This window comes from Acinetobacter sp. WCHA29, from assembly GCF_002165335.1.
In the GTDB taxonomy this organism is placed as follows: domain Bacteria; phylum Pseudomonadota; class Gammaproteobacteria; order Pseudomonadales; family Moraxellaceae; genus Acinetobacter.
Genome location: NZ_NHRQ01000003.1, coordinates 57,672 through 115,342, shown reverse-complemented (window position 1 = coordinate 115,342; position 57,671 = coordinate 57,672). Strand labels below are relative to the sequence as shown.

General features: G+C 40.6%; 56 protein-coding genes and 1 riboswitch (2 of these 57 cut by a window edge). Of the genes, 18 read left to right on the top strand and 38 right to left on the bottom strand.

From position 1 onward, the window contains the following. The 10 genes from pdxH to CDG59_RS03290 form a co-directional block, all read right to left on the bottom strand. On the bottom strand, positions 1 to 430 hold the 5' portion of the coding sequence (gene pdxH / locus CDG59_RS03340) for a pyridoxamine 5'-phosphate oxidase (RefSeq protein WP_087543595.1). It extends 224 nt beyond the left edge of the window; the window shows 430 of its 654 coding nt (coding positions 1-430); its start codon is at positions 428 to 430; its stop codon lies beyond the left edge, outside the window. A gap of 12 nt (positions 431 to 442) precedes the next feature. Next, positions 443 to 1,780 (bottom strand): phosphoglucosamine mutase, encoded by a 1,338-nt coding sequence (glmM, locus tag CDG59_RS03335; protein ID WP_004678999.1) that lies wholly within the window; start codon positions 1,778 to 1,780, stop codon positions 443 to 445. A 126-nt stretch (positions 1,781 to 1,906) separates the two neighbouring features. Beyond that, complete coding sequence (gene guaB / locus CDG59_RS03330) at positions 1,907 to 3,373, bottom strand: IMP dehydrogenase (RefSeq protein WP_004659900.1); 1,467 nt, start codon at positions 3,371 to 3,373, stop codon at positions 1,907 to 1,909. A 141-nt stretch (positions 3,374 to 3,514) separates the two neighbouring features. Then, positions 3,515 to 3,880 carry a YkgJ family cysteine cluster protein gene (locus CDG59_RS03325; protein ID WP_004659898.1) on the bottom strand — a complete coding sequence of 122 codons (366 nt, stop codon included), beginning with the start codon at positions 3,878 to 3,880 and terminating at the stop codon, positions 3,515 to 3,517. Positions 3,881 to 3,984: 104 nt separating this feature from the next. After that, complete coding sequence (locus CDG59_RS03320; protein WP_087537047.1) at positions 3,985 to 4,782, bottom strand: MBL fold metallo-hydrolase; 798 nt, start codon at positions 4,780 to 4,782, stop codon at positions 3,985 to 3,987. A 158-nt stretch (positions 4,783 to 4,940) separates the two neighbouring features. Then, positions 4,941 to 5,516 carry a TMEM165/GDT1 family protein gene (locus CDG59_RS03315; RefSeq protein ID WP_087537048.1) on the bottom strand — a complete coding sequence of 192 codons (576 nt, stop codon included), beginning with the start codon at positions 5,514 to 5,516 and terminating at the stop codon, positions 4,941 to 4,943. A gap of 84 nt (positions 5,517 to 5,600) precedes the next feature. Further along, a riboswitch (yybP-ykoY riboswitch) is annotated at positions 5,601 to 5,741 on the bottom strand. A gap of 34 nt (positions 5,742 to 5,775) precedes the next feature. Then, the gene (locus CDG59_RS03305) at positions 5,776 to 6,063 is read right to left on the bottom strand and encodes a hypothetical protein (RefSeq protein WP_046739814.1); all 288 of its coding nucleotides are present in this window, start codon (positions 6,061 to 6,063) and stop codon (positions 5,776 to 5,778) included. A 136-nt stretch (positions 6,064 to 6,199) separates the two neighbouring features. Beyond that, entirely contained in the window at positions 6,200 to 8,167 is a 1,968-nt protein-coding gene (locus tag CDG59_RS03300; RefSeq protein WP_087543594.1) for a 2-oxo acid dehydrogenase subunit E2, read from the bottom strand. 2 nt (positions 8,168 to 8,169) lie between these two features. Then, the gene (gene aceE, locus CDG59_RS03295; protein ID WP_087543592.1) at positions 8,170 to 10,887 is read right to left on the bottom strand and encodes a pyruvate dehydrogenase (acetyl-transferring), homodimeric type; all 2,718 of its coding nucleotides are present in this window, start codon (positions 10,885 to 10,887) and stop codon (positions 8,170 to 8,172) included. A gap of 205 nt (positions 10,888 to 11,092) precedes the next feature. Beyond that, complete coding sequence (locus CDG59_RS03290; protein WP_087543591.1) at positions 11,093 to 11,794, bottom strand: M23 family metallopeptidase; 702 nt, start codon at positions 11,792 to 11,794, stop codon at positions 11,093 to 11,095. Between the two features lie 106 nt (positions 11,795 to 11,900). Between CDG59_RS03290 and CDG59_RS03285 the strand changes: the two genes are divergently transcribed. After that, the gene (locus CDG59_RS03285) at positions 11,901 to 12,341 is read left to right on the top strand and encodes a DUF721 domain-containing protein (RefSeq protein ID WP_087543589.1); all 441 of its coding nucleotides are present in this window, start codon (positions 11,901 to 11,903) and stop codon (positions 12,339 to 12,341) included. Between the two features lie 98 nt (positions 12,342 to 12,439). Here the strand turns inward: CDG59_RS03285 and lpxC are convergent, their stop codons facing one another. From lpxC to CDG59_RS03240, 9 genes are all read right to left on the bottom strand, one after another. Next, on the bottom strand, positions 12,440 to 13,342 hold the full coding sequence (lpxC, locus tag CDG59_RS03280; protein WP_005156853.1) for a UDP-3-O-acyl-N-acetylglucosamine deacetylase: 903 nt from the start codon (positions 13,340 to 13,342) through the stop codon (positions 12,440 to 12,442). Between the two features lie 111 nt (positions 13,343 to 13,453). Further along, positions 13,454 to 14,635: a cell division protein FtsZ gene (gene ftsZ, locus CDG59_RS03275; RefSeq protein ID WP_005156855.1), complete on the bottom strand. Its 1,182-nt coding sequence runs from the start codon at positions 14,633 to 14,635 to the stop codon at positions 13,454 to 13,456. A gap of 166 nt (positions 14,636 to 14,801) precedes the next feature. Beyond that, on the bottom strand, positions 14,802 to 16,064 hold the full coding sequence (gene ftsA, locus CDG59_RS03270) for a cell division protein FtsA (protein ID WP_087543588.1): 1,263 nt from the start codon (positions 16,062 to 16,064) through the stop codon (positions 14,802 to 14,804). A 65-nt stretch (positions 16,065 to 16,129) separates the two neighbouring features. After that, a complete protein-coding gene (locus tag CDG59_RS03265) occupies positions 16,130 to 16,987 on the bottom strand; it encodes a cell division protein FtsQ/DivIB (RefSeq protein WP_087543586.1) in 858 nt (285 codons plus the stop codon). Between the two features lie 6 nt (positions 16,988 to 16,993). Continuing rightward, positions 16,994 to 17,920, bottom strand: a complete 927-nt coding sequence (locus tag CDG59_RS03260; RefSeq protein ID WP_087543584.1) for a D-alanine--D-alanine ligase — start codon at positions 17,918 to 17,920, stop codon at positions 16,994 to 16,996. Positions 17,921 to 17,966: 46 nt separating this feature from the next. Then, positions 17,967 to 19,412, bottom strand: a complete 1,446-nt coding sequence (murC, locus tag CDG59_RS03255) for a UDP-N-acetylmuramate--L-alanine ligase (RefSeq protein ID WP_087537055.1) — start codon at positions 19,410 to 19,412, stop codon at positions 17,967 to 17,969. Between the two features lie 13 nt (positions 19,413 to 19,425). Continuing rightward, positions 19,426 to 20,523: an undecaprenyldiphospho-muramoylpentapeptide beta-N-acetylglucosaminyltransferase gene (murG, locus tag CDG59_RS03250; protein ID WP_087543583.1), complete on the bottom strand. Its 1,098-nt coding sequence runs from the start codon at positions 20,521 to 20,523 to the stop codon at positions 19,426 to 19,428. Positions 20,524 to 20,749: 226 nt separating this feature from the next. Continuing rightward, entirely contained in the window at positions 20,750 to 21,694 is a 945-nt protein-coding gene (gene gshB, locus CDG59_RS03245) for a glutathione synthase (RefSeq protein ID WP_087543581.1), read from the bottom strand. A gap of 223 nt (positions 21,695 to 21,917) precedes the next feature. After that, on the bottom strand, positions 21,918 to 22,400 hold the full coding sequence (locus CDG59_RS03240; protein ID WP_087543580.1) for a glutathione peroxidase: 483 nt from the start codon (positions 22,398 to 22,400) through the stop codon (positions 21,918 to 21,920). 179 nt (positions 22,401 to 22,579) lie between these two features. Between CDG59_RS03240 and CDG59_RS03235 the strand changes: the two genes are divergently transcribed. Further along, entirely contained in the window at positions 22,580 to 23,032 is a 453-nt protein-coding gene (locus tag CDG59_RS03235; protein WP_087543578.1) for a MarR family winged helix-turn-helix transcriptional regulator, read from the top strand. Next, positions 23,033 to 23,254 (top strand): DUF3565 domain-containing protein, encoded by a 222-nt coding sequence (locus tag CDG59_RS03230; RefSeq protein ID WP_087543577.1) that lies wholly within the window; start codon positions 23,033 to 23,035, stop codon positions 23,252 to 23,254. On the opposite strand, the gene CDG59_RS03225 is transcribed toward CDG59_RS03230, so the two are convergent. Beyond that, a complete protein-coding gene (locus CDG59_RS03225; protein ID WP_087543575.1) occupies positions 23,220 to 24,014 on the bottom strand; it encodes a hypothetical protein in 795 nt (264 codons plus the stop codon). The genes CDG59_RS03230 and CDG59_RS03225 overlap by 35 nt on opposite strands. 289 nt (positions 24,015 to 24,303) lie before the next feature. Beyond that, a complete protein-coding gene (pyrE, locus tag CDG59_RS03220) occupies positions 24,304 to 24,954 on the bottom strand; it encodes an orotate phosphoribosyltransferase (protein ID WP_061393106.1) in 651 nt (216 codons plus the stop codon). 41 nt (positions 24,955 to 24,995) lie between these two features. Between pyrE and CDG59_RS03215 the strand changes: the two genes are divergently transcribed. Together CDG59_RS03215 and CDG59_RS03210 are read left to right on the top strand one after the other, a co-directional pair. Beyond that, on the top strand, positions 24,996 to 25,820 hold the full coding sequence (locus CDG59_RS03215; RefSeq protein WP_087543574.1) for an exodeoxyribonuclease III: 825 nt from the start codon (positions 24,996 to 24,998) through the stop codon (positions 25,818 to 25,820). 440 nt (positions 25,821 to 26,260) lie between these two features. Then, positions 26,261 to 26,611, top strand: coding sequence for an arsenate reductase (locus tag CDG59_RS03210; protein ID WP_087543572.1), 351 nt, complete (start codon positions 26,261 to 26,263; stop codon positions 26,609 to 26,611). A 57-nt stretch (positions 26,612 to 26,668) separates the two neighbouring features. On the opposite strand, the gene CDG59_RS03205 is transcribed toward CDG59_RS03210, so the two are convergent. Then, positions 26,669 to 27,106, bottom strand: coding sequence for a DUF2147 domain-containing protein (locus CDG59_RS03205; protein WP_005156909.1), 438 nt, complete (start codon positions 27,104 to 27,106; stop codon positions 26,669 to 26,671). A 187-nt stretch (positions 27,107 to 27,293) separates the two neighbouring features. On the opposite strand from CDG59_RS03205, the gene CDG59_RS03200 reads away from it, so the two are divergent. Next, complete coding sequence (locus CDG59_RS03200; RefSeq protein WP_087543571.1) at positions 27,294 to 28,205, top strand: alpha/beta hydrolase; 912 nt, start codon at positions 27,294 to 27,296, stop codon at positions 28,203 to 28,205. A gap of 289 nt (positions 28,206 to 28,494) precedes the next feature. Beyond that, on the top strand, positions 28,495 to 29,679 hold the full coding sequence (locus CDG59_RS03195) for a GGDEF domain-containing protein (protein ID WP_171294976.1): 1,185 nt from the start codon (positions 28,495 to 28,497) through the stop codon (positions 29,677 to 29,679). Between the two features lie 44 nt (positions 29,680 to 29,723). Here the strand turns inward: CDG59_RS03195 and CDG59_RS03190 are convergent, their stop codons facing one another. From CDG59_RS03190 to CDG59_RS03170, 5 genes are all read right to left on the bottom strand, one after another. After that, positions 29,724 to 30,419 (bottom strand): glutathione S-transferase family protein, encoded by a 696-nt coding sequence (locus CDG59_RS03190; protein WP_087543569.1) that lies wholly within the window; start codon positions 30,417 to 30,419, stop codon positions 29,724 to 29,726. Between the two features lie 2 nt (positions 30,420 to 30,421). Then, a complete protein-coding gene (dsbD, locus tag CDG59_RS03185; protein ID WP_087543737.1) occupies positions 30,422 to 32,269 on the bottom strand; it encodes a protein-disulfide reductase DsbD in 1,848 nt (615 codons plus the stop codon). 82 nt (positions 32,270 to 32,351) lie between these two features. Continuing rightward, entirely contained in the window at positions 32,352 to 33,119 is a 768-nt protein-coding gene (locus CDG59_RS03180; RefSeq protein ID WP_087543568.1) for a transporter, read from the bottom strand. Between the two features lie 31 nt (positions 33,120 to 33,150). Next, a complete protein-coding gene (locus CDG59_RS03175; protein ID WP_087543566.1) occupies positions 33,151 to 33,696 on the bottom strand; it encodes an ankyrin repeat domain-containing protein in 546 nt (181 codons plus the stop codon). A gap of 130 nt (positions 33,697 to 33,826) precedes the next feature. After that, complete coding sequence (locus CDG59_RS03170; RefSeq protein ID WP_004659842.1) at positions 33,827 to 34,201, bottom strand: HPF/RaiA family ribosome-associated protein; 375 nt, start codon at positions 34,199 to 34,201, stop codon at positions 33,827 to 33,829. Between the two features lie 370 nt (positions 34,202 to 34,571). Here CDG59_RS03170 and CDG59_RS03165 point away from each other — a divergent pair, with 370 nt between their 5' ends. Then, positions 34,572 to 35,297, top strand: a complete 726-nt coding sequence (locus CDG59_RS03165) for an outer membrane protein OmpK (protein ID WP_087543564.1) — start codon at positions 34,572 to 34,574, stop codon at positions 35,295 to 35,297. A 92-nt stretch (positions 35,298 to 35,389) separates the two neighbouring features. After that, entirely contained in the window at positions 35,390 to 35,941 is a 552-nt protein-coding gene (locus tag CDG59_RS03160; protein ID WP_087543563.1) for a GNAT family N-acetyltransferase, read from the top strand. 23 nt (positions 35,942 to 35,964) lie between these two features. On the opposite strand, the gene urtE is transcribed toward CDG59_RS03160, so the two are convergent. The 7 genes from urtE to CDG59_RS03125 all read right to left on the bottom strand — a co-directional run bounded on the left by urtE (position 35,965) and on the right by CDG59_RS03125 (position 44,318). Then, positions 35,965 to 36,663 carry an urea ABC transporter ATP-binding subunit UrtE gene (gene urtE, locus CDG59_RS03155; protein ID WP_087539924.1) on the bottom strand — a complete coding sequence of 233 codons (699 nt, stop codon included), beginning with the start codon at positions 36,661 to 36,663 and terminating at the stop codon, positions 35,965 to 35,967. Positions 36,664 to 36,672: 9 nt separating this feature from the next. Next, positions 36,673 to 37,500 carry an urea ABC transporter ATP-binding protein UrtD gene (gene urtD / locus CDG59_RS03150; RefSeq protein ID WP_087543561.1) on the bottom strand — a complete coding sequence of 276 codons (828 nt, stop codon included), beginning with the start codon at positions 37,498 to 37,500 and terminating at the stop codon, positions 36,673 to 36,675. Then, a complete protein-coding gene (gene urtC / locus CDG59_RS03145; RefSeq protein WP_087543559.1) occupies positions 37,501 to 38,571 on the bottom strand; it encodes an urea ABC transporter permease subunit UrtC in 1,071 nt (356 codons plus the stop codon). A gap of 4 nt (positions 38,572 to 38,575) precedes the next feature. After that, positions 38,576 to 40,198, bottom strand: coding sequence for an urea ABC transporter permease subunit UrtB (gene urtB, locus CDG59_RS03140; RefSeq protein WP_087543558.1), 1,623 nt, complete (start codon positions 40,196 to 40,198; stop codon positions 38,576 to 38,578). Positions 40,199 to 40,290: 92 nt separating this feature from the next. Continuing rightward, the gene (gene urtA / locus CDG59_RS03135; protein ID WP_087543557.1) at positions 40,291 to 41,571 is read right to left on the bottom strand and encodes an urea ABC transporter substrate-binding protein; all 1,281 of its coding nucleotides are present in this window, start codon (positions 41,569 to 41,571) and stop codon (positions 40,291 to 40,293) included. Positions 41,572 to 41,829: 258 nt separating this feature from the next. Beyond that, positions 41,830 to 43,713 (bottom strand): DNA topoisomerase IV subunit B, encoded by a 1,884-nt coding sequence (gene parE, locus CDG59_RS03130; protein WP_087543555.1) that lies wholly within the window; start codon positions 43,711 to 43,713, stop codon positions 41,830 to 41,832. Between the two features lie 17 nt (positions 43,714 to 43,730). Beyond that, positions 43,731 to 44,318 carry a YqiA/YcfP family alpha/beta fold hydrolase gene (locus tag CDG59_RS03125; protein WP_087543554.1) on the bottom strand — a complete coding sequence of 196 codons (588 nt, stop codon included), beginning with the start codon at positions 44,316 to 44,318 and terminating at the stop codon, positions 43,731 to 43,733. A 261-nt stretch (positions 44,319 to 44,579) separates the two neighbouring features. On the opposite strand from CDG59_RS03125, the gene CDG59_RS03115 reads away from it, so the two are divergent. Beyond that, positions 44,580 to 45,926 carry a hypothetical protein gene (locus tag CDG59_RS03115; RefSeq protein ID WP_005156973.1) on the top strand — a complete coding sequence of 449 codons (1,347 nt, stop codon included), beginning with the start codon at positions 44,580 to 44,582 and terminating at the stop codon, positions 45,924 to 45,926. Positions 45,927 to 45,975: 49 nt separating this feature from the next. On the opposite strand, the gene CDG59_RS03110 is transcribed toward CDG59_RS03115, so the two are convergent. Both CDG59_RS03110 and gshA read right to left on the bottom strand, forming a co-directional pair. After that, positions 45,976 to 46,479 carry a disulfide bond formation protein B gene (locus CDG59_RS03110; RefSeq protein ID WP_005156976.1) on the bottom strand — a complete coding sequence of 168 codons (504 nt, stop codon included), beginning with the start codon at positions 46,477 to 46,479 and terminating at the stop codon, positions 45,976 to 45,978. 18 nt (positions 46,480 to 46,497) lie between these two features. After that, complete coding sequence (gene gshA / locus CDG59_RS03105) at positions 46,498 to 48,075, bottom strand: glutamate--cysteine ligase (RefSeq protein WP_087543551.1); 1,578 nt, start codon at positions 48,073 to 48,075, stop codon at positions 46,498 to 46,500. A gap of 192 nt (positions 48,076 to 48,267) precedes the next feature. On the opposite strand from gshA, the gene CDG59_RS03100 reads away from it, so the two are divergent. From CDG59_RS03100 to CDG59_RS03090, 3 genes are read left to right on the top strand one after another with little or no spacing between them, the layout of a single operon-like run. Next, on the top strand, positions 48,268 to 48,807 hold the full coding sequence (locus tag CDG59_RS03100) for a DUF924 family protein (protein ID WP_087543549.1): 540 nt from the start codon (positions 48,268 to 48,270) through the stop codon (positions 48,805 to 48,807). Between the two features lie 40 nt (positions 48,808 to 48,847). Then, entirely contained in the window at positions 48,848 to 49,405 is a 558-nt protein-coding gene (locus CDG59_RS03095; protein ID WP_087537257.1) for a CC0125/CC1285 family lipoprotein, read from the top strand. An 18-nt stretch (positions 49,406 to 49,423) separates the two neighbouring features. After that, on the top strand, positions 49,424 to 50,731 hold the full coding sequence (locus CDG59_RS03090; protein ID WP_087543548.1) for a DUF445 domain-containing protein: 1,308 nt from the start codon (positions 49,424 to 49,426) through the stop codon (positions 50,729 to 50,731). Positions 50,732 to 50,768: 37 nt separating this feature from the next. On the opposite strand, the gene CDG59_RS03085 is transcribed toward CDG59_RS03090, so the two are convergent. Continuing rightward, complete coding sequence (locus CDG59_RS03085; protein WP_087543546.1) at positions 50,769 to 51,218, bottom strand: hypothetical protein; 450 nt, start codon at positions 51,216 to 51,218, stop codon at positions 50,769 to 50,771. Between the two features lie 318 nt (positions 51,219 to 51,536). Here CDG59_RS03085 and CDG59_RS03080 point away from each other — a divergent pair, with 318 nt between their 5' ends. After that, positions 51,537 to 52,691, top strand: a complete 1,155-nt coding sequence (locus CDG59_RS03080) for a methionine aminotransferase (RefSeq protein WP_087543544.1) — start codon at positions 51,537 to 51,539, stop codon at positions 52,689 to 52,691. A 105-nt stretch (positions 52,692 to 52,796) separates the two neighbouring features. Next, positions 52,797 to 54,164: an MATE family efflux transporter gene (locus CDG59_RS03075; RefSeq protein WP_087543542.1), complete on the top strand. Its 1,368-nt coding sequence runs from the start codon at positions 52,797 to 52,799 to the stop codon at positions 54,162 to 54,164. A gap of 63 nt (positions 54,165 to 54,227) precedes the next feature. Here CDG59_RS03075 and CDG59_RS03070 read toward each other — a convergent pair whose 3' ends face one another. Next, positions 54,228 to 55,055 (bottom strand): SDR family NAD(P)-dependent oxidoreductase, encoded by an 828-nt coding sequence (locus CDG59_RS03070; RefSeq protein WP_005156992.1) that lies wholly within the window; start codon positions 55,053 to 55,055, stop codon positions 54,228 to 54,230. 305 nt (positions 55,056 to 55,360) lie between these two features. Here CDG59_RS03070 and CDG59_RS03065 point away from each other — a divergent pair, with 305 nt between their 5' ends. The 3 genes from CDG59_RS03065 to phoR all read left to right on the top strand — a co-directional run. Next, entirely contained in the window at positions 55,361 to 56,038 is a 678-nt protein-coding gene (locus CDG59_RS03065) for a TetR/AcrR family transcriptional regulator (RefSeq protein ID WP_087543540.1), read from the top strand. Positions 56,039 to 56,288: 250 nt separating this feature from the next. Further along, entirely contained in the window at positions 56,289 to 56,999 is a 711-nt protein-coding gene (gene phoB / locus CDG59_RS03060) for a phosphate regulon transcriptional regulator PhoB (protein WP_004659793.1), read from the top strand. 8 nt (positions 57,000 to 57,007) lie between these two features. Next, positions 57,008 to 57,671: the beginning of a phosphate regulon sensor histidine kinase PhoR gene (phoR, locus tag CDG59_RS03055; protein ID WP_004659791.1), read on the top strand. Its footprint extends 695 nt past the window's final position; only the first 664 of its 1,359 coding nucleotides appear in the window; its start codon is at positions 57,008 to 57,010; its stop codon lies off the right edge, out of view.

Genomic DNA, 57,671 nt, shown 5'->3' with positions numbered 1-57,671 from the left:
GCGTACTAATATGTGCTGCAATCTGACTGTCACGTGGACGCTTATGGTAATAATCCGTCGATTCCTGTTCTGAAATCCTGGAAACCTGACCACCGATACGTACCTGACGTTCTAAACTCGGCCAGTAAAATAAAAGTTCAGCATAAGGATTTTCCGCAAGGTCTAATCCTTTCTGACTATCATAATTGGTGTAAAAATCATAACCAGCTTCTGTTGCACCACGTAACAAAACGGTTCGGACGTGTGGGCGACCTTGAGTATTTGCTGTCGCCAAAGACATCGCATACGGTTCATGTAATTGAGCAGTGAGTGCATGATTGAACCAACTCAAGAATTGCTCATGGGGATTTACACTGATCTGGGATTCGTGTAACTCACCTTGTTCATAACTTAAACGAAGTTCACTCAGGTCTTTAATGACATCATTCATTATTACTCTCCTTTAAGCAGCTTGAGCATGAGCTCTGACTGCATCGGCTAAATGATTTGCGATGGCATCCACTTCCTGCTGTTGATCTCCTTCTACCATAACTCGAATCACAGGTTCAGTACCTGATTTACGAATCAAAATACGTCCACGCCCAGTCAATTGTTGTTCAGCTTTTTCAAATTCAGCAACAAGAGCAGGAACAGCATATGGATCAATCATATGCTGTAAACGAACATTGATTAACACCTGTGGAAATAATTCAAAGTCTGCAACTAATTCATGTAATGCTTTCTCTTGCTCAACCATCACCGTGAGCACTTGTAAGGCAGCAATAATCGCATCGCCTGTGGTGCTCTTATCCAATGTTAAGATATGACCTGAAGGTTCACCACCTGTGACCCAACCATTTTCTTCTAATGCCTGTAATACATAGCGATCACCGACTTTTGCGCGTACAAAACCGACATCCGCTTTTTGTAATGCTAACTCAAGTGCCATATTACTCATGACTGTTCCAACAATACCTGCTGGTTTATTTTTGGCCTGAGTAGCAAGGATATACAGAATATGATCACCATCTACCAGCTGACCATTTTTATCCACCATCACGACACGATCTGCATCACCATCAAACGCAATACCTAAATCGGCTTGGTGATCAACTACAGCCTTTTGTAGAAATTCAGGATGGGTTGATCCACAATTTTCATTGATATTTAAGCCATCTGGTTCATTAAAAAGCGGGATTACTTTTGCACCTAGCTCTCTAAAAACTGAAGGACCAACGCTATATGCTGCGCCATTAGCACAATCCACTACAATTTTGAGATTACTAAGATCGAAGTGGTATGGAAATGTTGATTTACAGAATTCGATGTATCGGCCATTTGCATCTTTTACACGAACACTTTTACCTAGATTCGCCGTATCATCAATCACTAAATCTTTTTCTAATTCTTGATTGATCTCATTTTGTAAGGCATCTGGGAGTTTTTTACCTTCACCTGAGAAAAATTTAATCCCATTATCAAAGTAAGGGTTATGTGATGCTGAAATCACAATACCTGCATGTGCATGCAAAGCACGTGTTAAATGCGCTATAGCAGGCGTTGGTAATGGTCCCAACAAATGCACATATACACCTGCTGCGTTTAAACCTGCTTGGAGAGCTGCTTCTAGAATATAACCTGATAAACGCGTATCTTTACCCATAACCACAATTGGTTTGTTTTTAGGACTATTTCTTTTTAATACTTTTCCTGCTGCAAATCCTAATTTTAATGCAAATTCAGGGGTAATCGGCATTTGTCCAAATTTGCCACGAATTCCATCAGTTCCAAAATAGCTCATTCTTTACTCGCTTTCTTATCTTTATATGACGTATCGTCATATCATTTTTCATCTGTTTTACTTTACACCAAAACAAAAAAACCGTCAGTGGACTGACGGTTTTTTTATTGCCAAAATTACTAAAGATCAACCTACACGATAGTTTGGTGCTTCTTTAGTAATCGTCACATCATGAACATGTGATTCAGACATGCCTGCCGAAGTAATTTTCACAAATTTTGCATTTTGACGAAGATCTTCAATCACAGATGAACCTGTATAGCCCATAGAAGAACGTAAACCACCCATCATTTGATGGATGATATTGCCCATTGGACCTTTATATGGAACACGACCTTCGATGCCTTCTGGGACCAACTTTTCAGCACCCGCTTTAGAGTCTTGGAAATAACGGTCAGCAGAACCTGTTGCTCCCGCCATTGCACCCAATGAACCCATACCACGATACGCTTTATAGTAACGACCTTGGAAAAATTCAACTTCACCTGGCGCTTCTTCAGTACCAGCAAGGAGTGAACCGACCATGATCGTGCTCGCACCTGCGCCAATCGCTTTTGCCATATCGCCAGAGAAACGAATACCGCCATCTGCGATCAATGGAATTTGATCTTTTAGTGCATTGGCAACACTATCAATTGCCGAAATCTGCGGCATACCAATACCTGCCACAATACGTGTCGTACAGATCGAACCAGGGCCAATACCCACTTTAACGGCATCTGCACCTGCATCTAACAATGCTAAAGCTGCATCACCTGTTGCAATGTTTCCACCAATCACTTGAACTTGTGGATAATTTGTTTTTACCCAACGTACACGTTCAATTACACCCGCTGAGTGACCATGTGCCGTATCTACGACAATTACATCTACACCCGCATCGACTAATGCTTCCACACGGCTTGGTGTTTCTACACCTGTACCGACCGCAGCACCCACACGTAAACGACCAAGGTCATCTTTACAGCTGCTTGGATAGCTTTCCGCTTTACGGAAGTCAGTGACTGTAATTAAACCTTTGAGTTCATTGTGTTCACCAACAACTAGAACTTTTTCAATACGATGCTTTTGTAGCAATGCTTGAATATTTTCTTTCGACTCACCTTCACGAACAGTCACTAAACGGTCTTGACCTGTCATGATATTGCTTACTGGTTGTTCAAGATTGGTTTCAAAACGAGTATCACGACCTGTGACAATACCCACAACTTTGCCATCTTTTACAACAGGTACACCACTAATATTATTCGCTTGGGTAATTGCAATAAGTTCACGTACTGTCGTTTCAGGCGTTACTGTGATTGGGTCTTTCACCATTCCAGCTTCGAATTTTTTTACACGGCGTACTTCCGCAGCTTGTGCAGCGATATCCATGTTTTTATGCAAAATACCAATACCACCATTTTGCGCCATTGCAATCGCCATACGAGACTCAGTCACCGTATCCATTGCAGCAGAAACGAGAGGGATATTCAGTTGAATTCCGCGAGTTAAACGTGTCTTTAAGGAGACATCTTTTGGGAGAACAGTTGAGTAGGCAGGAAGTAATAAGACATCATCGAAGGTTAACGCTTCTTGAACGATGGTCAGCATAACAATCTCACTGGTAATTTCCGTGAGCTATTATAAACAAATTTCGATGTGATTTTCATTTTCTATGATGAAAATAATTTGATAAGCGCGTAGAAACGCTTCACTACGACGCCTTATGTCATTTAAGCAACATCGATACAGTTAACAAACTTGATCATAATTCTCATTATTTTCTGAATCTTGTTGTTCAATATTAATCAATGGGATGAGATTGTGCGCAAGTCGTGCTTTATTACAATGATCATCCGCAATCTGAACCTCTTTACACGTTGAGCTTCGAATGGCGTAGATCGAACAACTGACTTGCTGTCCTACTTCTCCTTGTAATGCGATACATTTGACTTGAGCTTGGTTGGTACCTTTCATACAAGAATAAACGGCTGTGAGCGGTTCGACCATGTTTGCAGGCATCCGTTCTGCCTCAGCCCAATAAAAAGAAACACGATAATTTGCACAGCATGCACCACAACTCACGCATGCATCTGAGCTTGCAACTTGAGACAACATTTTTCTTAAAATTCTCGTTATCAAATTAATTTTTTGTAACTTGAATCCTAAGAAAAGTTGTTGATGAACACAATAGATTTATAGAAAAAATATTATGAATTCACTTAGGTAGGACAACTAAACACATACTCATTCATTAAATCTACGCCACATTCCAGACCCTCAATCCAGTCCAGAAACTGGTTGATCATCTCTTTTCCAACAAATGCGGTGCCATGCTGCGGCACAATCATGTCGAGGTCCATCTGGCGAACCATATTCACCCATAAACGGATGACCTTGTTGGAACACATATAACGCTGGTGGAAGCCTTTCATCTTCTTGATGTGAGCTTCAAAATCGGCAATCGGCTGGCTGGCATCATCAACAATTGAGGCACCCATATCCCCTGAAAAAAGAATTTTGGCGACTGGATCATAAAACTGGAAGTTGCCCACCGAATGCAAAAAGTGAGCAGGAATCGCTACGATTGCTGATTCACCTAAAGGAATCACTTGTCCAGTATCGGCAAGCTCAATTAAGCGCTCTTCCCAATTCCCTTTCATTCGATCACTCATAAATGCTGAGTTTAAATGCGGTAAAAAGCGTGCCCATAATTTAGATGCCACTACTTTCGCATCGGTATAAACTAACCAACGTGGCATCGAAGTAATAATATCGGGGTCTTGATGGGATGCCATCACATAATCCAAATTTTTCAATTTGGTATAGCGGTTTAACTCCATGGTTAAAGGAACATAGGTGAGATCACCACCTGGATCTAGAACCGCTGCACGATCGTGATCAATAATTAAAAATTGATTGGCTTGAATGCCTTCGCCCTTGACCAAACTGGTAAAACTAATGCATTTATGCGTACCATTATCAAATAGTATTTGCGATGTAGTCCGCTCAAAACTCATATCAACCCCATAAAAATTCTTTAAATATAAAATATTTTAATTCCTTAATAAAATAATGGGATTTTATTATTGTTTCAATCAAATATTGTACTTTTATCATAATTTATAAAAAAAGATCCATGCATAAATGATGGATCTTTTTTGCGATTTAAATTTAATTAGAAGAAATAATGCTGTACCAAGGTTGAAATACCAACGACTAAGAAAATCGCAGCACCAATTTTATGAATAAGTGAAATTGGTAACTTATCAGCTAACTTATCGCCGATAAATACTGCTGGCGCATTCGCCAACATCATGCCAAGCGTTGTACCACACATCACCCAAAAAATACTGTCAAAACGTGCAGCTAAAGCAACTGTAGCAATTTGGGTTTTATCACCAATTTCAGCCAAGAAAAATAGAATAAAAGTTGCACCAAATACGCCGAATTTTTGCCATTTATTAATACTTTCAGTTTCATCCCCTAATTCATCAGGAATGAGCATCCAAATCGCCATACCAATAAAACCAAGTGCCAAAATCCATAATAGAATTTCAGGACTTAGGACAGTCGTAATCCATTGACCTAATACCGCAGAGATACCATGATTAATCGTGGTAGCCAGTAAAATTGCAATTAAAATCGGAACGGGTTTACGGAAACGTGCCGCGAGTAATAATGCCAGCAATTGTGTTTTATCGCCCATTTCAGCAAGGGCAACAATTGATGTGGAGATGAGGAATTCATACATAGTTGAATACTCTGGCTAGCAAAATATACCGATGACCTACCCCTCCTGCTAGCCAAAATCAAGTAGATTGATGCAGAGTGGTAAATCAAAGGTCTTGCCAACAAAAGCACAGCTAAACAGCTGTTCTTGGTTCTTTGCTATGATGACCATGTTCTGTGGAACAATTATGTTGACCATCACCTCTTTACTTTGCGTAAAGAGCGGCTACTCCCCAATGAAGTGATATTAGTTTATCAAACTCTTTAAATTTTTTAAATCACTATGCCCAAAATTTTTGGTAACCCCAAATTAGCAAACGGGCAATCCCCAATAACAAAGCTAAATTCACACTCAAGCCAAAAAAACCAAAAATCCCCCAACCACTTGCACCGCCAACATTTTGAGCTTGATACTCCATGCTAACCACAATTGTTGCAGCTAACACTTCCAAACCCATGACGATATACATCACCCAATCTGATGCAAAATGTAGAAAATTGACCCACAAGCCCATTAATACAAAAATAATCAGTAATATCGGTAATACAACTCGATAAATGATTAACATCCTTGCTCCTTATTCCGAATAAATACTTCTTTCAACTATATTAATTTTAGACAAAAGCTTGCACAAATAAAGTCGATTTTTTAATGCTATAAAATAGAAAACCTCGCATATGCGAGGTTTCCATCGTTAAAAAGTACTAGAGCAATAGGCTACGAATATCTTTTAAAAGCTTGGTCAACTTATTGGTAAAACGTGCTGCGTCAGCACCATTAATCACACGGTGGTCATAAGACAATGACAACGGCAACATTAAGCGCGGATCAAAGTCTTTACCATTCCACACAGGTTGCATGGTTGCAGGAGATATACCTAAAATCGCGACTTGCGGCCAATTGACCAACGGCGTAAATGCAGTACCACCAATACTGCCTAAGCTAGTAATGGTAAAATTGGCACCTTGTAGATCTTTCGGTGACAATTTACGATCACGGGCTTTTTGGCTGAGTTCAGCCAATTCTGCTGCAATTTGCTTAATTGATTTTTGATCAGGATTGCGTAATACAGGCACTGTTAAACCATCTGGGGTTGCAACCGCAATACCCATATGAATTTCGTTACGCAATAATACTGACTTCTGATCATCAGCCAAATGCCCCGCAAAATACGGCTCTTCTTTTAACAAGTGCGCAACCGCTTTGGCAATAAAGGCCAAGATGGTTAAGCTCAAGCCTTGTTTTTTAAAGCCATCTTTCAGTTCGGCACGCCATGCTTCAAGCTCGGTAATATCCGCCAAATCAAACTGCGTCACTTGCGGAATAAAGTTATTCAATGACAGCTGTGGCACAGACACTTGCTGTAAACGCGTCATCGCTTTCACTTCACCGCCACCAAATGAACTAAAGTCTGGTAACTTCGGCAAGCCTGAAGCCACTGGAGCGGCTTGCGTAGCAGCAGTCGATTGTGGTGCGGTCAGACGTGTTTTCACATAAGCAAAGACATCGTCCTTCATCACACGACCGTGCTCACCTGATGCTTTGACCTGCCCAAGAACAACACCTAACTCACGTGCCAGTTTACGCACGGCTGGACCCGCATAGACCTTGGCATTGTCAGCTTCTTGCGCTTTGGTCAGTTTCTCAGCTTGTGCAGGCGCACTTGGGGCTGCTGTCGCTGCCGCCTGTGGTTTTGCTGGTACTGCTTGAGTCGCAGGCGTAGCGGCTGATTGAGCTTTTGGCGCTGCTGTTGGTGCAGCGGTCGAGCCACTCACTTCAATCGTTGCTAATACCATGCCTTGACGAACTTCTTGATTCGCAGACACATGGATTGCTTTCACAATCCCTGCAACCGAGCTTGGTACTTCAACCGATGCCTTATCTGATTCAACCACGCATAGGCTTTGTTGAGCTTCAACACGATCACCAACATTGACCAGAATTTCTGAAACAAGAGCTTTTTCTACACCTAGATCAGGTATTTCAATTTCAACATGACCCGTTGAGGTATTCGTTGCAACTGGTACCTCAATCGTTGCGACTGGCGCTTCTGTTTGAGTTGGAGTTGCTTGTGGTTCTGGTGCAGCAGCCAAACTTGCAGTCTTGACCTGAATCAAGACCACACCTTCCTTAATGCTATCGCCTTCTTTAATCTGGATCGCTTCCACAATCCCCGCAACCGAGCTTGGGACTTCTACAGTCGCTTTGTCCGATTCAACCACCACAATACTTTGTTCAGGTTCAATCTGATCACCCACTTTGACCAATACTTCTGCAACCAGCGCTTTTTCCACACCAATATCGGGAACTTTTACATCCACAATCTGGCTTGCTGTCTCTGTTGGAGCAGCAACTGGTTGTGCTTTTGTTTCAGCTTCGACAGGTTTTACTTCTGCTTTTGGCGCTTCTGACTTCGGTGCATCGTTTGCAGGTGCTTCAGCGGCAGACTCAGACTCTAACTCAATCAATGCGATGCCTTCAGTCACTTCATCGCCCTGTTGAACCAGAATACTTTTAATGATCCCTGCCGCAGTGCTTGGTACTTCTACCGTTGCTTTATCTGACTCTAAAACCAGAAGGCTATCGTCCACTGCAACATGATCGCCGACTTTGACCAAGATTTCTGCAACAAGTGCTTTATCTACGCCAATATCAGGTGCTTGGATTTGCATAATTATTTCCCCTCACCTGTTTGTGTTTCATTGTATTCAGCAACTGCCTGGACTTCTGGATGCGCTTGTGGCGCCCATGCCACTGGACGATCCGTATCTAATTCAAAATTAGAAATTGCATCTTTCACTAAACGTGCATCTACTTCGCCTTCGTCCGCTAGTTTTTTCAAAGTCGCAACCACGATATGTGCAGCATCAACACCAAAGAAACTACGTAAGTTAGCACGAGTATCTGAACGACCATAACCATCTGTACCTAATGCAACAAATGGACGACCATCTGGTAAATATGCACGGATTTGTTCACTGTACGCACGCATATGGTCTGTCGCAGAAACAACAATACCTTCAGTACCACGTAACTGTTTAGATACCCAAGATTCTTTCACTTCTTCAGCAAGCGGGTGTAAGCGGTTATATTCTTCACATGCCATCCCATCACGTGACAACTCATTGAAGCTGGTTACACTCCAAACGTTTGAATGGATTTGGTATTCATCACGTAAGATTTTCGCAGCTTTGATCACCTCACGAAGAATGACGCCTGAACCCAGTAATTGAACTGTTGCTTTTTCATCTTTTTCGAACAAGTACATACCACGTTTAATGCCTTCCTCAGCGCCTTCTGGCATTGCAGGATGCTCGTAGTTTTCGTTCATTACGGTTAAATAATAGAACACTCGCTCTTGGTTCACATACATGCGTTGTAAACCATCGTGTACGATCACAGCCAATTCATAACCAAAACATGGATCATAAGATACACAGTTTGGAATGGTGTTCGCCAAGATATGTGAATGACCATCTTGGTGCTGTAAACCTTCACCATTCAATGTGGTACGGCCAGCAGTCGCACCAAGTAAGAAACCTTGTGCCTGCGCATCACCCGCAGCCCATGCAATATCCCCAATACGTTGGAAACCAAACATTGAGTAGTACATGTACATTGGAATCATCGGCAAGTTATTGGTTGAATAACTGGTTGCCAATGCAGCCCACGCACTCATCGCACCTGCTTCGTTAATCCCCTCTTGCAGCATGTGACCGTCACTTGCTTCACGATAATGCATCAACTGTTCTTGATCTTCAGGCGTATATTTTTGACCATGCGCAGCATAAATACCGAGCTGACGGAACATCCCTTCTAAACCGAAAGTACGTGCTTCGTCTGGAACGATTGGAACGACACGGTCTTTAATTGCTTTTTCTTTCAATAATGCAGCAATTAAACGAACCATCAGCATCGTGGTCGATTGCTCTTTACCGCCAGAGCCATTTAATACAGCATCAAATACTGATAATTCAGGAATCGCTAAAGTTTCACTTTCTTTGCGACGTGCAGGCAAATAACCACCTAGTGCTTCACGACGTGCCTTCATATATTTCAATTCAGGCGAGTTTTCGCTTGGACGATAGAAAGGTACTTCTTCTAATTGCTCATCGTTAAATGGCAAATTGAAGCGATCACGTACATATTTTAAAGATTCGATTTGCATCTTTTTGATTTGATGCGTTTTGTTTACTGCTTCAATTTCATCAGACAAACCATAACCTTTAACAGTTTTCGCTAAGATTACAGTTGGTTGACCTTTGGCTGTACATGCTTCTGCATAGGCTGCAAAAACTTTGTACGGGTCATGACCACCACGATTTAGATTATCAATATCTTCATCGCTTAAGTCTTTAATCAACTCAGCCGCTTCTGGGTATTTACCAAAGAATTTTTCGCGTGCATATGCACCGCCCTTCACTTGTAAGCGTTGGTATTCGCCATCCAGTGTTTCTTCCATAACCGCTTTTAAAGCACCAGTGCTGTCTTTAGCCAGTAGTGGGTCCCAATGACGGCCCCACACCACTTTAATGACACGCCATCCCGCACCACGGAATAAAGATTCTAATTCTTGAATAATTTTACCGTTACCACGTACAGGACCATCGAGACGCTGTAAGTTACAGTTCACCACCCAAATCAGGTTATCCAGCTTTTCACGACCAGCAAGTGAAATTGCACCCGTACTTTCTGGCTCATCCATCTCACCATCGCCCAGATATGCCCAGACTTTACGATTTTCTTCTTTGATTAAACCACGATTCATCAAGTACTTTTGAATGTGTGCTTGGTAAATCGACATAATTGGACCCAAACCCATGGATACAGTTGGGAATTGCCAATAGTCCGGCATTAAATACGGATGTGGATAACTCGGAAGACCATTACCACCCACTTCACGGCGGAAATTATTCAATTGATCTTCAGTTAAACGCCCTTCCAAAAATGAACGTGCGTAAATACCAGGGGCACAGTGTCCTTGGTAATAAATCATATCTCCGCCAAAGTTATCGCTATTTGCGCGGAAGAAATGATTAAAACCAACATCATATAAGGTTGCAGACGATGCGAAACTCGCAAGGTGACCACCAAGATCATCGCCTGTTTTATTGGCACGTAATACCATCGCCAAGGCATTCCAACGAATCAAAGCACGAATACGACGCTCCATATCTTGGTCGCCTGGCATCGCTGGTTGTTCTTCAACAGAAATCGTATTGAGATAAGGTGTATTTAAGCGTTGGATCGGAACATGTTTTGCAATAGCCTGTTGATAAAGTTTTTCTAATAAGAATGCGGCGCGTTCCGTGCCCATATGTTGTAATACTGAATCAAATGCTTCTTGCCATTCCTGGGTTTCCTGCGCGTCTGAGTCGCCATAAAACGCCATACAATTCACCTTTTCCCTTAAGTTATTTTGACCTTATATATTTATCATGTTTTGGTGCTATGGAGGTATCGCCCCAAATGAATACAAATTCCCTTAATATTTTCTTGCTAAATAGTCATTGACTCAAATGAAACAAAAAACATAAAAAAACGCCAATTAAGGCGCTTTCTTTTTAAATTTAATATACAACTGTTAACAAATTAACTTAAGGCAACATGGCAAGATAAGTTGTTGGATTTTTACGTTGACCATTTTTGACAACTTCAAAATGCAAATGTGGTCCTGTACAACGTCCAGTACAGCCTACATTGGCAATATGTTCGCCTGCACTAACGCGATCACCCGCATTCACCATTAAGCGTGAAGCGTGAGCATAACGAGTGATATAACCGTTGCCATGATCGATTTCAACATATTGACCATAACCTGACCCCCAACCTGATTTGGTTACAACACCAGAACCTGTTGAATAAATAGGTGTACCTGATGGTGCCGCTAAATCAACGCCTGAATGATGACGGGTTGAACCCAGTAAGGTTCGGGTTCCCCAAGAGGAACTCACACGTCCTTCCTGTAATGGATGGCTCACCATCCACGAATAACCTGTGTTTGCAGAGAATGTCGGTGCATTGTCCTGAGAGGAGATTGCTGAACGACCATATTTCTTTTCAATGGTGGCGTTGTTCAGTTCAATGGTTTTTTCACGTAGTTTAACAGACACGTTCGAAATGGCTGGCAGATCCAGATCATCTGGATGTGTATATGAACCCTGTGCCAGCGTTTGTGACAACTGTTCCAGACGGTCATCTGCTGTTGTCTGGGTGATATTCTGGTAGTCTGCAAAAGCAACTGAAGCAGCTGACGCAGCCAATGAAAATGCGAGTAAAATACGACGCGTATGATGCATAAAAAACCTCTTGAAACCGTCCTTAAAAAGTTCCTTGATCATCTCTTCCTTGATCAGAGTCGAACTGAACGCTTAAGATGGACACACAACCTCCGAGGAAGTTCACATGTCTGAACCTAACAACGTTTTTCAACAGAAAGGACAACACATAAAAACTGGAAACCTAACGTTTCTAACAGCGCAAGTGAACCAATGGAAACAACTTACGAAAATTATTCAACCTATACTGCCCCAACCAGAGCAATGGCAGGTTGTTTGTTATCAACATGGCGTTCTGATCATAACTGGTGAAAATCAAGCGATGATTAGTCAACTCAGCTATTTACAAAGCAACTATGTTGCGCAGTTAGCTCAATTAGAAGGACTCAAAGACTTACGAAAAATCCAAGTTCGCCTAAGAAACAAAATGAATGTTCCTCGTGAACCTTCTCCCCCATCTAAAACACTTTCTTCAGAAACCCAAGAGCAGTTACGCAGCGCCGCTGAATATGTGAGCGACCCTAAGCTTAGCCAAGCTTTACTACGTTTGGCAAGCAATAAAAAGTAAACTACTTATCTTAAGTATTGAAATATACACTTATTTTATGTGAACTAAATCTCAACTTTTATTGTTATAATATAACATAACCAATAAAAGACAATGACTTATATCACACTCACATAAGAAATTGGACAATCATTATCGTTATTAAATGTTACAATTTCATAACTGCTCGGATCATTTTGAACATTGCGTAACAGCTGATTATTGAGTGCATGCCCTGATTTATAGCCATCAAACTTAGCAATTACCTGATGACCCAATAAATATAAATCACCAACAGCATCTAAAATCTTATGACGCACGAACTCATCAGCAAAGCGTAATCCCTCTTCATTGACCACACCTGTATCATCAACACCAATCGCGTTCTCTAAACTCGCCCCTAAAGCCAGATTATTCGCCTTTAAATAATCAAGATCTTTCATAAAGCCAAAAGTTCGCGCTTCACTGACTTCGTATACAAAAGTTTCCGTTGAAAAATCAATCGACACGGATTGGTATTCTTTAGCAAATGCGGGATGATCAAAATCAATCGTAAAATTGAGTTGAAAACCTGAATGCGGGGTGAAAATAGCACGCTTATCTTCAATAAGTGCTTCAACAGGTTTTAGAATTCTAATAAATTTCTTTGGTGCATCTTGCTCTGCTAACTCACCTTGCATGAGTAAATAGATAAATGGACCTGCACTGCCATCCATAATAGGTACTTCAGAAGCAGAGACCTCGATGATTAAATTATCAATGCCTAATCCCGCTATAGCACTCATCACATGCTCAATCGTACCGACTTTTATATCTTCTCGCACAAGATTGGAACACATAAATGCTTCTTGAATGAGTAAAGCATTCGCAGGAATTTCTACAGGAGGATTGAGGTCAATACGGCGAAAGATAATACCTCCATCAATATGGTGAGGAACAAAATTAATCAGCACCTTTTGACCACTATGCAGACCAATACCGCTCGCTTTCACCACACGCTTGAGAGTACGTTGTTTCACCATACCATGACAACTTCATTTGCAAAAACCGATATAACTTAGCATATTTTGCCATTTTAAAAAAATAAAAAAGGGAGCAATTACTTACCCCCTTTCTCTAAACATATGATTTTATTATTTACGCTGCTGATTTTTCAGATAGTCTTGAATACTCATTGGCGATGAACGTGGTGTAGAACTTGGCGCTGCTGTAGCAGGTGCGTCTACATTTGCACGTTTACTGATCGCCGGAACATCATCTTCATCTACAGGTTGTTGGGTTTTAGCGATTGTTGTTGGCGTATGAGTTACTGTACGTTTTTTGGGTTCGGTATCATTGGCATTACGTGTCAAACCTGTTGCAATTACAGTCACACGCAGCTCATCACGCGAATCTGGGTCAAATACCGTACCATAGAAAATTTCACCTTCATCCAAATCAACAATCTGGTTGACTACTTCTGAAATAATGTCAATTTCGCGTCCAGTAATATCTTCGCCACCTGTGATATTCACCAATGCACCTTTTGCATTAGTGAGATTCACATTATCAAGCAACGGGCTACGGATAGCCTGTTCAGCCGCCTGACGAGCACGATCTTCACCACGTCCTGTACCCGATCCCATCATTGCGTAACCGCGAGTACTCATAGCTGTTTTCAGATCAGCGAAGTCGAGATTCATATGACCATGGTTCACTACAAGATCAAAAATACTCCGTACCGCATTAAGTAATACATCATCTGCCTTTTTATAAGCATCTTTCATTGAAATATCACCATAAACGCTGAGTAAGCGTTGGTTTGGAATAATAATCAATGAATCAACATGCTCTTCTAAAGCTTCAATACCTTTTTCTGCTAACTTTTGGCGGCGGCGACCTTCAAAATTGAACGGGGTCGTTACCACACCCACGGTCAAGATGCCCATTTCTTTGGCGACCTCTGCAACCACTGGAGCGGCACCTGTACCAGTACCACCACCCATACCCGCAGTGACAAAGACCATATCTGTGCCTTCAAGGTGCTGGCGAATCACTTCACGACTCTCTTCACCAGAAATTTGCCCCATCTCTGGTTTACCACCACAACCTAAACCACGGGTACTTTGTTCACCAATCTGAATTTTAAAAGGCGCATTCATGCTATCGAGTGCCTGTTTATCAGTATTGGCACAAATAAATTTTACACCTTGGATATCTGATTGCACCATATGTTGGACGGCATTCCCACCACCACCACCGACACCAAATACTGTGAAACGGGCTTGACCGTTGCCATCGTCTAGTTCATCTTCTACCAATTCAAATGAGGTCATGACCTTTAGATTTCCTAATATATAAAATGGCAGTCACTTCAGCCCGTTACTGCCCTGATTTTTAAAACAACCGATGTTAAGATGCTGTTCAATAATAGCTAGCTTGTCAAGTACAACGGCTCACTATTACAACTTCCTAACAAATTTTCCCCAAAATACGTACAACTTAAAATATGGCTTTTAATTTGCTATTTAATGCATTCCAACCATTGGTCACTCGATCCATAAAACTTCGATCATTCGATTCTTCTGGTTCTTCTACTGCATCCTGCAAATCACTTTGGCTAAACATCAATAATCCTGACGCTGTCGCATACATCGAACGACGTAATGCAGCAAGATGTTGGTCTTCAGCGTAGACCTGTAAAGGTGGATTACCTAAATGTGCAGATACTCCAAGCATACGACGTGCCAAATTCACCATACCTTCAATTTGACAAGCATCACCTGTGAGTACTACACCATGATATAAACCATATATTGCCCCACTATGCTCTAACTCTTCACGAATTAATGTAAAGATTTCTTCATAACGCGCAATAATAATTTCTGCAAGCTCAATACGACTAATGGTCTGCTGTCCATCAATCGCTTGCACTTGAATCATATGGTCAGGTTTCACTACACTGAGATCAACACAACCATGTAAAATTTTAATACGTTCAGCTTCTTCAGTGGTCGTTTGTAAAACCGCTGCAATATCGCGGGTCACATTTTCACCACCACGTTGCAAGGTACGTACTAATGCTAAACGACCATCTAAATATACTGCGATATTGGTAATCCCTGCACCAATATCAACTAAGCATACGCCATATTCTTTTTCATCTTTGAGCAAACTAGCTTCAGCCGTAGCTAAACTAGATACCACCATTTTCTCTACCCCGATATTCGCACCTTTCATGGCACGATCAAGGTTTTGCATGGTATTAATCGGCATCATCATCAATTGATAATGCCCAGTCATGCTATGAGCCGACATATTGACTGGGTTCTGCACCCATTCAGCCGAATCGCCCAACTCGAAGCCTAATGGAACAGCACTTGCAAAATAATAATCTGGCGATACATGGCTCGCTTTGGCTAACTCTAATGCTCTAACCACTTCATTTGTCGTAATAATATGATCATGATTAGCTACTGGTGTACGGCCTGATGCGTAAAAACTTTGCAATTCAGTACTTGGAATTGACACCCATGCGCTATGGATACGACACTCCGCCATATCTTCGGCTTCAGAGACTGCATTTTTAATCGCAGCAATCACCTTATCCAAGCTCACAATTTTGCCTTTAACCATGCCTCGGTTGCGAGCAGTTGCCATGCCAATCACTTGGATCTTATCCGGTGCATGGACCTTACCAATCAAAACTGAGACTTTATGCGTCCCAATATCAATCGCAACAACTGAGGAAACAGCTTCACTCATTACTTCATTACCATATCTTTTGTTGTTTAGTACGGGCAAACTGCCTGTTATTTTCAAGCCACGTATTATGGCTTTGCCTGAATTGCCCCTGCAAGGCTTGTGTCATCAATCGTTACAACTAACTGACCGTTGACAATCTTTGGCGGGATTGCGTTTTTCCATTGAATAGCCAAGCCATTCCGATAACGCAAATCAATTGCTGAGATTTTCGACCATACAGGTTTGAGATCCGTTTGTGCCAAATGGCTTAAGCGTTGAAGCTTGTTCATGGTTTGATCTTGATCAACAATAATCCGTAGACCTGAATCAAACTGCATAAACCACGTCATTCGCTCGGTTAAATACAATTCTTTTAATCTTAAATTCGCTGGATGAAACAGTTGATTAATTTCATTATAGCGACGCATCATCATTTTGGATTGGCTGACCGGCCCATGTAAAAGTGGCAAGTTTGGATGTACTTTTAATACAGCTTCACTAAAGACATCACCATTATCACTGAGCAAACGCCCTGTTCCCCAACGCGCAATTGCGTGACGCGGCATAACTCTTACACGAATCCCATTCGGCCAAGCTCGTGATACCACGACACGGTCTACCCAAGACACTTTTAACGCCTGATCTCGAATTTGTTCTAAATCGGAAGTGAAATAGTTATCTTTGATCATTGGACTTAGATATTGCACTAACTGCTGATTTTCAATATCCGAATTAGTCCCAACCACCTGTAATTGTGCGACTTTTGCATCAGTCATCACTTTATATAAGCCATATAGACCAATTGCCAATACAATAAAAGCAATGATCAACAACGCCCAGCCACCCGCATTCACCATTTTTTGTTTCTGTGAAGGCGGTTTCTCATGAATCGAGCTGATGGCAGGTCGTGTTTTACGACGCATTGATGCAGGAAGTTGAGCCATGAATAATTAAGCCGACTTTGCTAAAGTTTGCTCTAAAATTTCTAGGCAAAGCTCATCAAAACTATAACCGACCGCTTGTGCAGCTTTAGGTACAAGCGAGTGGCTGGTCATTCCCGGTACGGTATTGACTTCTAACAACCAGAAATTGCCTTGCTCATCCTGCATTGCATCAATACGACCCCAACCTTCTGCACCGACTGCTTGGAAAGCACGTAGACACACTGCTTGTAAGCTTTTCTCTTCGTCTTCGCTTAAACCACAAGGAATGCCATATTCCACGTCATTGCGTTGATACTTTGCCTCATAGTCATAGAAAGCCACGTCTGCGGGTGGTTGTAAACGAATCACAGGCAACGGCTGACCATTCAAGAATGAAATGGTGAATTCACGACCCGTAATCCACTTTTCAGCCATTACCACAGCATCATGCTGTGTCGCTTTTTCGATTGCAGCCGCAAAATCCTCTGCTTTCTCAACCTTGCTCATCCCGACACTCGAACCTTCGTGCACAGGTTTGATAATCACAGGCAAACCTAAATCCGCAATAACTGCATCCAGATCTGAGTCTTTCGTAATGATGCGGTATGGTGCGGTTGGTAAAGCACTGCCCTGCCAAATTTGTTTGGTTTTGACTTTGTCCATCCCAATCGCAGAACCCTGTACACCCGTACCTGTGTATGGAAGGTTTAACCACTCCAACACACCTTGGATCTGACCATCTTCACCACCACGACCATGCAATACGATAAAAGCACGATCATAACCGACCAACTCAGTCACGCTTCGCTCTTGTGGATCAAATGCTTCTGCTTGCACACCTGAGCGCAACAAAGCCTCTAAAACGGCTTGACCACTATCCAATGACACAGCACGTTCAGCTGACTTCCCACCAAACAACACAGCAACTTTGCCGAATTTTGCAGCATTTGACACGTTTATATCCTTAAAACTGTAAAACTTTTATATTCACGAAAATAAATTATTTGGCATACAAACGATGCTGAGCCAATTCTACCGAAATTGCACCCACGTTACCCGCGCCTTGTGTTAATAACAAGTCATTCGCTTGTAACACTTTTTGTAAAACATTCGGCAAATTGCCATCAACTGGATCAACTAGAATCGGTTCAACTTGACCACGTAGACGAATACTGCGTGCTAAAGCACGGCTATCCGCCCCCACAATCGGTTTTTCACCCGCTGGATAGACTTCCAGTAATAATAGTTGATCCACTTGTGATAACACATCGACAAAATCATCAAAACAATCACGAGTACGACTAAAACGGTGTGGTTGAAACAACATCACCAAACGACGGTCTGGATGGCTGGCACGCGCTGCTTTAATGGTGGCTTCTACCTCTTTCGGATGGTGACCATAGTCATCCACCAATTTCACCAAGCCTTCGCCCACTGCAAATTCACCTTGAACTTGGAAGCGACGCCCCACTCCACTAAAGCCTTCTAAAGCACGGCAAATCGCACCATCAGAAACACCTTCATCAGTTGCCACACCAATCGCAGCCAATGCATTCAAGACATTATGCAAACCTGGCTGATTGATGGTGACACGTAATGGCTCACGATCTTTACGCAGTACAGTAAAGTGCGATTGCATACCTTCTTGTAACACATCCACAGCACGAATATCGTTATCTTCACCAAAACCATAGGTCAACGTTGGACGACCAATACGAGGAAGAATTTCACGGATATTGGCATCATCACCACAAACGACTGCCAACCCATAGAATGGTAAATTATGTAAGAACTGAATAAAGGTATCTTTTAACTTATCAAAGCTACCTTCATAGGTGTCCATATGATCTGCATCAATATTGGTCACGATCGCAGCCATCGGTTGCAAATACAAGAAAGATGCATCTGACTCATCAGCTTCTGCTACGATAAAACGGCTTTCACCCAGTGCCGCATTTACCCCTGTGCTATTCAGCAAACCACCAATCACGTAAGTTGGATCTAGATTTTCTTCTGCCAGCATCGTCGTTAATAAACTGGTAGTTGTGGTTTTACCATGCGTTCCAGCGACTGCAATACCATGACGGTAGCGCATTAACTCCCCTAGCATTTCTGCACGACGTACAATTGGGGTACGTTGTTCAATCGCAGCTTTAATTTCTGGATTTTCAGGATCAATCGCAGTTGATACCACGAGCACATTGGCATTTTTAATATTTTCAGCCGAATGCCCAATATAAACTTTAATACCATTGCTTTCGAGTTGCGCTGTGGTCTTTGAGGCTTTGATGTCTGAACCAGAAATTTTATAACCTTGATTGGCTAATACCTCGGCGATACCACACATCCCCGCACCACCAATCCCAACAAAGTGGATATGTTTAATACGGCGCATTTCTGGCACTTTGATGAGCTTTTTGGCTTGGTTTGGATTTGTTGGAGACATAAATAAACTCGAATTACAATTTTTTAATCAGATCAACCACATGCTGAGTTGCATTCGGTTGTGCTTGTTGACGTGCTTTAATTGCCATTTCAGACAGTAGTTGGCGATTTAATAATGTGGCTAACAACTCATCTAAAACAGCGGGTGTCATGTCTGCTTGTTGACAAATCTTCGCAGCGCCGACATTTGCTAAAAATTTCGCATTTGCAGTCTGGTGATCATCCACTGCAATAGGCAGCGGAACAAATACTGCAGCAAGACCAGCAGTTGCGACTTCTGTAACCGTTAATGCGCCAGCACGGCAAATAATTAAATCAGCGTCACTGTAGGCTTTTGCCATATCATGAATAAAAGGCTCAACCTGAATATTTAAATTTGCAGATGCACCCTGATAACGTTCACGCGTAACCTCTTGCTGATTTTGACCACATTGATGAAACACATTCAATGGAACATTGACCTTTTTCAAAGCTTCAGGCAAACGCTCATTCAGTGCTTGTGCACCAAGTGAACCACCAACAATCAAAATATTCAGTGGTAATTGTGCTTGCTCACGGGTTTGATAACGCCATGATGGGTTCAAAATCGCTGTAATTTCAGCACGCACAGGATTACCTGTAGTCACGACTTTATCACTAGTTGGGAAAGTATTTGGAAAAGCCTGACACACGGTCTTGGCAATACGTGCCAATTGGGTATTGGTAAAACCTGCAATCGCATTCTGCTCATGAATTAACACAGGAATACCGAGTAAACGCGCTGCTAAACCACCGGGTCCAGCGACATAACCACCGAATCCAGCAACAGCATCAATATTAAGCTGCTTCATGTAGCGCATTGCGCTTAAGGTCGCTTTTAAAATTTTAAATGGCGCACTCAGCTTACGTAAAATACCATTACCACGTACGCCTTGAATATCAATTTGATAAATCGGAATATTTTGATCTTTGAGTAACCGATTTTCCATTCCCGTAGGCGTTGCTAGCCAAGAGACTTGGCAGCCATCCTGTTGCAGTTGTTTGGCAACAGCAAGCGCAGGGAAAACATGTCCACCTGTACCAGCGGCCATCATCATGACATGTTTAGGTTTGTTCTGTGGTGAATTGGTCACGGTCTAATTCTTCAACTCAAAAGAAGGTTATCGTCTATTGTTTTCGGAAGTTATTCTAATCCTAAAGCTTCATTCACGAAAAGCGAATTTCACCTGTTTACAACAGAAAGCTGAGCTTTTTTTAATTCTTTGTTGAAAACAAGGTTCTGCCAATATCCAAACGCCCATTTGCACATAAATTTAATCCAAATACAAACGGGCAGTTTGGTCAAAAAATGGCGTAATCTTAGCTGTTTCGCCCTGCTTCTAGCACATCAAATAAATTATCTGCAATCGAGGTACCAAACTGAGCATCAATCTCACGAATACAGGTTGGACTCGTGACATTTATTTCAGTGACATAATTACCAATCACATCAAGACCGACAAAAACCAAACCTTTTTCACGCAGGAAAGGTCCTACTTTTGCCGCAATCAATTTATCATTTTCAGTGAGTGGGCGCGCTTGACCTAAACCACCTGCCGCCAAATTACCTCGGACTTCACCATTTTGCGGAATACGCGCTAAACAATATGGAATCGGCTCACCATTCACCATCAAGATTCGTTTATCCCCTTCAACAATTTCAGGAATATAACGTTGTGCCATGATCGGACATGTGCCCATTTCGGTGAGCATTTCCAGAGTTGAACCGATATTTACGCCATCTTGATATAAACGGAAAATCCCCATTCCACCCATTCCATCGAGTGGTTTTACGATCACATCGCCATGTTCTTTAATAAATTCACGAATCAGGCTTTGTTGTGAAGTCACTAAAGTGGGCACTTGAAGTTCTGGGAATTGAGTTGCAAATAATTTTTCATTGCAGTCGCGTAAGGATTGGGGTTTGTTAATAATCCACGCGCCTTCACGTTCTGCTTGTTCCAAAATATAAGTGGTATAGACAAAATTCATGTCAAATGGCGGGTCTTTGCGCATCAACACCACATCGTAGTCAGCCAATGACTCTTTGCGCTTGTCACCCAACTCATAATAATGATCATAATTTTCAAAGACTTTAAGCGGTGCAATCAGACCAAATGCTTTACCTTGATCAATATATAAATCGTGTTGTAATGCATAACCCAATTCATGCCCGCGACGACTTGCCGCCCATAACATTGCCATCGTGGAATCTTTCTTAAGATTTACCGTTTCGATTGGGTCCATCACTACAAGTACACGCATAATTTGACGCTCGTATTTTTAATCTTGGCAAAAAGTATAGCGAAGTTTAGTGATGATGTTTAAACAAGTTATGTAATTCTTAAATCTAAAAAATTCTAATTTATTCAGATCACTAGATTCTATTTATTTTAATAGACGATTTTCTGAGTGATAAAAGTTAAAAAATTACTGGTAGATGATTTCGATACCAGTAATTTCTAAAGCATTCAATTTTATATTCAACTTATGCCAAGAGTTTTTGAATATCTTTGCTAATTTTTTCAGGTTTAGTGATTGGTGAATAGCGTTTGATGACTTCACCATTTTGGTTAATCAAAAACTTGGTGAAATTCCATTTGATGCTTTCACTACCTAAGATGCCTTTGGCTTCTGAAGTGAGATATTTATAAATCGGATGCGCATTTGAGCCATTCACATCGACTTTTGCAAACATTGGAAATGACACACCATAGTTACGCTGACAGAAGCTGCCAATTTCTTCGTTGCTTGATGGGTCTTGGTTAGCAAACTGGTTACACGGAAAGCCTAAAACCACTAAACCTTGTTGTTGATAGTCCTGATATAGCTTTTCCAAACCTTCAAATTGTGGGGTTAAGCCACATTGGCTTGCCGTGTTCACCACCAATAAAACCTTGCCTTGATAGTCTGCAAAGTTCTTTTGCTCGCCTTCTAAAAGTTCAGCCTGAAAATCATAAATTGTGGTCATACAACATCTCGCTCTGATTCAATCCATCTTATTTGCCTAATAGCTTTGTGTAGTTGTTCAGCTATGCGAATTAATATTGCACACAATTATATTGTACGCAAGTTAATTATGTGCAATATACTTTTTTTATTAATCAAACTATACTGTGAGTTCGCAAAGATGACGTTGAGGAGCAAAGCATGACTGAATTTTCTTACTTGGATAATCAAGTGTGTTTTGCGATGTATTCCGCGACCAATGCGATGATTCGTCAATATCGTCCCTTGCTTCAGGAATACGATCTGACCTATTCGCAATTTATTGTGTTGCTGGCTTTATATGAAAAGGACAATGTGACGTTATCTGAAATAGGTCAGAAGACCTTTTTTGATTCGGGCACGCTGACGCCAATTATTAAAAAACTCGAAGAAAAACAGTTTTTAAAGCGTGTTGCGGTGAAAGAAGATGAGCGTATGAAAAAGGTGATCTTGCTTGAAAAAGCACTGTCTGCAAAAGATGAAATTACCTTAATTCCGTTTAAACTCGCCTGCTCTTTGGGTGTGGATCCAAATGATTTGGTGGCAATTCATAATCTATGCCATCGTTTTTTAAAGGGTTTAGAAAGTTCTAAACTCGAAAGTATGAGTGAATAAATGCAACAGGCGATTGTTGGTTTTCATCTGGATGAGGAAGGACATTACGTTGCTGATCTCACTTGTGGTCATACGCAGCATGTGCGCCATGATCCGCCGTGGCAAAATCGCCCTTGGGTGTTGACGGAACAAGGGCGGAATGAGAAGTTAGGTGTGATGTTGGAATGTAAGAAGTGTGATCAAAACACTATTTATTTTGTTTACGAATCTGATGAATTGTAGGTTTTTTTATTAATTTTTTATAATTATGTGTCTTATTTATTCTACCTAATTGCTCATCACGCTCTCGTTTAAGCTTTATTAACCGTAGTTCTCTTTCTAACTCTATCTCGGTCCATTCATTTTTTTCTTCATTAAGTTTTCTCTCTAAAAATGAATAATGTTTCTTTAAATTTTGCTTAATCTCATAAATATCTTTTTGCATTTTTTCTAATGATTGAGGTACAGACTCCTCGAAGGTTTTTCCTAATTTATAAGTATCTCCTAACTCTGATGCATCTATTTCATATTCTCGAGAAAAATATTTCCCATTTAAATCATTAAATTCTACTTTTGCGATTAAAATAGTACTAAAAAAATCACCTACTGTTATATTTCTTTCACCACTCCCATAAAAATTCAAATACCTAGTATTTTTATAATCTAGAGGTGCTAAATAATTAATCCCTTCTATCATAAATGTAGAATCATTGAATATATCTATAATACGTTGGGCTACTTGTATCGAATCATGACTTGACGATGTATGAGGTCTCAAATTAACTTTAAGATCAAAAGCTCCACCTTTACCTGTATTTGTGATCTTTAAGCGGAAAAGGTTAATGTGATGATCAACAGTTTCTAACTTAATATCAACAAAAGGGTCCGTTTGGGCTTTTCTTAATTCTCTATTTTCTCTCCATCCTAAAAATGTAGCGATTGATGCAACGCTTGCAGCGATCGCTGAAAAACTGGCAATTAATAAATTCCAATCGATATTCATTTTTCATTCTAAATATACAAAGCTCTATAAAGCACAGATATTTATTAAAAGTCAACAAGTTATATCTGTTACTAAATTTCATACTTTTTGCGATATACCTATAAATTATTCAAGGCACCTTTTTTGTTTTTCACATATGGTTAGCTCTATCAATTAATTCTTGACCGCAAACCAACTTGAGCTTTTATAGTTGCCTTTTAATCTTAGACACATGGAATGATTGATGAGCAATCAAATAAAACTATTAAAAAAAGGAAGCTTTTGCTTCCTTTTTGCTTACACTTAAAACTTAGATGCCATATTTTTCACGATAAGCCTGCATATTGGCTAAAGCTTCTTTCTCGCCTTTTGCATCCAAATAATCCATCAAATCTTTCATCGTGATTAAAGCATGTACAGGAATTTCGAGTTCTTTTTGTACTTCTTGAATCGCAGAAAGTTCGCCTTGACCACGTTCTTGACGATCTAACGCAACCAACACCCCTGCAATCGTCGCACCCGCATTTTTTAAGATGGTCACAACTTCGCGAATCGCAGTCCCCGCAGTGATCACATCATCAATGATCCAAACTTTTTGCCCTGCAACCGATGCGCCAACCAACACACCACCTTCACCATGATCTTTAGCTTCTTTACGGTTAAAACCCCAAGGAACGCTCTTGCCATGGACTTGAGACAACGCCACAGCCGTCGCCGCAACAAAAGGAATGCCTTTGTACGCAGGGCCAAAAATCACACCAACGTTTTCACACTGAACCAATTTATCGGCATAACCTTGTGCTAACAAAGACAACGCTTCACCGTCATTAAGCAAACCTGCGTTAAAGAAATAAGGACTGACACGACCTGATTTTAAGGTAAACTCACCAAATTTAAGCACACCACGTGATAATGCGAGTTCGATAAAAGCTTGCGGATGAAATGACACAGGCGTTGTCATATAAGGTGCTCCAAATTCTTTAATTGAGGTTAAACAGACGTATGATACCAAAGGATAGCTATCCAAGTGATGTAAAAATTCTTCGAGTGGTTTCAATTAACGTAAATGGTCTACGTTCATCTGTGACCAAAGGTCTGCTTGAGTGGTTAGAACAGTCCGATGCCGATGTGGTGTGTATGCAAGAAAGCCGCATCACCCATGAACAATGGACGCATAAATTTAAACCAGAAGGTTGGTATACGCATCTGTTCCCTGCGGAAAAAGCAGGCTATGCAGGCACAGCCATTTATAGTCGCTTACCCTTTGTCTCTGTACAAAATGGTTTAGGTTTTGAATTGGCAGATTCGCAAGGACGCTTTATCACAGCGGAATTCGATTTAGGTCTGTCACACCCTGTTCATATTGCTTCCTTATACTTACCATCAGGTTCAAGCGGTGAAGATGCACAAGCACGTAAAGATTTATTTTTACTAGAATACGCCAAGATTTTAAAACAATGGCGAGATGAAAATAAATCGATCATCGTCTGTGGTGATTACAATATCGTGCATAAGCGTATTGATATTAAAAACTGGTCAGGCAATCAGAAATCATCTGGCTGTTTGCCACATGAACGTGCATGGCTCGACCATATTTATGATGATTTGGGCTATGTGGATACTTTCCGTGAAGTCCGCCAAGAAGCCGAATTGTATTCATGGTGGTCAAATCGTGGGCAAGCACGTGCGAAAAATGTCGGTTGGCGCATCGACTATCAAGCATGTTCTCCAGACTGGAAAGCACGGACTGCAAATGCTTGGGTGTATAAAGAACAATGGTTTAGTGACCATGCACCTGTGATTATTGATTATAAAATACACGAATAAGTGAACACATGTTCACTTTGACCGCATCTTTAGCTTACATATTATGTCGTTTTTTGTGTATTTTTATTTACCAGCTGTAACGGCATTATAGCACCACGGCACAGGGAAGCGGTCAGGATGACCAGAAGGGATAGGACGCCGTAGGAAGATAAAATAAACTTAGTTTAAGTTTATTTGCAAGGATGAGACATTGGACGTTGAAATGAGACCCGCATGATCAGGAAGATTAAATGCGGGTTTTCTCTTTTTTAGATATTAAATATTTTTCCTCTGCTTTGTATTTAGCCATTTAGTTCAAAAAATAAGAAAGATTTGGTCATTTAATCTACGCTTAATACATAACATCGATTCACTTGATAAAAATTTTCAACTGGTACATTCCCTGCCTTTTAAGTTAGGCTTTAACGCATATCTTTCATTGTGTTGTTATGGTTTTCAGTATGTTTAAAATTTATGGAATTAAAAATTGTAATTCGATGAAAAAAGCCTTTGATGCACTACAGGCAAAAGGAATTTCTTACGAATTTCATGATTATAAAAAACAGGGGATTGATGCCGACACTTTAGCAATTTGGCTAAAAGAGATTGGCGCAGATAAGGTCCTAAATAAAAAAGGTACGACTTGGCGTAAATTAACCGAAGTAGAACAGGCTCATGCAACAAGTAATCAGGAAAATTTGATTGAAACTTTAATTGCTCAGCCGAGTTTGATTAAACGTCCCGTTTTACAAACACCGCAAGGCTTTGTAATTGGCTTTGATGAAGCGACTTATCAAAACCTCTCCGCTTAAAGAAATAAAATAAAAAACCGAGTCACAGGACTCGGTTTTTTTCAGTTCAAACTCAAATTAGTTGGCACGAACCCAAGTCTGGTTACGACCAAGCGCTGCAACACCGATATAGCCACGTAGTTTTAGCTTCTTGCCACCCTCGATCAATTCAGCTTTCAACTTGTAGGTTTTGCCGCTTTTAGGGTCAAGAATTGAACCATTGTCATAATTTGTTCCACCCACGTTCTTCAGGTTACGCACAATCGTCAAACCTTTAAGTGGTTTGTTGTGGTAGGTTCCTTCACATTTAGAACAGGCATCTTCCTGCCCTGGAACTAAATACTTTTGAATAGACGCTGTTAACGAACCGTCCTTTTGCTCAGTAAACTTCACAATCGCCTTTGGCTGCTTGGTTTCATCATCGATTGTCTGCCAAACGCTACCGTTTAATGCATCTGCCGCATTGGCAAAAGTTGTTAAACCGAGCAATCCAAATGCTAAAGCAATTTTCTTCATTTTTGTAATATCCTTAAGGGGTCTTTTCAAGACTAAGAGTATTGAGAATTTCTATCAATATTGCAATTCTTGATTATGACTATTGGGTATAGCCTGAGCAACAACAAAACATTGCTGTAATGACAGCGCAAGGCACACGAGTCAAAATTCTCTTAGTTATATACTGCCCTAACAATATGGAAAAATTATGAAATTTGGTACTGTTTGGAAATATTATTTTACTGAATCATTACTAAAAGCGACCATTCGTACGCCGAGTCAGTTTAATTTGGCCCCGAATGCTTTGCGACCTTTATTAGACCAACTTTGTCGTCTATTCCCCCAAAATCCGACAGTACAAATTCGACCATTGCGCTTAGCAGGCGTGTGTGGTGAAGAAATCAAAGCACAAGTTTCTGCCACACAACTTATTTTTCATATTCATGGCGGCGCTTTTTTCTTGGGGAGTTTAAATACTCATCGTGCCCTCATGACTGATATTGCTGCGCGCACGCAAATGCAAGTGGTTCATGTGGATTATCCTTTAGCTCCTGAACATGCTTTCCCTGAAGCAATTGATGCGATTTTTGACGTTTATCAAGCACTATTAGTACAAGGTATCCAACCCAAAGATATTATTATTTCGGGGGATTCTTGTGGTGCCAATCTCGCTTTAGCATTGTGCTTACGGTTAAAAGCACAACCTGACCTCATGCCAAGCGGTTTAATTTTAATGTCACCCTATTTAGACCTAACCCTCACCAGTGAATCATTACGCTTTAACCAAAAACATGATGCTCTGCTCTCTATTGAAGCCTTACAAGCAGGAATTAATCATTACTTAAAAGATGGTGTACAAGCGGATGATCCGCGTGTTTCACCTCTATTTGATGATCTTAAAGGCTTACCGCCAACACTGGTGCAAGTCGGCTCAAAAGAAATTTTACTGGATGATTCAAAACGCTTTAGAGAAAAAGCAGAAAAAGCTGGAGTCAAAGTACACTTTAAACTTTACACAGGCATGTGGCATAACTTCCAAATGTTTAATGCTTGGTTTCCAGAAGCTAAACAGGCTTTAGCAGATATTGCGGATTTTGCTCATGCAATTGATCGTGATTAAAACATAATGTGATGATTTTGCAGAAAATGGTCAGCTATGTCTGACCATTGTCATTCTTAATTCCTTTTTGTCATTATAAGAACAAACTGATCGAATATTTAGATTAAGCTTCCTTTTTTAAAGAATTTTTGCTCTCCTAATTTACATTAAAAAGCACATAGCTAGACTTCCTTCTCATTCTAAAAGTGCTATTGTTATTTTAATAATCGTTTAATAATATTTTTGATAACGAATTTACACTAATAACGTTTCTTAGGAATCTCATTGCATATAAGGAAACATGCCAATCATGAGGATTCATTTTAAGAGGTTAGTTGACAGAGAAAAATGGAATTTCTCGCAGTTCTGGGAACATGAACCATTAATTAATTGGAACATGTTAAAGAAATGTATTTTGTTGCTAATCTTAGCCTCACTTATAAGTCTATTTGGAATTATTTGGGACAGTTTTGTCTTGCTAAATCCATTTACATGGCAATGGGTAAATTTACCGTTGGTTCGATCTAAACTTTGGACCAATGTAATCATGCTTTTTGTCTTTTTAAGTTTGATTATGCCCTGCTTTATTTATAAAGATAAATCTTGGGTACAAGAAATCATTCCAATTTTAAGCGTACAGGTCGTTACTGTTTTACTCTGTCATATAGGCTATCTGATTGGGAGTTTTAGTCCAGCAACCATGGTTGCCTATGTCAGTGTTGTGGGAGTAGGTCTGGTTCTGTTTGATCGCAAAATGATTTATTGTGCACTGGTGCCAGCAACAATCGCACTGCTGTTTTGCAACTTTTTAAGTGTGTATGGTGTCCTACAATATGCACCGATATTTAAGCTAGAAGTCCTGAATCAAGCTCAAATGCATCCTTTTTGGGTTGGCAGTATGTTTTTCTTCTTATTGCCAATTTTAATTGCTTGTTTGTTGCTATTTGAAAGTCTGCTCAAACAATGGCGAATTCGAGAAACGGCTATTCAAGTACTCAGTCTTTTAGATCCGCTCACGAATGTGATGAATCGTCGCAGTATTAGCAATCACTTAGAGCGCTTACATCAGCAACCAAATCAACTTTACTCGATTGTATTACTCGACTTAGACCATTTTAAAAATATTAATGACCAGTTTGGGCATAGTGTTGGGGATCAAGTGTTGATCAATGTTGCAAAATGTTTGGCGAATAATTTACGTGACCGAGACATGATTGGGCGCTTTGGGGGCGAGGAATTTATTTTATTATTGCCCAATACTACGCCTGCACAAGCGCAAAATGTGGCGGAGCGCTGTCGCTTAGCGATTGGTGAGTTAAAATTTACCTCAGAAGATCACCAAGAGTTTTCTATCAGTGCCAGTTTTGGCATCAGTAGCACACTCAGTGCCGATGAACCTCACTTAATTATTAGTCAGGCAGATCAAGCATTGTATGCGGTAAAAGCATCTGGTCGAAATCAAGTCAAAATTTTTACTGAACTTTTCTTAAATTAATCCAATAAAGGCATCCAAAGATGCCTTTATTTTTGACCTGTTGTTTATTCTTTTAAATATTCTTCACGATGATTACGATAAGGCTCATCAAAGGGTACAAACATCTGTTCTTGTTTGGCTTCTGCGATCCACTCTTGAACTGATGCTAAAGACAATATCTTGTGCATATAACTTTGGCTAGAAGCAGAGATGGGTAATTTATAACATTCAAAACGCATAGCCACAGGCGCATAAAATGCATCGGCTAGACTAAACTCACCACATAAAAACTGCTCTTCACTTGGTCGCTCTGACCAAATTTGATCAATTCGAGCAACGTCATTCCTTAGTTGCTCGTGGTCAGCCCAAAGCTGTTTTCCAATATGGGACAAATCAGCCTCAACATTCATTGGACACAAATTACGTAAACTTTGAAAACTACTGTGCATTTCTGCACTAATGCATCGTGCTCTGGCTCGTTGTTTTCTATCTTGAGGTAGCACATTTTTCTCAGGATTTTGTTCAGCAATATATTCACAAATCGCCAGACTATCCCAAATAATCAAATCATCATGCATGAGTGTTGGGACTTTGCCCGTTGAATTCAATTTTAAAATCTCAGTTTTAAATTGGCTATTAGGTTCAAAACCATCAAATTGAATTAAATGCTCCTGAAATGGAATGCCAAGTTGTTTTAATAAAATCCACGGTCGCATCGACCAAGTTGAATAATTTTTATTGCCAATAAACAATTGATACATGATTATAATTTCCCTTTCAGCAAGGTGAGTTGTTGTAATAATTCTGATTTTTGAAAAGCACCAGTTAAACGCAGCGAACGTACTTCTTGTTGTTTTTGATCTAAAAATAAATAGGTTGGCGGTCCTAAAATGTCCCATTGATTTAATAAAGCCTGATGCGAGGCATCATAATGACTTAAATCAAGTTTAATCAAATAATAGTGAGATAATGCCTGTTGAACTTCTGCATCTTTTAATACACGATGCTCAATCGGCTGACAAGCCACACACCAATCTGCATACACATCAATCACAACGGCCTGATCTTTGGGTGCGTTGGCTAGAATCCGCTCAAAATCAGCAGCGGTTTGCGCCACATGCCATTCCGCCAATTTCTCTGCCTGCACTGTACTTAGGTTTTGCATATGCTGATATTGGTTAAAGGCAAGAAACGGAATTGCAATGATGAGCAGCAAGGCATACAACCACTGCAACTGTCCCTTTTTCACAAAAAAGCGGTACGCAGCATAACCAATAAACGCCAAACCTAAAATCAGGCTCAACACCTGAACGGCCAATTCTGGCAACAAGGGTCGAATAAAATAAATGCTCAATGCCAGCATGAGAAAGGCAAAAATCACCTTAATCTGATGCATCCACTCGCCTGCTTTTGGTAAGGCTTTCGCACCCAAGACACTGGCAAGCAGTAATGGAATACCCATACCAAATCCCAAGGTGAATAATAGTAGAGCACCTTGCCACTGATTTTGCGTTTGTGAAATAAAGAGTAATGTACCCGCTAAAGGTGCAGTCATACACGGACCGACTAATAATGCTGAGATCATGCCCATGATACTTGCACCAAGCAAAGTCCCACCTTGTTGCACTGACTGCATTTGGTCGAGGCGATTCACCCATTTCTGTGGCAGTTTCAATTCAAATAAACCAAACAGATTTAAAGCGAATACAACGAACAATAGACTAAATGCAACTAATGTCGCAGGTTGCTGTAACCATCGTTGGAAATTTAGCCCTGCCACAGAGGCAATTAAACCCAATACGGCATAGACCATTGCCATACTAAATACAAAAGTAAGTGCAATCGTCCACGCTTTAACGCCTTTATGTTCACGAACAATCAATGAGGTCAAAATCGGCAACATTGGTAAAGAACACGGCGTAAATGCCAATAAAATTCCTAAGCCTAGAAATAATAACAAGCTATAAGCAAGAGAGTGCTGTGCCAATGTGCTTGACCACTGTTGGTCTTGCGCCATATTGGTTGAATTATTCAGCTTTACATCATTAGATTTTTCAGTTGTAAGTTCATCCCTCTCTGCGGTCTGAGCATTTAAGCTATTCGCAGAACGAGCAACATCTAAAAAACGTTTTTGTGAATTAGAACTGACATTTTCGACACTAACCAACCCATCAGCATCGGTTTGAAATTCAATATTTTGAGGTGGATAGCAAATACGGTCTTTGGCACAACCCTGCCATGTAACACGATAATGTTGAGATGCTTGAGTGCTAATCTCAAACTCTGCTTGCTGATAATAAACTTGGCTATGACCATAGTTTTCATCGTACTGTTCAATTGCTTTGGGTAATTTCAACGTAACAGGTTGATTGCCTTGTTGAACCTCAAATTTATGTTGATAGAGATAATAATTAGGCTGAATGGTCCAGTGTAACCGCGCTTGATTGGTTTTGGTCGATTCAACTGAAAATGCAAATGCCTGTTCAGGAGTCAGTAACGGTGCTGATAGATTGTCTTGAGCGTAAACCAAAGACGTACATAACAACAATAAAGTAGCCAAAAAGTAGCGCATTAATTGGCTAATGTACCCACCCTGAACAGACATTTTCATGTTCATCTCACTGTAACTCTCCCGATAACTTAAGACCTCATTCTGCCTGCAGAAGGATTTCAAAAGTTAGCGGAGATTTTGACTAGAATAAAACAGATAAACCTAAACCACCGTTATAGCTTTTTTGATCGCCATTCAAATCCACACCTATACTGGCATCAAGTTGAGCTCGATCATTTAAGCTATAGACTAAACCTGTCCCTAAACCATATTCATAGTCTTGGCTTTCTGCTTTACGATATACAAACTCTGAAAAACCAGATAATTTACCCGCAATTTTATAATCAATGGTTGGAATTGCAGTCACGGCCCAATCACTATTTTGTGCTTCATAACGCATGGTAATTGATGTACCCACCAAATCGCTGAATTTATATGCCACTGCTGAAGTGAGGCTATAAATATCATCTTGATTCGTGAATTCATCATTGCCAGTCGCAATAATCGCTTCTGCTAACAATGCCATTGTTAAACGATCATCTTTTAAATTAATCGCCTTTTTCAAACCAATACTGACATCACCTAAACCATTGGTTTCTTTCTTAGTGCCAGCATGTTTATATTGCTGCCAAACAGGACCTTGCCAACCCAGTTGCAGTTCTAGGCCATCAGCTAAACCTGTGCGTAAAAGCATGTCAGCGTTCAATGTAAGCGTTTTATCTTTTACGCCATCGACTGTCCCTTCTTGATAGCTTACGCTCGGTAGTCCTTGCTCCCACGCCAAGTGACCTACAGGTGTAATACCCGTACCTATACCTGAGCCTGGGCGGTCAAAAGAAAATTCTGCTGCAAATGTTGCAGTTGTCATGATTGATGCAGCAACCAAGCCTAATACTTGAAACTTTTTCATTGTTCTCCCCTTTATATCTTGTTGGCTAGACTTATGCCGTTAGCTCTTTTGACATTTTTGCGCCATGTTTGCGTAATAATTCGAGTGTTTCACGCTCTTCTATCAAAGATTCTGACCAGTCAATTTCATCAAAATCACAATCAAAAAATAGTTGGCTAATTGAAGACAAAATCGTTAGACCCTCTTCATCTCTTGTGTTTGGATCGACTTTTTCATCAAGTAAGCGTTGAACCACTGGTACGCATGCTGAACTTGCAGCATCCCAAAGCGGACCATAAAACTCTTCCGCATCCCATAAATGAAGATTGGCTTTCGCTTGAATTAATGCTTCTAAAATGTCTTGATAAACTTGTAATTGTTGTTGTTTGTCTGCTTCAGTCAATGGCTGACCTGCTTCATAAGCTTCACAGACATTCTCCCACCAGACAAATAAGCCATCACATAAAATAGAGACTGGGAAACCATGTTCTGGATCAATAAAGTTCGGGTCGAGTCCTTCAGCAAGTAAAGATTGCACTTGGTCTAAATCGAGTTGTTGTATGGCTTGCACCAAGGCCTGCTGCTGATTGCTTAACATGACCAATTCTCACAATATATTTAATGTTTCTATTATGCCGAATATCCCGACAGGTTTTTATAAAATCACGTATAAATTTGATATACACAAAAAAAAAGCCCAAAACTGGACTTTTTTTTCGCGTTTATCTTTACGCTTCATCATCAACTTTTACATCGTCATCGACGTCAACATATTCTGGTAAACCACCACGATGATGTTCTTTTTTCTCATATAAATGTTCCAAACTACGTTTTAGCTTATCAATCGCACCATGAATAGATGCATCAATATTTGCAGCTTTATGAGTCACGGCAAGTGGCTTCATACCCGCTGGACGAGCTTCGATCATACAACGTTTGTCATGATCGCCCGTTTTCTCCCCATTCTCATCACTAATATGAACCGAAAAATGTGTAATACGCTCGCTATAGCGTTGAAATTCTTGCGTAAGTTCTGCACGGACATAACTAATTAAACGTTCGCTACCTTGAATGTTTTTATCTGTACGGATTTCAATATTCATAAATATCTTCCTCTCTTTTCTGTGAGACGGTTCTACGAAACTTTTTTATTTAGCACGCTTTGAGCATGCATTCATTCAGTGCAGTTGTATATTCTGATTATGTAAATGCTTGTGGTCTCCTTGCTTCGCATCTGTTGCTTTTCAGTAGTTAAGAAGATCTTCTATAACTCCAATATCTGACTTTCATAACAAATATGCAAGCTGATTTTTGACATTTTTATTAAAACTTGATCAAAAAGATTTTTAAATTCATTGGCTTTTTTCTTTTGGTCGGTTCTATACAATTCTTTTGAGCATTTGGTCAAATTTGGCTTTATTTTTGCTTAATTCCTTGTATGCTTTACACGCCATTTTTGGGGGGATTTTTTAAATGCAATTGAAGCAACTTGCAGCGACTTGTTTATTGGTATCTACAGCAGCTTTCGTTCAGGCAAAGCCAATTTGGCAAGATTTTAGCCTCACTGGTTTATACGGTGAGAACTATGAAGTTGTCGATGAAAAGCAAACGACTCTAACAGTCGAATACGCTGCAAAAGTACAATATGCCGATGTCTTTTTCTTTATGGATCGTATGCGTGGTGGTGACGATCATAAAAGTACCTATTTCGAACTTTCTCCTCGCTTGAGCTTAGGCGAAATTTCTGGTCAAAAACTTGCTTTCGGCCCAGTCAAAGATGTCTTGATCTCAACAACATGGGAAAGCAATAACGATGACTTTTCTAGTTTTGACAACTTCTTGTACGGTGTAGGCTTTGATTTAGCAATTCCATATTTCCAATATGCGAATGTCAATTTCTACCGTGCAAACAATGAAAATACAGCAGATGACTATCAAATGACGATTGCCTATGCAGTGCCATTTAAAGTATCCACTGAAGATTTCTTGGTCGATGGTTTCCTTGACTGGTCTACAGCAGAAAAAGACCATGCAAGTGAACTCAACTGGACAACCCAATATAAATGGAATGTAGGTAAACACATTTCACCTGAAACACGTTTATATTTGGGCGTAGAACATTCTGTTTGGAATAACAAGTTTGGTATCAAAGGCAGCGACGAAAATAATGTCAGTGCTTTAGTGAAATACCATTTCTAAACGGTTTTGACTGATCAAAACAGCAAGGAATTCCTTGCTGTTTTTTTTTAGATCGCGCATATTGAAATAGATGAATTTTCTTTTATTTTGTTATGTCTCACGATCTTATACTTGCAACGCACACACTACAAAACTCTTATCAAATTCGTTTTGCAACTACTGATGATCTTGAGCAGATTCTCGCTATTTATAATCATGAAATCATCACGGGCACAGCCAACTGGAATGATCAAGCCATTACTTTAGCGCAATATCAACAGCGCTTTCAGGAGATGCAACAACAGCAATCTCCTATGATTGTAGTTGAAGATCAATCATTGAGAAAAATTGCTGGTTATGCCTATTACTCTGCCTTTCGTAGTATTACAGGCTATCGTCAGAGTATCGAACATTCTGTTTTTGTTGATCCAAGCTACGCACGTCAAGGTCTAGGCAAAGCCTTGATGCAACAACTGATCCATCTCGCGATACAACAAAACATGCATATCATGGTGGCTGCGATTGATAGTGAAAATATGGGTTCAATTGTGCTACATGAACAGCTTGGTTTTGTACAAACAGGTTATATGCCAGAAGTCGGACAAAAATTTGGACAATGGCGTGACTTGGTCTGGATGCAGCTACAACTTTCAACTACTCAATAAAAAAGCCTCTTACGAGGCTTTTATTAAATCGCCACCAATTCCCGAATCCCCTTTTCCGGCATTTCTGCACCTTGCCCGTTTGCAATCACTTGACCACGCGCCATCACCGTATAGTTATCTGCCAGTTCTTCAGCAAAATCGTAAAACTGCTCCACCAAAACGATCGCCATTTCACCCTGATCTGCCAATTTACGAATCACTCGACCAATGTCTTTGATGATCGAGGGCTGAATCCCCTCAGTCGGTTCATCCAAAATCAAGACTCTTGGCTCCGAGGCCAACGCTCTCGCAATCGCGAGCTGTTGCTGTTGACCACCTGACAAATCTCCACCACGGCGATGCTTCATTTCATCCAAGACAGGAAAAATTTCGTAGAGATGACTCGGTACTTTTCGAGTTTTCGCACCTGAAAATTTCGCCATACCAATTAAGATATTTTCCTCTACGGTTAAAGTTGAAAAAATATCTCGTCCTTGTGGCACGTACGCCAATCCTGCTCGTACTCGTTGCTCAGGAGACATCTTGGCTATGTCTTTTCCATCTAGCAAAATCTGTCCTGATTTAATCGGGAGAATCCCCATCAAACATTTCAGCAATGTGGTTTTACCTACGCCATTACGCCCTAAAACAACACTGCACTCCCCCACAGGCGCTTGAAAAGACACATCACGCAAAATATGACTGCCACCATAAAACTGGTTAATTTCTTTCACTTCTAACATGGCTGTCTCCTAGCGTCCTAAATACTTTTCAATCACATCTTCATTGGTTTGTACCTCTGCCAATGTGCCTTCTGCCAAGATTGCGCCCTGTGCCAACACCGTGACCTTTTCGCTAATGGTATCAATAAAGCTCATGTCATGTTCAACTACAACAAGCGTATGATTTTTCTTGAGTTCCAGACACAGTTCAGCCGTACGCTCGGTTTCCGCATCGGTCATACCTGCAACGGGCTCATCTAATAAAATGAGCTTCGGACGTTGCATCAACAACATGCCGATTTCTAACCACTGCTTTTGACCATGGGACAATAATCCTGCGGGCTTTTTCACAAATTCCTTTAAACGGATTTGCTCTAAACTTTCATCCAATGCCAATTGTGCTTCTGGATCTAAACGAGAAAATAAGCTCTTCTTGACTCGCTTATCTCGTGGTGCAGCGAGTAGTAAATTTTCCATGACTGTAAAATTTTCAAATACCGTTGGTTTCTGAAATTTGCGCCCAATCCCAGCTTCCGCAATTTCCTCTGTGCCCATTTTGGCAAGATCATAGTTTTGTCCAAAAAATGCCGTGCCAGTAGTCGGACGAGTTTTACCTGTGATCACGTCCATTAAGGTCGTTTTACCCGCACCATTTGGTCCAATGATGCAGCGTAATTCACCCTCAGCGATGTACAGTGATAAATCATTTAACGCACGAAACGAATCAAACCACACACTGACTTTTTCTAAATACAAAGCAATCCCGTGACTAAAATCTGCACCTTGGGTTTTGGCACGACCATAGCCCTCACCAAGTTGACCGCCATGTTGAGCTGAGTCTATGAATAAATCACTCATTTAATTGCTCTCCTTTTTAAAACGATCAAATAAACCAATCACGCCTTTAGGTAAGAAAATCGTCACTACGATAAATAGCGCACCTAAGATCAGTAACCACGCTTCGGGTGCTGCAACTGTGAAATAAGTCTTCACAGCATTGATTAAACCTGCACCAAGAATGGGTCCGATCAAGGTACCACGCCCCCCTGCGGCAACCCACACTGCCATTTCAATCGAGTTGACTGGATTCATTTCACTTGGGTTAATAATGCCAACCTGTGGCACATACAACGCCCCTGCGATACCTGCAATCACTGCCGATAGCACCCATGCTGAAAGCTTGTACCACAGTGTGCGATAGCCCAAATATTGCAAGCGGTTTTCACTGTCACGAATCGCGCCAAGAACTCGACCATAAGGACGATTCATCAGTTGACGTAAGCCGATAAAACACAGCATTAACACCAAAGCAGTGACAAAACATAAAGTGGCACGCATCGGCGCAGAGGTGATATCAAAACCGAGTAAGGTTTTAAAACCCGTGAAGCCATTATTTCCACCAAAACCTGTCTCATTGCGGAAGAATAATAATGCTGCGGCAAACGTCATGGCTTGGGTAATAATTGAGAAATACACACCCTTGATTTTTGAGCGGAAAGCAAAGAAACCAAAAATAAAGGCAACTAAGGCAGGCACAGATAAAACCAAGATCATCGTCCAAGCAAAATGCTCAGTCCCCACCCAATACCAAGGGAGTTCTGTCCAACTGAGGAAACGCATGAAATCCGGTAAACCATCGCCTGCGGATTCGCGCATCAAGTACATGCCAAAGGCGTAACCACCGAGGGCGAAATACAAACCGTGCCCCAAGCTTAAAATCCCTGCATAACCCCACACTAAATCCAGTGCCAATGCGACCAAAGCCAAGCACATGATTTTGCCAATTAACGTAATCCAATACGCTGACAGATAAAATGCTGAATCAGGGGATAACAGATGTAACCAAGGTAAGCTCAATAACACGGCAAAACAAATGGCAATCGCAATTGCGCTATACGGTTTATCTGCAAATAAAGAAGTGATTTTCATTGGCTTACTCCACGAAACGACCTTTGATGGCAAACAAACCTTGTGGACGCTTTTGGATAAACAAAATCACAAGAACCAAGAGAATAATTTTTGCTAAAACCGCACCTAGACCAATCTCTAGAACTGTACCGCTAATCCCTAAACCTAAGGCTGCAAGTACTGCACCCCACACTTGCCCCACGCCGCCAACCACAACGACAAGGAAGGCATCAATAATGTAGTTTTGTCCGAGGTCAGGCCCCACGTTACCCACTTGTGCCAGCGCACAACCTGCCAATCCAGCTAAGCCTGAACCTAAGCCAAATGCCAGCATGTCGATACGTGCAGAACGAATGCCCACGGCACGCGCCATTTGACGGTTTTGTGTCACAGCACGGATAAATAATCCGAAACGGGTTTTATTTAATAAGAAAACTAAAAGCAGTAAGACCGCCACAGTAAAACCAATAATCGCAATACGGTTATACGGCAACATCAAGCTTGGCGTCAGGGCAATACCACCACTGAGCCATGCGACATTCGACACTTCAACGTTCTGTGCGCCAAAGATCATCCGAACCGATTGCATCAAGATTAAGCTGACACCAAAGGTTGCCAATAATGTTTCCAATTGGCGGCCATAAAGCGGACGAATCACTGTGCGTTCAATCAACATGCCAATCAGCGCACTAACAAGAAATGCAGCAGGAATCGCAGCCAATAAATACCAATCGACTAAGCCTGCAAAGTGCGTTTTAAAAAAACTTTGAATCACATAAGTGGTATAAGCACCGATCATAATGAGTTCACCATGTGCCATATTGATGACACCAAGCAAACCATATGTGATCGCGAGACCAAGCGCTGCCAAAAGTAAAATACTAGCGGTACTGAGACCCGAAAATACATGCCCTGACCATTCACTGATTTGAATGCGCGTTTTAATTTTATTTTGTGCTTCAAGCAAAGCTGCTTTTAATGCAGGATTACTTTGTGGCTGTTCTAAGCTTTGGTTGATCAACGCCAATACATCTGGACGATTTGAATCCGCCAAAACTTTTACTGCTTCGATCTTGGTGAATTCATCTGAGCTATTAAAATCTAAACGTGCTTTCAGTTGTGCCAAACGTGCTTTAACCGCTTCACTTTTTTCATTGAGATAGAGTTGTTTGATCGTTGCTACATCGAGCTCATCTAAATTATTTTCTAAAATGTCCACCGCAGCTAAACGTTGTGCTGCATCGTCAGAATTCAATTTAACTTTGGCTTGTCCAAAGTTCAGTGCCTTACGTAAAGTATTGACCAGCGTCACTTGAGATACATCTGAGGGCCAAGTGTCGATGGCTTGCAATTGCGGATAACTTAATAATTTTTCATCGTTTTTTAAAATGTAAGTATGACCTGAACTATCGGTATATAACTCATTTTGATCAATATACGCGACCAATTGATCCAGTTGCTCAATACTGGCTGGCCATTGATTCAACATGGCACGGCGAGTAGCAAAGTCAGATTTAACAAAAGTTTGGATGGCATCCTGAGAAGTTGTAGACGTCACAGTTGTTGGTGAAGTAACTTCTGCCCATGCAGGATTAAACATGATCTGTGCCATGATGCAGAGCATTGCCAAAACATAGTGTTTCGCCATAAGACTCCCCCTTATATTTTCTATTTAAACCAATCAATCAGAAATAAAACTAAGAAAAACCTGCTGCCAAAACAGCAGGTTGCATGGAACAATTATTTAGGAATATATGGGCTCCAAGGCTCAGCTTTGATGGTTTGAGGCGTTTTATAAACCACATCAAATTGACCATCACCACGGATTTGTCCGATCATCACAGGTTTATGTAAATGGTGATTGGTTTCATCCATTTTGAGGGTATAACCTGATGGCGCAGCAAAAGTTTGACCTGCCATCGCATCACGAACTTTATCAACGTCCGTTGTACCTGCTTTTTCAACCGCTTGTTTCCACATATTGATACCAACATAAGTCGCTTCCATCGGATCGTTGGTCACAACTTTATCGGCATTTGGAAGTTTGTACTCCACCGCATATTGCTTGAATTTATTCACAAACTCGGTGTTTTTCGGATTTTTAACTGACATGAAATAGTTCCATGCCGCTAAATGACCCACCAATGGTTTGGTATCAATTCCACGTAATTCTTCTTCGCCAACTGAGAAAGCCATCACTGGAATATCAGCAGCTTTAATACCTTGGTTGCCTAACTCACGATAGAAAGGAACGTTGGAATCGCCATTGATGGTCGAAATCACCGCAGTCTTTTTGCCTGCAGAGAATTTCTTAATATTGGAAACAATGGTTTGATAATTACTATGACCAAACGGTGTGTACTCTTCCATGATGTCTGCATCGGCAACACCTTTAGATTTTAGGAATGCACGCAGGATTTTATTGGTGGTGCGTGGGTAGACGTAATCTGTACCGAGTAAAACAAAACGTTGTGCTTTACCCCCCTCTTCTCCCATTAAATACTCAACTGCAGGAATCGCTTGTTGATTCGGCGCTGCACCTGTATAGAAAATATTTTTAGACTGTTCCTGACCTTCATATTGCACTGGATAGAACAATAAACCATTTAACTCTTCAACCACAGGAAGCACCGACTTACGTGATACTGATGTCCAGCAACCGAAAATAACGGCAACTTTGTCCTGAGTAATTAACTGACGTGCTTTTTCAGCAAATAGCGGCCAATCTGATGCTGGGTCAACAATGACAGGTTCGAGTTTTTTACCCATCACCCCGCCATTGGCATTGATTTCATTAATGGTCATCAAGGCGGTATCTTTCAGAGAGGTCTCAGAAATTGCCATCGTGCCAGAGAGTGAATGTAAAATCCCCACCTTAATCGTATCGCCACTTGCTGCAGGTGCCGCTTTCGTTTCAGTTTTTGTTTGTTCTGTTTTTTCGGCTGGTTTTGAACAACCTGCCAGACCTACCCCCATCATGGCTGCCATAAGAACGGACATTGACATTAATTTGTTTTGCATCTTTGTTCTCCACAGATTGATCTTTTGATTTTTACTGAGTGGAGTTATTCAATTTTTATGCCAAAAATTTAAGCTATTGTTTTATTTTAATATTTATTAAATAAAATAAATAAGAATCCAATCTTGTATACAACATTGCATACAAAAAGAACGAGATGAACTAAAATGATGCAGATTAATTTATCCTAAATATGGGTAGACCCTAGATAAAGAAAAGCCAAGCATGAGCTTGGCTTTTAATCTTTCAATTAAAAAGAATTAAACAACTATATCCGCTAAATTACCTTTCTGTTCTAACCAATGCTTACGATCACTCGAACGTTTTTTTGCAAGCAATTTATCTAATAACCCTGCGGTAAAATGCGCATCATCCAAATCGAGTTGGACTAAACGGCGCGTATTTGGGTCCATCGTGGTTTCACGCAATTGACTCGCATTCATCTCACCTAATCCTTTAAATCGAGTGATTTGCGGATTTTTATTACCTTTCACTTTTTTCAAAATGCTTTCGAGTTCACTATCATCCAACGCATAATAAACATCTTTACCAATATCAATACGATACAGTGGTGGCATTGCGACAAACAAATGACCATCTTCAACTAAAGTCGGGAAATGTTTCACAAACAAGGCACAGAGTAATGTCGCGATATGTAGACCATCAGAGTCTGCGTCGGCAAGAATACAGATTTTCCCATAACGCAATTCAGAGAGATCATCGCTACCCGGATCAACCCCTATGGCAATCGCAATATCATGTACCTCTTGAGAAGCGAGCACCTCATCCGAAGATACTTCCCATGTATTTAGAATTTTTCCACGAATCGGCATAATCGCTTGGAAATTCTTGTCACGCGCTTGTTTAGCACTTCCACCTGCCGAATCCCCTTCGACAATAAACAACTCACTGTCTTCACGCGTTAAACCGACACAATCAGCCAGTTTTCCAGGTAACGCAGGACCAGAGACGATCTTTTTACGCTCCACTTTTTTCGCTGCTTTTAAGCGACGCCCAGCTTTAGCAATTGCCATTTCAGCTAACTGCGTTGCAATCTCAGCATGTTGGTTTAACCATAAAGCAAAGGCATCTTTGGCAATATTCAGCAAAATATTGGAGGCTTCACGACTGGATAAGCGCTCTTTGGTCTGCCCCGAAAATTGAGGTTCTTGGAATTTCAGCGATAGAATGAAATTGACCCCATCCCAAACATCTTCTGCCGAAAGTTTCATATTACGTGGTAATAAATTACGTAATTCACAGAACTCTCGTAACGCCTCCGTGACCCCTGAACGCAATCCATTGACATGCGTACCACCTTGTGCAGTTGGAATCAGGTTGACGTAGCTTTCCTGAATCTGCTCACCCCCCTCGACATTCCAACAGATCGCAAATTCACAAGCTGCTCGCTCTGCTTGTCCACTACTGACAAAGGCAGGATCAGGTAGAATCTCTCGATCCTCAAGTTCATCCATTAAATAATCGACTAGACCATTTTCAAATTGCCATTCGATTTTTTCATTATTGATTTTATCGTCATAAATAATTTTTAAGCCCGCCGCTAAAACGGCTTTAGCTTTCAAGTTATGCTTCAATGCTTTTAGTGCAAATTTTGGACTATCAAAGTATTTTGCTTCTGGCCAAAAGCGAACGGTTGTTCCTGTCGCACGTTTCGCAACTTTACCTTCTAACACCGATAATGGTGCAACAGGTTCACCTTGTTCAAACGCCATTTGATACAAGTTACCTTGGCGTTGTACCGCAACCTCAACGCGTGTTGATAAAGCATTCACGACAGAAATACCGACACCATGTAAACCACCAGAAAATTGGTAATTATCGGTACTAAATTTTCCGCCTGCATGTAATTTGGTCAAAATAATTTCGATACCACTTTGTCCATATTCAGGATGAATATCGACTGGCATACCTCGTCCATTATCTTCGACTGACAATGAACCATCTTCATAGACCGTGACACAAATTTGATTGGCATGTCCTGCAAGTGCTTCATCCACCGCATTGTCAATCACCTCTTGCGCCAAATGGTTTGGACGTGAGGTATCGGTATACATACCGGGACGACGACGAACAGGATCTAAACCTGAAAGAACTTCAAGGGATTGTGCCGTGTATTGTGTCACTTGGTCTGACTTCCTTATTAGAGGGCTGTCGATAAAAATCGGAGTACGAAAGGTAATTTTTCTTCAAAATCATCCATTGCATGATTACCATCAGCGTCGGTTAAAATCAATGCAGATGGCTGTGCTGCATTATAATAACGTTGTGCTTGACGATAATCCAAGACTTCGTCACCTCGTTGCAACAGTACAAGAATTTTATCAGCATGCTTTAACTTCGTGTCAGCAATTGATTGTAATTGCTGCAATTGGTCGGCATCGAGTGTCCATGAATCAGTGACTTTGAGTGGGATTTGTTCAATCCCGAATAAATCTTCGAATAACTGCCATGGTTGCATAGCAGGATTAATCAGTACAGCAGGGCATCCATACTTTGCGACAAAATATGTCGCATAGAATCCCCCTAAGCTACTTCCAACCAATCTCACTTGATGGAGTGGTAAACTTTCAATCAGCTTAGAAACATCTCTTAAAACGTGTTCAGGCGGTTTATTCAAATCAGGTAAATGCACATCAGCATGCTCAACATTTGTGCAATATTGTTCTAATTGTTGCCCCTTTTTTGACATGGGGCTGCTTTGAAAGCCATGTAAATAAATAATTTGCATACGCACCATAATAGACAACAGCTTGACTTATTATCAAATAAATCACATTATTTAAGTTAATAGATAAATAAATAACAATATAAATTACATTTAAGCTTGATATTGTCTGACACAAAAAACGATTGTGCGCTCCGTTCATCAGTATTCTAAAAAAATTACTTATGAAACACATAAGATGTAAGCGTTTGTTGTAGTTTATCTAAAGAATATTAAGTCAATTACTTCAAACCTTCGGTATATATCAAGGATGGGGAAATCAATATGCCAAGTTTAACGCCTCTGCATGAAACCTACTGCAAATGGGACAGTACACCCCCGAGTCAGGCAGATGTTTTGGAAGGTTTGGCGCAAGTTGTGAGCACGAGCTTAAGTGGTGTTCACGAATTGGTGCAATTAGTGCAAACAGAAGTGTTACGGACAACACTTGGTTTAAGCGCACAAAAAGCTAAAAATTTACAGAAACTTCCACAGTTACAAAAATTTTATCAATTTTCTTATGACACATTACAGAAGTACGGTAGCAGTTTTCTTGCACCAAGTTTACGTCATATTATTGAAAAATTCCCTGTGCTGCATGATAAACCCCTGACACCAACACTGCATTTCGTGGTGGGTGCATTAAACGGGATTTTTGGAGACTTTTTCTTAAAACAACACAACCCAATGGCTTTACCTATGGTGCTTTATGATCATTATGGATCATTACAACAAGGTGAATTAACTGGTCGTATTGTCATTCTTACACATGGTCTGTGTATGAATCATCTCAGCTGGTCAAATAGCCGTTATGGTGGAATTGGTGAACGTCTGCTTGCGCAACGGGACAACAACACCATGTTATATCTGAACTACAATACAGGGCGTCGTATTTCTGCAAATGGTCGAAGCTTTGCCAATGTACTTGAAGATTTAGTACAACGAAATCCAAGAATCACCAGCATTGATTTAATCGGACATAGTATGGGTGGCTTGGTTTCTCGTAGTGCCCTATTTTATGGCAAACAGAATCTCTATCAATGGGTGCATATGGTTGAGAATTTAGTTTGTATTGGTTCGCCACATCATGGTGCGGCGCTAGAACGCTTTGGTTTTATTTTGCAAGATAAATTGGGCGCGTTCCCTTTTATTAGCTTAATTGGTCAACTGATCAACATTCGTAGTAATGGTATTTTAGATTTGCGTCATGGCAGTGTTCGAGATGACGATTGGGAACATAATAATGCACGTATTGGCTTTGCTGATGATAATCGTAAACCTGCACCATTACCCTCTCATATCAATACCTTCTTAATCGCAGGTACTTTAGAATTTGAGAAATTGCGTAATAAAGCACTCTCTGTCATTGGCGATTATTTGGTCAGTGTGGAAAGTGCGCTAGGTGAACATCAAAATCCACGCTTCCAACTTAAATTACCAGAAACCCATAAAGCCGTATTCTATGGTTTAAACCATTTTGAAATTCAGTACCATTCGAGTGTTGCTGAACAGATTACACGTTGGTTATATCCCGATGTTGACGAAGTCGTTGAGGAAGGTATCCAAACACATTTAATCAATGTTCCGAATAATTATACTTTTGATGATTTAGATGGCATCGTAGAAACCTGATGTCAGTCTTCTTGATCTAAAAAAAAGCCAACTCACGTTGGCTTTTTTATTATTTAGCAACACTATAATGTCTAAACAACTGCCACAAACATACCAATAAGATCAAACTAAAATACAGCAACGACCACACGGGTAGAGATTGTCCTAAGAAAGTCCAATCTATTGCTGCACATTCGCCTGAACCTGAAAGCACTTCCTGAAATACCGCTTTCATTGGCAATGCATCAACTAAATAGTCCAAGCCTGGACCGCAACTTGGCACCTTATCAGGTGGTAAATGCTGTAGCCAAACATGACGAGATGCCACGCCCACTGACCAACCGATGGATAAGGTTGCTAATAGTGCATAAAAACGTTTAAAACCATTTGAAATCGGATTATGAATAAATGCGACTAATGCAATCAATCCCATTCCAATTAAGCCAATACGTTGGAAAATACACAGTGGGCAAGGCTCTAAACCTTGCACATGTTCTAAATACAACGCAAACGAGATACCAATAATACTCGTTAGTACCAATAATGCACTAACTAAGCGGTAAGTCCATCGCATGGGAAGTCCTCTAAAATTTTAACGGTATTGCGCAAGATATTGTTCAAAGCTGATGTCATTATCTTGTTCAAGTTGCGCCTGTTTTTGCAACGATGTTTGCGCTAATTCTGCAAAATATTGTTCTCTTTCTGCACTCAATTGATGTTGTTCATAACGATTGACATGTTGTTGAGCCATGACACTCCCGAAGCTCCATGTCCCACCATGATCCAAAGTATCTTTAATCACATGCGCGGAAAGCGTATTTTCAACATGATCTAAACGCTGCTGCATCACTTGGATTGCCTCAGAATATAACTGTGAACCATCCATTTGATCTAACAAAGTAGCGCAGTCTTGAATCACATTTAAATGACGTTGTGCCCAATCATGCAGTGAAACTATTGTTTCACCTTCTATAATTTTAGCATCTACTGCACGTCCACGATTGACCACTTCAGTTTGATTATGATCAATCTGTTCCTGTTCATCGGCAAATAAATCAGGACTGTCATTTAATAAACAATACAATGCTAAACTTTCAAGAAAACCCGCTGAAATTTCATCAATTCCAATCGCACTATAAGGGTTCACATCTACGGCACGTAATTCTACATAGCCAACACCACGATTCTTCAATGCTTGTGATGGGGTTTCACCTGCTTGTGGTACTTGTTTCGGACGAACTAGACTGTAGTATTCATTTTCGATTTGGAGCACGTGATCATTGATTTGAATCGGCTCACCCTGTTCATCATTTAAACCTAAATCGGTAAATTCAGGATAAGGGGTATGTACCGCTTTCTGTAATCCATCAAGATAATCGTGTAGATCGTTATAATGGATGCCCAATTCTTTTTGTGCTGAATTTTGGTATCCCAAGCGCCCCATGCGTAAGGCAGTTGCTTCAGGTAAATAGAGAGTGCCCTTGACCAGTGGCTGTAGATGATGTTCACGGCCTGTTAGGAAACAGCGGCAGACCGATGGGCTTGCACCCAACAAATACATCACTAAAGGGGTAAGTCGGATAAAGTTTCGAATCAGGCCAAAATAACGATGGCTACGATAATCCTGCAAACTGAGTTGTTTTAATTCTGGCTTGGTTTCATGTTGTTGCAATACTGAAAACAATTGATCAGGAAAAGATAAATTGTAATGCACGCCAGAAATGGTTTGCATACGGCGGCCATAACGTACACCTAAACCATGACGGTATAAGGTTTTAAAGCGGCCAATATTAGAAGTGCCGTACTGTGCTAATCGAATATTTTCTTCATTATCATCCAACATACACGGCATGGACAGTGGCCATAATCTTTCGCCTTCTTCTAGCTGCTGATGTACCACGCTATGAATATCTCTTAATTCATCTAATGCAGCCGCGATGGTTGTTTTCGGTGTAGTAATAAACTCCATCAATGCTTCTGAATAATCTGTCGTAATATGCGGATGTGTTAGTGCAGAACCTAAAGCTTCTGGATGATTTTTTTGTGATAAAAATCCATTGCTTTGCATACGTAAACTTTCGCGTTCAATACCGCGTAGCATCCCCTTTAATAGCGAAGCATCTACACAAGTCGGTATCACAGAGGAAGAATGTATGCTGGGTTGATTCATAATTTATATGCTCGCTTATTTAAGATCAGCCAACCACATGAATGGTCGCGACTTGGTTATTCTGCCAATTATAACGACAATTGTGATCTAGTCATCTGATTTAGTTTGGCAATTTTTATCACAATCTTGTTATATAAGACATGCTGAAATTGTGATTTTATTAAAAATAAATTTTCCCATGAGCACTGAACTATGCAAGCACAGGATATTCTTAATTTTTGGTTTAATCCTGAACACCGTTCACTTTGGTTTGCCAAAAGTGATGAATTTGATGCAAAAATTCGCGACCAATTTCAAATAATTCACCATCAAGCGACCCAAGCAGAGCTTTGGTCTTGGCGACACACACCAGAAGGTCGTTTAGCCGAAATCATTGTGTTGGATCAATTTTCTCGCAACTTATATCGTGATCAAGCGCAAGCTTTTGCCTATGACAGCATGGCATTGATGCTTGCTCAAGAAGCAATTAGTTTACAATTCGATGCTCAACTGAATCCCGAACAACGCTCATTTTTATATATGCCATTTATGCATAGTGAATCTAAATTAATGCACGAGTTTGCTTTAAAACTGTTCCAACGTTTAGGGAACGAAATTAATTTGAGCTTTGAAAAAAAGCATAAAGTGATTATTGACCGTTTTGGGCGTTATCCACATCGTAATGCCATCTTAGGTCGAAGCTCGACACCTGAAGAACTGACCTTTTTAACACAACCAAATAGCAGCTTTTAAGTCTTTCGTCTCCTGAGACATTGAACATAGGAATTGCAAAATGAAATCTTTATTCATATGTGCCCCTCTCCTTGTTACATTAACACTGGCAGGATGTGTAACTGTTCCATCAAAACCCAAAACCTTCGATCAACTGGGTCAATTCACCGCTTATCCATTGAATAACAAAACTTACCGTATTGGTTTCCAAGCAGATAATAATTTGAGTTATGGTACGGCAGAGGAAATTACTTTACTCAAAGCCGCACAAACTACAGTCAAAAACGGTTTCCGTTATTTTACTGTTGTTGATGATCCGAGTAACGCACGACATAAAACGCAACGCCAAGCTGTGATTTATCCGACACCCTCTTATTACCCATATGGTTATTATCGCCGACATCCAGCCTTTTGGCCTGACCCATTCTATGATATGCCTCAAGTGGTCAATCTTGATCCAATCCAAGTGTCGTATACTATCGAGTGTTTTCAGACTCAGCAGCAATCACCTGATGCTTTTGATGCGCAACTCATTTTGCAATCATTAGGGCAAAAATACGGATTGAGTCCAACAGGAGACGTGTTGCAGCCCCCTGTACTACCTCAAAACAAAAAGTAAATTGATAAGGATGACTCAATGAATTCAGTCGAAGAAATCCACGTACCGAGCCTGCAAAGAAGTAAGTACTTCGCCACTATGGCATTGATCATTGCGGTTGTAGCATGGATTGGCTTAATGGTCGCGGCGCATTTTTTACCTGAATATAAATGGGTCATTCATATTTTTATGTTAGGTGCGGAAGCAGGTGTAGTTGGTGGGCTGGCTGATTGGTACGCTGTCACTGTACTTTTCCGCAATCCTTTTGGAAAAATGCCTTTACCCAAACTATTGCGTGACCATACCGAAATCATTCCACGGAATAAAGCGCGTATTGCAGAATCAATGGGCCGCTTTGTACAAGAAAACTTTTTATCTCCTCAAATCGTTGAACGCAGTTTAAAAAATGCTGACCTCAGTTTGGCCGTCGGTCAATGGCTAGCCAACCCTCAAAATAACCAACAAGTCGTACAGATGATTCAACATACTGTACCGAAAATTTTTGAATTTGTGAGCCAAGATCAAATTGCCCACTTTGTGCAAAACAATAGTGTGCAATGGGTACGCAGTACCAAAATCAATAAACTCGCCAGTGAAATGTTACGTGCTGTTTTGGAAAATGATTTCCATCAAGACGTATTACAACGCGGTCTTGATTTAGCGCATGAGTGGATGGTCTCTCATCCTGAAAAGGCAAGAGATCTATCACGTAAACTGTTCCAAGAATTAGGTGTTTGGAAACTCGCCAAAGGCGCAAGCTGGATTGGGATTGATGTGCAACAACGGACAATTGACTCACTGATTGAAAAAGTTGAATCCATGCTGGCTAACCCTGAACATCCGTGGCGGCAGGACATTGAGACCACCACGCATAATCTGATGTTACAGCTTGCGGACAGCAACAGTGAAGCCAGCAAGCGCTTAAATCAGAGCAAGGATGATGTGCTAGACAGTCCACAGGTGCTGAACTTTATTAGTGGTGCTGTGGCAATTTTATGTGATGCGATTAAAACCGATTTAATGCAGGAAAATTCTGGTATTGCAACGAATTTACAGGCTGCGATACAACAGCTTGGTGAAAGCTTGATTCAGAATGAAAAAGTCCGTCAGGTTCTGAATGAAAAAATGGTCGGCTTAGCGACGAATTTCAGTGAACAATACAGCGACAAGATCATCCGTTATATCAGCGAACGTATCCACGAGTGGGATTCACGCGAAATGATCGCCAAAATCGAGAGTGAGGTCGGTGGTGATTTGCATATGATCCGCGTCAACGGTGTGATTGTCGGGGCGTTTATTGGTTTGGCGCTGGGTATCATTCGTGCCATTGTTGAAAATGTTTTGTAAATAGCAACAGAACGATGGGGGAATTTGCTCCTCATCGTTATGCAGATTGCACCAGTTGCTGTTTACTTTCTTGATAATAACGAATCAAAGTATCTGTATCTTGTTTTAAAAATGCAGTTAGATAGGCTTTCACTTGTACCAATGAAAGTTGTTTAAAATGAACTTTTTCTTTCGCCTGTCGTGTAACTAATCCAAATATTTGTTTTTTAGGGACAACCACTGGAATGTCTGTCTTGACGATAAAGTTAAGTTCCTGAGATGATCCGTAGGTATTCAATACGATTTCTATGGTCTGTTCTGTCTTTTCATCGGTAATGGTAAACGTTGGGCTAGCACCATCAAGCTGCAGCCAACGGCTTAATTGTTTTTTCCAGCCCATTTTATCAAAACGAGTTAATACCCCAATGGTATTCAGTGCCTCAAGCTGCTCTACATCTTTTAAATCAATATGATGTGGGTAGCGTATTTTTAGATCGAAACTGTCCATTACTCTATGTCCCATTTCACGATAATTGGTATTTAATTGAACCCCTCGATAGAAATTATAGCGCTTTACAGCAGCAACTAAAATAGCGTATCATCATGAAAAACAACAATTTTTTAGACAATTTTCAATAAAAAATGACCAATTCCGTCACTATTGTTTTTATTCAGACACAATTACCTGCTTTTTCCTGACATAAGACACCTTTTTCAGTCGATTAACGGCAAAATTCAACATTTACCTTAATCACAATAACTTGGTCAGGCATCACTTTTCACTATACAATCACGGCAAAACAAAACGTCAATCAGGTTAAAAACAATGTTGCAGCTTCAGTCAAAACTTCCAAGCCAAGGCGTGACTATTTTTAGCGTGATGACTGAACTCGCACAACGACTGAATGCACTGAATCTGTCTCAAGGCTTCCCCGATTTCCCTGCTCCACCTGCATTGCTTGAAGCGCTGAGCCAAGCCACGCTTTCAGGTTATAACCAATACCCTGCGGGAGATGGTGTTTTAGTACTCAGAGAACAACTGGCCAAACAGTTTTTACAGCGAGATCAACTGCAACTCGATCCTGTCACCGAAATCACCATTACCCCTGGCGCAACCATTGCGATTTTTTGTGCCATTCAAGCCTGTATCCATGCAGATGATGAAGTTATTATTTTTGACCCGAGCTATGACAGCTATGCCCCTGCAGTACAACTGGCAGGGGGGAAATCCGTTCATATTCATTTAGAGGTACCAACATTTCAGGTGAATTGGCAAAAAGTTAAAGATTGTATCAATGCAAAAACTCGCATGATTATCGTCAATACACCGCATAATCCGACTGGTGCGATTTGGTCAGAACAAGACTGGCATCAACTGATTGAACTCATTCAAGATAAAAATATCGTTGTGCTCTCTGATGAGGTCTATGAACATCTCGTTTTTGATGGACAAAAACATTTTAGTGCACTGCAATTCCCCGAATTACGTGAACGCAGTTATGTAATCGGTTCTTTTGGCAAAAGTTATCATGTCACAGGTTGGAAAACGGGTTATTGCGTTGCAGCACCACATTTAATGCGTTTGTTTCGTCAAATATATCAATTTGCCAATTTCTGCGGCACCACACCTTGCCAAATAGCATTAGCGAACTATATGCAGCAACATCCTGAGCACGTTCAGGAACTCCCGAACTTTTATCAGGCAAAACGGGATCTTTTTAATACCCAAATTCAAAACTCACGTTTGCAATTTATTCCATCACAAGGCACTTATTTCCAAAATCTCGATTATAGTGCGATTCGCCCTGACTTGAATGATGTGGAAATGTGCCAATTCCTCGCAGAGCAACACAAAATTGTCGCGATTCCTATTTCCGTTTTTTATCAACAAGCGCCCGAGTCACTACGCCTGATTCGATTCTGCTTTGCCAAAACTGATCAGACTTTACAAGGTGCAGGAGCAATCCTTGCAGAGTGTTGATCAACAAAAATAAACCGAACAATCATGACTTCAACCTGATTGATGATGGTATGGTGGAAAAAGAAAAAATAGAAACGTTTCTGGGCGAAGCGTGAAGGAAATAGAATGACACCACGCCAACCTTTGGTCATGCAACCCAATCTCTGGAAAACATTTTTTGTTTTTCTGGTTCCCTTGATTGCCACCAACATTTTACAGAACTTATCAGGAACGATTAATACCATCTTTGTCGGTCAAATGATGGGAGTAGATGCGATTGCTGCGGTGTCTGTATTCTTCCCAATTCTTTTCTTTTTATTGGCATTTGTGATCGGGATCTCAGCGGGAACGACTGTACTGATTGGACAGGCATGGGGTGCGCAAAATCTTGAAAAAGTCAGAAGTGTGATTGGCTCTACCCTATTTATGACGTTGATTGGTGGCAGCATTATTGCTGTTTTAGGTTGGAGCTTTGCCGAGCATATTTTGCAATTATTAGGTACAGATCCTAAAGTCATGCACCTCTCTTTGCCCTATGTTCGATGGATGCTGGTGGGTAGTCCATTACTGTTTGTCTATATTATTTATACTTCGATTTTACGCGGTGTCGGTGATAGTGTTACCCCTCTAATTGCATTGAGCCTAACCAGTCTGATTGGTTTGGCGGTAACACCTGTTTTGCTCAAAGGCTATTTTGGATTCCCTGCTCTGGGCATTGTCGCGCCTGCTGTTGCAACAATCATGGGATATGCCGCAGTCCTTATTTTTCTGAGCTTCTATCTCAATTATAAGAACCATCCACTGAAAATAGATGCCCGTCTATTGAAAAGTATTCGTCACGATAGCAACCTAAGCAAACTAATCTTAAAGCTTGGTATCCCAACAGGCATCCAAATGGTGACAACTTCATTGGCAGGCTTAGTCATTATTGGTTTGGTTAATCATTATGGTGCACATGCGACCGCAGCATATGGTGCAGTGAACCAAGTACTCAACTATATTCAATTTCCAGCCCTCTCTATTTCAATTGCGGCTTCTATTTTTGCCGCTCAAGCGATTGGTGCAGGCAAACCCGAACTATTAGCCAAAGTCACACGAACCGCTTTGGGAATGAATGTCATATTTACTGGTAGTTTGATCACTTTGGCTTACTTATTTTCCAAATATTTAATGGCTCTATTTATTACCGATCACAGCGTCATTGAACTTGGGCAGCAGCTCTTATTTATTGTGTTATGGTCAATTTTATTCTTCGGTGCGAGTGCTATTTTTGCTTCAATCATGCGAGCTAGTGGAACCGTCAATGTTCCCATGATGATTAATATTCTCACTATTATTCTAATTGAAGTCCCTTGTGCCTATTGGTTTAGTTCGTTATGGGGCTTAACGGGCATTTGGACTGCTTATGCACTTTCTTTTGTCTGCTTATGCATATTACAAGCCTCTTATTATCAGTTCGTTTGGAAGAAAACCAAGATCAAAGTCCTTATTTAAAAATTTCTTTGATCCTCAAATAAAAAAGCCATTCTCTAAGAATGGCTTCTTTATGCTTGCAACTTACATCATTTTCGTTGCAATCGCTGCAAGACGTTGATAACCCGTTGGGAATAAACGCTGGAAAGAATCCACAATACGCGCATCTGTTCCAATTAACAGACGGCGTTTATCTTTCAACACTGCATTTAAAATCTGACGGGCCGCCTCTTCTGGTGGTGTACGTAAGAATTTATCAAACTGCTTGATCGATTTGTTTGGATCCATGCCCAAGCTCTTTAAACTGTCATTCATTTTCGCCGCTTTTGCGATATTGGTACGGATACCACCTGGGTGTACACAAAGAGAACTTACGCCACTCTTTTCAATATCAAGTTCTTGACGTAATGATTCAGTAAAACCACGTACCGCAAATTTTGTTGCATTGTATGCAGATTGTGTTGGTTGCGAAGTTAAACCAAAAATACTTGAGATATTGATGATATGACCATCTTTGGTTTGCTTAATGAATGGTAAAAATTCTTTGGTGCCGTAAACCACGCCCCAAAAGTTAATGCCTACAATCCATTCCAAATCTTCATAACTTGCGCCTTCAACAGTTGAGCCAAGTGCCACACCTGCGTTATTAAAAATCATATTCACTGAGCCATGATCTTGAACAGTTTCTTGCGCCCATTGCTTCACCGCTTCACGGTTTGAAACATCAAGAACTTTGGTCGTTACTTTGATTGGATTTTGTTTTACCAACTCAACAGTTTGCGCTAATCCTTTCTCATTTATATCACTCAATGACAAATGGCAACCTTGTTTAGCCAATAAAATTGCCAATTGCTGTCCAATCCCAGAACCTGCACCTGTGATCGCTGCGACTTTATTTTTAAAATTTTTCATTGCCTATCCTTTGTATTTCGAATGATATGCACACATTTGTCTTGATCATGTGCAGTTTAAGCTATAACCAATATAATTTTGACAATACGTGTTGTCAATATAGTACACTACAGCTTTAAGACAAATGGCAATAACCAACATATTGCTTGTCATATTAGGTCTATTTACATTTCATGACGTAAGATGTTTAGACACGATGAAATAAGTTTTACGAAATTTAGTTATTATAAATTCGCAAGACCTGTTTAAAATGCAAATAAATCTTAGACATACGATTTAAAGACTTTTTAGGGAACGGTTTTTCCATGGCAACTGAAGATCTAGCGACACGCAAGAAAAATAATACCGAAGCGAAAGAGCGCCAGTTTAAAGGTCTCTCTTTAACTGAACGCAAAGAAGCTCGCCGCGAAAAATTGATTGAAGCAGGCATTGCGACCTATGGTACACAGGGTTTTTTTTCGGTCACTGTCAAAGATGTCTGTAATGAGGCGAAGCTGACTGAGCGTTATTTTTATGAATCATTTAAGAAAAGTGAGGAGCTTTTCCAAACGGTATTCTTAAAAATGATTGGCAAAATGCAAAATTGCTTAACCCAAGCTGTGCTCATGGCTGCACCTGAACCTAAGAATATGGTCACGGCAGGTTTATCCGCATTATTAAGTGCAATTAAAGATGACCCTCGTATGGCACGAATTATTTATATCGATGCCATGTTGGTTCAAGACTTGCATAATCAAGCCACGATTCAAGAAACCTTGACCCAATTTGATCGTATTATTCAAGCATTCATGATGATTACCATGCCAAATGCACCCCAAAGTGGTGAAGAAGTTTCATTAATGGCAACAGGTTTAAATGGTTATGTGACGCATATTATTATTCGTTGGGTTTCCGAAGGTTTTAAACAGCCCTTAGAGGATGTGTTATCTGCTTGTTGTGCTGTGTTTTTATCATTTATTGAAACCACCTCACAAAAAAATTAAAATCCTTTTACAGTTTTGTGACGAACAAAATAAAAAGGTTTCGATGGTATTAAACAAATGAATTCATTTATTTTATTTGCAAACAACTTGTCATTATTTGGTCACTACTCTGCCTTAGAATTGTCACAATTTATTGCTAAATTCGACTTTATTAACTGTTTTGCAATGATATTGTCATAATTAATCTTTGTAATAAGCCTGTCATAACAACAAAACGGTTCACCGTTACAGATTTTAAGGGTATTGCGCAGTGAAAGATGACTATATTTTAATTGTCGATGATGAGCTACCGATCCGCGAAATGATCCATACCTCTTTGGATATGGCAGGCTTCCAATGTTTACAAGCTGAGGATGCAAAACAAGCGCATCAGATTATCGTCGATCAGCGTCCTGCTCTTATTTTGCTGGATTGGATGCTACCGGGTGGTGTCAGTGGTGTAGATCTATGCCGTCGTCTCAAACGTGATGAAAACTTAGCTGAAATTCCTGTCATCATGCTGACAGCACGTGGTGAAGAAGACCATAAAGTGCAAGGGCTAGATGCGGGTGCAGATGATTACATGACCAAACCATTCTCTACACGTGAATTGGTTTCTCGTATCAAAGCTGTATTGCGTCGTGCAAATGCACTCAGTGGCGAAAAAGTCATTGATGCTAATGGCTTAATGCTTGATCCAGTCAGTCAGCGTGTGAGCTTTGGTAACAGTATTCTCGATATGGGTCCAACCGAATATCGTTTATTGGCTTTCTTTATGACGCACCCTGAACGTGCGTATACACGTGCACAATTACTGGATCAAGTTTGGGGCGGTAATGTCTATATCGAAGATCGTACCATTGACGTGCATATCCGACGTTTACGCAAAGTCTTAGAACCTTTTGGCGTAGATCGTTTTGTACAAACAGTACGTGGCACAGGCTATCGTTTTTCTACACGAGCTGATTTAGCAGCAGGTTAAAATCCTTTATGTATGAACCTTATCCCGTCCCTGAACTGGCACGTGAACATCAACGTTTCCGTCACAGCAATTTATGGACGTTTGCAAAACAAGATCTAAGACTGCTACTTTTTTTCTTATTGATTGCGAGCTTAATTGGATTCGGGGTTGGATACTTTTGGAGCTGTATTTTTGTCGCGTTTGTCGTTTTTTTTATACTCCAACTGCGCTCACTGTATTTAGTCAATGAGTGGATCTCAAATCGTCCCTATGATGTTCCCCCAAATCTAAGCGGTATTTGGGGTGCATTATTATTTAATGTCTATCGAGCACAGCGACAAGAACGTATCGTTCAAGCCGAAATGGTAGGTTTGATTGATCGTGCTCAATCATCTCTGGTTGCATTGGCGGAAGCTGTCGTTTTGATTGATGACCAACATCAGATTGAATGGTGGAATCCTGCTGCCGAGAAGTTATTGGGCATCAATCCTTTGGATCGCGGACGTAATTTACTGGCTATTTTGCGTCAACCTAGCTTTATTGAATATTTTAATCATATCGATCAAGCACCTGATGGTATCCGTTTACAGGCTCAAATGGACGAAGACCGATATGTGCAAGTGAAGTTGACTCGTTTTGGTGGCGAAAGCCGCTTATTGGTAGCATATGACACCACTCGCGTACATAATCTTG

Bases quoted from the DNA above. Each gene is read 5' to 3' on its own strand.
- glmM (WP_004678999.1), bottom strand. From the start codon at position 1,780: ATGAGCTATTTTGGAACTGATGGAATTCGTGGCAAATTTGGACAAATG.
- guaB (WP_004659900.1), bottom strand. From the start codon at position 3,373: ATGCTGACCATCGTTCAAGAAGCGTTAACCTTCGATGATGTCTTATTA.
- CDG59_RS03325 (WP_004659898.1), bottom strand. From the start codon at position 3,880: ATGTTGTCTCAAGTTGCAAGCTCAGATGCATGCGTGAGTTGTGGTGCA.
- CDG59_RS03320 (WP_087537047.1), bottom strand. From the start codon at position 4,782: ATGAGTTTTGAGCGGACTACATCGCAAATACTATTTGATAATGGTACG.
- CDG59_RS03315 (WP_087537048.1), bottom strand. From the start codon at position 5,516: ATGTATGAATTCCTCATCTCCACATCAATTGTTGCCCTTGCTGAAATG.
- CDG59_RS03305 (WP_046739814.1), bottom strand. From the start codon at position 6,063: ATGTTAATCATTTATCGAGTTGTATTACCGATATTACTGATTATTTTT.
- CDG59_RS03300 (WP_087543594.1), bottom strand. From the start codon at position 8,167: ATGCAAATCCAAGCACCTGATATTGGCGTAGATAAAGCACTTGTTGCA.
- aceE (WP_087543592.1), bottom strand. From the start codon at position 10,887: ATGGCGTTTTATGGCGACTCAGACGCGCAGGAAACCCAGGAATGGCAA.
- CDG59_RS03290 (WP_087543591.1), bottom strand. From the start codon at position 11,794: ATGCATCATACGCGTCGTATTTTACTCGCATTTTCATTGGCTGCGTCA.
- CDG59_RS03285 (WP_087543589.1), top strand. From the start codon at position 11,901: ATGTCTGAACCTAACAACGTTTTTCAACAGAAAGGACAACACATAAAA.
- lpxC (WP_005156853.1), bottom strand. From the start codon at position 13,342: ATGGTGAAACAACGTACTCTCAAGCGTGTGGTGAAAGCGAGCGGTATT.
- ftsZ (WP_005156855.1), bottom strand. From the start codon at position 14,635: ATGACCTCATTTGAATTGGTAGAAGATGAACTAGACGATGGCAACGGT.
- ftsA (WP_087543588.1), bottom strand. From the start codon at position 16,064: ATGAGTGAAGCTGTTTCCTCAGTTGTTGCGATTGATATTGGGACGCAT.
- CDG59_RS03265 (WP_087543586.1), bottom strand. From the start codon at position 16,987: ATGGCTCAACTTCCTGCATCAATGCGTCGTAAAACACGACCTGCCATC.
- murC (WP_087537055.1), bottom strand. From the start codon at position 19,412: ATGTCTCCAACAAATCCAAACCAAGCCAAAAAGCTCATCAAAGTGCCA.
- gshB (WP_087543581.1), bottom strand. From the start codon at position 21,694: ATGCGTGTACTTGTAGTGATGGACCCAATCGAAACGGTAAATCTTAAG.
- CDG59_RS03240 (WP_087543580.1), bottom strand. From the start codon at position 22,400: ATGACCACAATTTATGATTTTCAGGCTGAACTTTTAGAAGGCGAGCAA.
- CDG59_RS03235 (WP_087543578.1), top strand. From the start codon at position 22,580: ATGACTGAATTTTCTTACTTGGATAATCAAGTGTGTTTTGCGATGTAT.
- CDG59_RS03230 (WP_087543577.1), top strand. From the start codon at position 23,033: ATGCAACAGGCGATTGTTGGTTTTCATCTGGATGAGGAAGGACATTAC.
- CDG59_RS03225 (WP_087543575.1), bottom strand. From the start codon at position 24,014: ATGAATATCGATTGGAATTTATTAATTGCCAGTTTTTCAGCGATCGCT.
- pyrE (WP_061393106.1), bottom strand. From the start codon at position 24,954: ATGACAACGCCTGTGTCATTTCATCCGCAAGCTTTTATCGAACTCGCA.
- CDG59_RS03215 (WP_087543574.1), top strand. From the start codon at position 24,996: ATGATACCAAAGGATAGCTATCCAAGTGATGTAAAAATTCTTCGAGTG.
- CDG59_RS03210 (WP_087543572.1), top strand. From the start codon at position 26,261: ATGTTTAAAATTTATGGAATTAAAAATTGTAATTCGATGAAAAAAGCC.
- CDG59_RS03205 (WP_005156909.1), bottom strand. From the start codon at position 27,106: ATGAAGAAAATTGCTTTAGCATTTGGATTGCTCGGTTTAACAACTTTT.
- CDG59_RS03200 (WP_087543571.1), top strand. From the start codon at position 27,294: ATGAAATTTGGTACTGTTTGGAAATATTATTTTACTGAATCATTACTA.
- CDG59_RS03195 (WP_171294976.1), top strand. From the start codon at position 28,495: ATGAGGATTCATTTTAAGAGGTTAGTTGACAGAGAAAAATGGAATTTC.
- CDG59_RS03190 (WP_087543569.1), bottom strand. From the start codon at position 30,419: ATGTATCAATTGTTTATTGGCAATAAAAATTATTCAACTTGGTCGATG.
- dsbD (WP_087543737.1), bottom strand. From the start codon at position 32,269: ATGAAAATGTCTGTTCAGGGTGGGTACATTAGCCAATTAATGCGCTAC.
- CDG59_RS03180 (WP_087543568.1), bottom strand. From the start codon at position 33,119: ATGAAAAAGTTTCAAGTATTAGGCTTGGTTGCTGCATCAATCATGACA.
- CDG59_RS03175 (WP_087543566.1), bottom strand. From the start codon at position 33,696: ATGTTAAGCAATCAGCAGCAGGCCTTGGTGCAAGCCATACAACAACTC.
- CDG59_RS03170 (WP_004659842.1), bottom strand. From the start codon at position 34,201: ATGAATATTGAAATCCGTACAGATAAAAACATTCAAGGTAGCGAACGT.
- CDG59_RS03165 (WP_087543564.1), top strand. From the start codon at position 34,572: ATGCAATTGAAGCAACTTGCAGCGACTTGTTTATTGGTATCTACAGCA.
- CDG59_RS03160 (WP_087543563.1), top strand. From the start codon at position 35,390: ATGTCTCACGATCTTATACTTGCAACGCACACACTACAAAACTCTTAT.
- urtE (WP_087539924.1), bottom strand. From the start codon at position 36,663: ATGTTAGAAGTGAAAGAAATTAACCAGTTTTATGGTGGCAGTCATATT.
- urtD (WP_087543561.1), bottom strand. From the start codon at position 37,500: ATGAGTGATTTATTCATAGACTCAGCTCAACATGGCGGTCAACTTGGT.
- urtC (WP_087543559.1), bottom strand. From the start codon at position 38,571: ATGAAAATCACTTCTTTATTTGCAGATAAACCGTATAGCGCAATTGCG.
- urtB (WP_087543558.1), bottom strand. From the start codon at position 40,198: ATGGCGAAACACTATGTTTTGGCAATGCTCTGCATCATGGCACAGATC.
- urtA (WP_087543557.1), bottom strand. From the start codon at position 41,571: ATGCAAAACAAATTAATGTCAATGTCCGTTCTTATGGCAGCCATGATG.
- CDG59_RS03125 (WP_087543554.1), bottom strand. From the start codon at position 44,318: ATGCAAATTATTTATTTACATGGCTTTCAAAGCAGCCCCATGTCAAAA.
- CDG59_RS03115 (WP_005156973.1), top strand. From the start codon at position 44,580: ATGCCAAGTTTAACGCCTCTGCATGAAACCTACTGCAAATGGGACAGT.
- CDG59_RS03110 (WP_005156976.1), bottom strand. From the start codon at position 46,479: ATGCGATGGACTTACCGCTTAGTTAGTGCATTATTGGTACTAACGAGT.
- gshA (WP_087543551.1), bottom strand. From the start codon at position 48,075: ATGAATCAACCCAGCATACATTCTTCCTCTGTGATACCGACTTGTGTA.
- CDG59_RS03100 (WP_087543549.1), top strand. From the start codon at position 48,268: ATGCAAGCACAGGATATTCTTAATTTTTGGTTTAATCCTGAACACCGT.
- CDG59_RS03095 (WP_087537257.1), top strand. From the start codon at position 48,848: ATGAAATCTTTATTCATATGTGCCCCTCTCCTTGTTACATTAACACTG.
- CDG59_RS03090 (WP_087543548.1), top strand. From the start codon at position 49,424: ATGAATTCAGTCGAAGAAATCCACGTACCGAGCCTGCAAAGAAGTAAG.
- CDG59_RS03085 (WP_087543546.1), bottom strand. From the start codon at position 51,218: ATGGACAGTTTCGATCTAAAAATACGCTACCCACATCATATTGATTTA.
- CDG59_RS03080 (WP_087543544.1), top strand. From the start codon at position 51,537: ATGTTGCAGCTTCAGTCAAAACTTCCAAGCCAAGGCGTGACTATTTTT.
- CDG59_RS03075 (WP_087543542.1), top strand. From the start codon at position 52,797: ATGACACCACGCCAACCTTTGGTCATGCAACCCAATCTCTGGAAAACA.
- CDG59_RS03070 (WP_005156992.1), bottom strand. From the start codon at position 55,055: ATGAAAAATTTTAAAAATAAAGTCGCAGCGATCACAGGTGCAGGTTCT.
- CDG59_RS03065 (WP_087543540.1), top strand. From the start codon at position 55,361: ATGGCAACTGAAGATCTAGCGACACGCAAGAAAAATAATACCGAAGCG.